Here is a 56485-nt window from a genome sequence, read left to right as displayed (position 1 = left end):
CCGGCGCAGCAACCCCGCCACGTACACCGGCCTCCTCGACCCGATCCGTACGGCCTTCGCGAAGGCCAACGGCGTGCGGCCGGGGCTCTTCAGCGCCAACTCCGAGGGCGCCTGCCCCACCTGCAACGGTGCCGGCGTCCTCCACACCGACCTCGCGATGATGGCCCAGGCCGCCACCACCTGCGAGGACTGCGAGGGGAGGCGCTTCGACAACTCCGTCCTGGAGTACCTCTTCGGCGGCCTCGACATCAGCGAGGTGCTCGCGATGCCGGTCCACGAGGCCCTGGAGTTCTTCGGCGCGGGCGACACCCGCGTCCCCGCCGCCCACCGCGTCCTGCGGCGCCTCTCCGACGTCGGCCTCGACCACCTCTCCCTCGGCCGGCCGCTCACCACCCTCTCCGGCGGTGAGCGCCAGCGGCTGAAACTCGCCACGCACCTGGGCGAGAAGGGCGGGGTGATCGTCCTGGACGAGCCGACCTCCGGACTCCACCTCGCCGACGTGGAACGGCTGCTCCGGCTCTTCGACCGGCTCGTGGACGCGGGAAGGTCCGTCATCGTCGTCGAGCACCACCAGGCCGTGATGGCACACGCCGACTGGATCGTCGACGTCGGCCCCGGCGCCGGCCAGGACGGCGGCCGGATCGTCTTCGAAGGCACCCCGGCCGAGCTGATCGCCGGCCGCGCCACACGCACCGGTGAACACCTGGCGGCCTACGTCGGCCGTTCACTCCTCGAACCAGCCATCTGAAAGACGCCCCATCGCACGGCACCCCATCTCCTCACCGCAAAGGGCACAGGAACATGTCTCGAACGTGGAACTCCGACTGCGACGTGATCTCATGAGAATCCTCGTCACCGGCGGCGCCGGATTCATCGGCTCCCACTATGTACGGACCATGCTCGACGGGGGATACCCGGGATACGAGGACGCGCACATCACCGTCCTCGACGCACTCACCTACGCCGGCAACCGGGAGAACCTCCCCGCCGCGCACCCGCGGCTCACCTTCGTCCGGGGCGACATCCTCGACCGCGCCCTGCTCCACAGCGTGCTCGAAGGCCAGGACGCGGTGGTTCACTTCGCGGCCGAGAGTCACGTCGACCGGTCCATCGAGAGCGGTGCCGCGTTCGTCCGCACCAACGTGGAGGGCACCCAGGCCGTCATGGAGGCAGCCCTCGCGGTCGGCGTCGGGCGGGTCGTGCACATCTCCACGGACGAGGTGTACGGTTCCATCGACGAGGGTTTCTGGACCGAGGAGTCCCCGCTCCTCGCCAACTCCCCGTACGCGGCCTCCAAGGCCTCCTCCGACCTCATCGCGCTCGCCTACTTCCGCACTCACCGGCTGAACGTCTCGGTCACCCGCTGCTCCAACAACTACGGGCCGTACCAGCACCCCGAGAAGTTCATCCCGCTCGCGGTCACCAACCTTCTCGAAGGCCGTCGCATCCCCGTGTACGGGGACGGACAGCAGATCCGCGAGTGGCTCCACGTCGACGACCACTGCCGTGCCGTGCAGCGCGTCCTGACCGGCGGCCGGGCCGGCGAGGCGTACAACATAGGCTCCGGCTCAGCCGTGCCGAACCTGACGCTCGCCCACCGGATCGTCGAACTCTGCGGGGTGGACGTCGACATGATCGACCATGTCACCGACCGCAAGGGACACGACCGCCGCTACGCCCTCGACCAGTCCAAGATCGAGAAGGAGCTCGGCCACCGGCCCCTCACCTCCTTCGACCGCGGCCTCGCCGAGACCGTCGCCTGGTACCGGGACAACCCGCGATGGTGGAAGCCGGTCAAGGAGAGCGGGGGCCGGGCATGAGTCCCCGGACCCGCCTCGTCCCGCGCTCGCGTGCCGGGACCACCGAGCGTCTCGCCCGCTCGGCCGCGACGACGCGGGGCGCCCACCGCACGACCGCCGAGATCCTGGAGTGGCTCGACTTCCACCGGGTCACCTGCGGCACCGAGATCCGGAGGATCCCCTTCGCCGGGCTCGACAACTGGTCCTTCGCGCCGGACACCGGCAACCTGCGCCACAGCAGCGGAGCGTTCTTCACCATCGAGGGCCTGCGCGTCGACCGGCCCGACGGCTCATGGCAGCAGCCGATCATCGTCCAGCCGGAGATCGGCATCCTCGGCATCCTGGCCCAGGAGTTCGACGGGGTCCTCCACTTCCTCATGCAGGCCAAGATGGAGCCCGGCAACCCCCATCTGGTGCAGCTCTCGCCCACCGTGCAGGCCACGCGCAGCAACTACACCAAGGCCCACGGCGGCGCGGCCGTGAAGTACCTGGAGCACTTCCTGGAGCCCGACCGGGACCGGGTCCTCACCGACGTCCTCCAGTCCGAGCACGGCGCCTGGTTCTACCGGAAGCGCAACCGGAACATGATCGTCGAGGTCGACGCCGGTACCTCCGTACCCGTCCACGACGACTTCGCCTGGCTGACGCTCGGCCAGATCGTGGAGCTGCTCGCCCTGGACAACGTGGTGAACATGGACGCGCGGACCGTCCTCGCGAGTGCCCCCATGGCACCGCAGGAGGACGGCGCGCTGTCCTCCGACGGCGGGCTGCTCACCTGGTTCACCGGCGAGCGGGCCCGCCAGGACGTCCGCGCCCGCCGTACGGCGCTGCGCGAGATATCCGGCTGGCGGCGGACGACCCACTCCATCCACCGCGAGGACGACCGGTTCTTCCGGGTCGTGGCGGTCTCCGTGGAGGGCGCGGGCCGCGAGGTCCGCGGCTGGACCCAGCCGATCATCGAGCCGGTCGGTCCCGGCCTGGTCGCCTTCGCGTGCCGCGTGTTCGACGGCGTCCCGCACGTCCTCGCGCACGCGCGCGTGGAGGGCGGATTCCTCGACGCCGTGGAGCTCGCGCCGACCGTGCAGTGCGTGCCGTCGAACTACGCGCACCTGCCGGCCGGGCAGCGCCCGCCGTTCCTCGACGTGATCCTGGACGCCGCGCCCGAACGGATCCGCTACGCCACGGTCCACTCGGAGGAGGGCGGCCGGTTCCTCAACGCCGAGAGCCGCTATCTGCTCGTCGAGACCGACGAGGCGACGACGCCGGCCGAGGCGCCGCCCGGCTTCCACTGGGTGACCCCGGGCCAGCTCAACTGGCTCGCCGGACACAGCCGTTACGTCAACGTACAGGCGCGCACGCTGCTCGCGGTCCTCACCACCGCGAGCACGAAGGCGTTCTGATCCGACCCGAGAAGGGCCCCGGAGCTCCGGCTCCGGGGCCCCGGCGCTCGCGCCACGGCCCCGGTCGCGCGCCGGCCCGCGCAGCACGAAGGCCCTGTCCCGAGGGGATTCCCCACCGGGCAGGGCCTTCGTGCTGCGCGGGCCGATCGGGCCACTACTTGCTCGCAGCGAGCCGCGTGGTCATCGGGGTCCACGTCTTGGGGTTCACCCGCCAGTCGACCGGCTCCTGCTTCGTGGCGACGTTGACGCGGTTCCAGAGGTTCACCAGGCCGATGTGGAGCACCACGGCACCGAGCTGCTTCTCGTCCCAGTGCCGGGCGGCCTCGTCCCAGACCTCGTCCGAGACCGGGTTCTTCACATCGTTGATCCGCGTGGCGGCCTCGGCCAGCGCGAGCACCGAACGCTCGGCGTCGGTGAAGCAGGTCTGCTCCCTCCAGGTCTCCACCAGCGGCAGACGGAAGTCCTCCTCGCCGGCATCCTCGAACTCGCGCTTCTTCACGGGAAGCTGGACCGTACGGCCGTTGATCTGACTCACCCGCAGGTGGACGAGAACGAGCGTCTGCAACGGCACACCGACACTGTTGATGGCCTTGACCAGTGCCCGCATGGGGGGCAGGACATCGGGGACCACCAGCGACGGGTTAGGCATGCGCGGCGACATCTGTGTTTCTCCTTCTGATGGGGATGGAAAAAGCTTGCCCGCAGGGGCTTCCACTTCTCAAGTACGTGAAATTCCCGACGGCACGCCGAATTTCTGCGCGGCACCGGCGGCTTCGGCGAATGCGTGGTGCAGCCGCCGGTCGGCCGTGTATCCGGCTTCCCATTGCACCCCGACGGCGAAGGGGTGATGCGTCAGCTCGACCGCCTCGACGGTCCCGTCCGCCGCCCACGCGGTGACGGTGAGACCGTCACCGAGCCGCCCCACCGCCTGGTGGTGGTGGCAGGCCGACTCCGGCGCGTCCTCGTCGAGGACGCCGGCGATACGGCTGCCGGCCATGAGCCTGAGCGGGTGGCGCCCGAGCGTGAAGGACGACGTGCCCGGCCGGTGACCGTCGTGACCGGTGACGTCCGGAAGATGCTGATGGAGCGAGCCTCCGTGCAGCACGTTGAGGAGTTGCATGCCGCGGCAGATGCCCAGGACGGGCAGCCCGGCGTCGAGTGCCGCCCTGAGCAGGGCCAGTTCGACCCGGTCGGCATCCGGGGTCATGGCCCGGGTGACCGGGTGCGCGGCCTCACCGTACAGCGCCGGGTCGATGTCCGGCCCGCCCGGGACGAGCAGGCCGTCGACCCGGTCGACGAGCCGCTCGACGCCGGGCAGCTGCGGCAGGAGCACCGGGGCGCAGCCCGCTTCGGCGAGGTAGGCGACATGAGCCTGGAGTGCGAGGCTGACGACCAGGTCGGAGCCGTGGAGTGTGACCGGCGAGGTCCGCGCGACGATCCCGATGACGGGACGCCGGGGCGTCTCCGCCGGGCCGTTCCGAGTTGAATTCATGACCACCCTTCGGGGTTTTCGGGTTCAACTGAGGAAAAGAAGCAGACGAAACAGACGTCCGCAGGGGCGGGCCTGTCGTCAGAAAATATCCACGAGCGTGAATCCGAGCGCCGTGTTCAACCCCGGACCGGGGCTCACCACTACTGAACGGAATGCCGTTCCTGGTAACACAGGGTCGGGATCTTGTTGTCTCCCGATTCCTCTCGCAGCCCCTTCACCTGAGGTGACCATGATCGAGGCCAAGAACATCACGAAACGCTACGGCGACAAGATCGCCGTGAACGACTTGTCGTTCAGGGTCGAGCCCGGGCGCGTCACCGGCTTCCTGGGCCCCAACGGCGCGGGCAAGTCCACCACGATGCGGCTACTCCTCGGCCTGGACCGGCCCGACTCGGGTGAGGCCACCATCAACGGCGTGGCCTACCGCGACCTCGCGCAGCCGATGCGGGTGGTCGGCGCACTCCTGGAGGCGCGCGCCGTGCACACCGGCCGCAGCGCCTACGACCACCTGCTCTGCCTCGCGCAGACCCAGGGCCTCAGCAGGCGCCGGGTGGAGGAGGTCATCGAGCAGGTCGGCCTGGGGTCGGTGGCGCGCAAGCGCGCGGGCGGCTTCTCCCTCGGTATGGGCCAGCGGCTCGGCATCGCCGCCGCGCTGCTCGGCAACCCGTCCGCACTGCTCCTGGACGAGCCGGTCAACGGTCTGGACCCGGAGGGCATCCTCTGGATCCGCGGCCTGATGAAGTCGCTGGCGGCCGAGGGCTGTGCCGTCTTCGTCTCCAGCCACCTCATGAACGAGATGGCCGTCACCGCCGACCACCTCATCGTCATCGGCCGCGGTCAGCTGGTCGCCGACTGCTCCACGGAGGAGTTCATCGAGCGCAGCACCGAGCAGTCCGTCCTGGTGAAGACCCCCGACCGGGAGAAGCTCTCCGCACTGCTCAAGGCGGAGGGCGCCACCGTCGTCGAGGTCGGGGGCGACCTGAACGTCGTCGGTCTCGAAGCCCCCCGCATCGCCGAACTCGCCGTTGCCGACGGCCTGGTCCTCCACGAACTCTCGACCAGCCGTGGCTCGCTGGAGGACGCCTTCATGGAACTGACCAAGGACGCCGTCGAGTACGACGCCGTCGTGCCCGCCACCGGAGGCGCGAAGTGACCACCCTGACCACCCCCGCCTCGACCGCCGCCGCCGGCACAGGGCACAGGCCGGGCTTCGGACAGCTGATGCTCTCGGAGTGGACGAAGATCCGCTCGGTGCGCTCGACGGTCTGGTCGCTGGCCATCCTGGTCGTGGTGTCCCTGATCTTCACCGCGCTCTTCATGCAGATGGGGGTCGCGAACTGGGACAAGACCGAGCCGGCCCAGCAGGCCGAGATGCGACTCGACCCCACCGGCACGATCCTGGGCAGCGGCATCCTGCTCAGCCAGCTCGCGGTCTGCGTGCTCGGGGTGATGGTCATCGCCTCGGAGTACTCCACGGGCATGATCCGCGCCAGCCTGCTCGCCGTCCCGAAGCGCGTCCCGGTCCTCGCGGCCAAGACCGCCGTCTTCGGCCTCCTGGTCCTCGTCGTCGGCGAGGTGACCGCGTTCGGCTCGTTCCTCATCGGCGCGCCGCTCCTGGAGGAGAAGGCGCCGGTCGCGCTCGGCGACCCGGGCGTCCTGCGGGCCGTCGCGGGCACCGGCCTCTACCTGGCCCTGCTCGGTCTGTTCGCCCTCGCCGTCGGCGCGATCATCCGGCACACGGCCGCGAGCATCACCGGTGTCATCGGATTCGTCCTGGTGCTCACGCCGATGGCGGCGCTGCTGCCCGGCAAGATCGGCACGTACGTCTTCGCCTACCTGCCCACCCAGGCCGGCTTCATGATGACTCAGCAGCAGGCACGCGCCGGCGACGTGCTGGGGCCCTGGCAGGGAATCGGGGTCTTCGCCCTGTGGACCGCCGCGCTGCTGGCCGTCGCCGCGGTGCTGCTGCGCCGCAGGGACGCCTGATCCCCCCGCTCACCGCGGGTGTCCGCCGATCCGGCGGGCACCCGCGGTGTGGTGTTTCCAGGAAGCGTCCACCTCTCCTCGACTGCGGCTGAAGACCGCTCTGCGAATCTCTGAACAGCGGCAGCGGAGAGGGAGGGACAGAATGGCTCACAGCAGTGCCCAAGCCGTCCTGATGACAAGCGCGTTCAATTCCGCCAGAGCGGAGTTCGCCGACTCGTCGGGGCGCGGTGAACTCGATCTGAGGAACCTCGAGAATCTGCCCGCGCACGACGTTCCCGTCAGTGCTCTGTCGGCGGGCGTGTCCTTGCGGCGGGGCGGTACGGACGCCGCCCACATCCAGTCGCTCGTCGACGTGGCGGGTACGGCGGAACTCCCGCCCATTCTGGTCAGGACGGACGGCTACCTCGTCATCGACGGCCTGCACCGGCTCGAGGTCGCGCGGCTCCGGGGCGACACCACCATCAAGGCGCGCCTCGTCGACTGCTCGAACTCCGAAGCGCTCGTCATCGCCATGAAGGTGAACGGCTCGCACGGTCTGCCGCTGTCGAAAGCGGACCGTGTGGCCGGCGCCCAGCGCGTCCTGGGCTCACATCCCGACTGGTCCGACCGCGCCATCGCGGGCATCACCGGTCTGAGCGCGAAGACGATCGCCTCGCTGCGCGGCCGCGCGGGGGAGGCGACGCCGCTCGACGGCAAGCGCATCGGCCGGGACGGCCGCAGGCGTCCGGTGGACGCGGGCGAGGGCCGGCGGCGGGCCGCCGAGTACATCGCCGCGCACCCGAACGCGCCGCTGCGCCAGGTCGCCCGTGACACCGACGTGTCGCTCGGCACCGTCCACGACGTGAGCGCGCGGCTGCGGCGCGGCGAGGCCCCGGAGCGGGACGGCCGCCAGTCGGCCGCCGCACGGGAGCCGGTCGCCACGACCGTACCGCGGGACCTCGCCGATGAGCCAGGCCCGTTCGGCCTCCCCGGCCACCCGGCGGAGCCCGGTCGCCCCACGCACCCGGTGCCGTCCGTCCGGCCGCTCCGCCCGCCCCGGGCCGCGCCGTCCGTGTGGTCCGTGCCGCCGGTGGGCAACGCCGAGGGAGCGGCGCGTACGGCTCCGGCGCCGGGCGGCGCGTCCAGGGCCCCGCTGCGGATGGCGACCGGCGCGGACGCCGTACCGCAGCGCAGGAACCACACCGAGGTGCCGCCCGCGTGGGCGACGGTCGCGGCGAAGATGTCCAGCGACCCGGCCATCCGCTACACGGCCGGCGGCCGGGAGTTCCTCCGCTGGATGCAGGCGCACGCCACCGACCCGAGCGAGGAGTGGCGCGACCTGGTCGACGCGGTCCCCGCGCACTGGGTCGGTGTCATCGCCCCGATCGCCGAGCGCATCGGCCGTGAGTGGCACCTGCTCGCCGAACAGCTCAAGACCAGGCAGGACATGGCGTAAACCGGCCGGCCCCGCCCGTCCGGCGGGCAGGGCCGACCGGCGGGCAGGGCCGACCGGCGGCAGGGCCGGCCGGCGGTCAGGATCCGGCCCGCTCCGGCCGCGGCGCCGCGGACACCACGCTGAGACGGCCGGCGGCCGGGCGCCCCCCGACCGCCGGCTCGCCTTCCGGCTGTACGGAGGCGCAGCCGGGACGGGACACGACCTCGGCCTGCGGGACGAGTTCGGGCAGCGCCAGCAGGATCGGCGGATCGGTGGCCCGTACGGGCCGCAGCCGGACGGCGGCGCTCACGATGCCGTCGGCGGTGACGGGCACGGTCGACGGACCGCGCCCCGCGACGAGGGTGGTCCGCCGGGTACGGGCCTCGGGCCCGAGGCCCTCGGCGACCGCCACCGCGAGCAGGTGCCACTCCCCGTCGGGAACGTTCCGGAGCGAGTAGCAGGACGGCCGACCGGCCGGTACGTCGACGACGGTCGAGGCGACGGCCGGGTGCTGGACCACGGGTGTGGCGAAGGCCCCGAGGAAGACGCGCGCGTTGCCGTGGCCGGCCGGGAGGCCGAGGGTGCCCGCGACCGTGCCGTGCCCGTCCCGTGGGTCGGGCCTCGGGCCCGGCGGTCCGTCTCCGCCGTCCCGCGTCATCCGCCGGTACCCGCTCGGGGAGATCCCGACGCCGGACGTGAACGAGTTGGTGAAGGACCCCAGGCTGTTGTAGCCGACCGCGTAGGAGACGTCGGTGATGCTCATCGAGGTGTGCTCGATGAGCCGCTTCGCCTCGTGAATGCGAACCGCTGCCAGGAATCTTCCGGGTGTGATTCCGGTCGTCTCCTTGAACAGTCGCGTGAAATAGAAGCGACTGAGACGGGCACTTTCGGCGATGTCGGCGAGAGTAAGCGGCTCGCGATAACGTTTCCGAATGTACTCGGTCGCCCTTTCCGTCGCATTTTCCATACGCACCTCACTACGTCTCGATCCAGGCAGCAGGGTCGCGTGACGGCATCGCGCAAAACTCGAAGAACACTCGTGAGATGTTCACTTGCGATTTCACCCTGGGCATGCTCGGGCGAATAGGGGGAGAGACGGCGTGAGGTGCGGCCCCGTGCCGGATCCGCTTTCCTGTCCCGGATTCCCTCCCGCACGCGGGGTGGGTTTCCTGTCCCGGACTCTCTCCCGCACGCGGAGTGGGACAGGACGGTGCGGATGGGCAGGGGCGGGGTCAGGCCGGCGTGGGGGCTTCCCAGACGAAGCCGTCCGGGTCGGTGAAGGCGGCGGTGGTGCCACCGAGGACGATGAGGTGGGAGCCGGTGCCTTCGGCGTTGACGCCGAGGTCCTTGGCCAGCCCGCGGCGCTTGTACAGCGCCAGCTTGACGCGGCCGGACTGAGCGGGGGCGAATTCGGCGTACTTGCCGCCGAAGCTCTTGGCCACGGTCATGCCCCGACCGACGTAGAACTGCTTGGTGGCCTTCACGTCCTCCACACCGAGGAGCAGGACGAACTCGTCGATGTCACGGGTGGCGGGGCCGGTGTCCTTCTTCGCCGAGGTCGCGATCTTCCAGATCGTCCCGTCCGGGGCCTGGATGACGCCGCCGTAACCCCACAGGGACTTCACGGCGGGCTTCACCTCCTCGCCGCCGGCGTCCACGGCCGCGGCGATGAAGGCGTCGACAGTGGCGGGCCCCGACACCGTGAGCGCCAGGGTGAAGCCGCGGAAGCCGGTCGAGTGCGTCTCGGACGCCCGCAGGCTCAGGTACGCGTCCACGCCGAAGGCGCGGTAGAAGCGGCGGGCGCCCTCAAGGTCGGCCACCTCAAGGGTGACGGAAGTGAGGGTCGTGTGGGCTGCGGTGGATGTGGTGGTTGCCATGTCCCTCACACTAGGGGCCGGTCGGGGGCCGGGGCTTCTCGATTCCTGACCGGTCCCTTCCCGACCGGTCCCTTTCTGACGGGTCCTTTCCTCACCGGTCTTTTCCTCACCGGTCCCGCTTCTCCTCCGGTCCCGCCGCCTGCCCGGCCACGCGCGTGGGCATCTTCTTTGTCGTGATCGCCGTATCCGCGTCACGGGCGGCGTCTCCCGGCCGCGTCTCACGAACCCTCGTGGCTGTCCCGGGCGACTCTCCAGCGCGACCGGACCATTCCTTTAGGCAGGTGACGGACGGTGGAGAAGGCGTGAAGGAGGCCAGATGGGCGATTTCGACACCGCGCCCGTGTTCCGGGTGGAACACGGGCGGGCCAGCGACGAGGAACTGGCCGCGGTCGCCGTCGTGCTGTGCTCACTGCTGGCGGGGCGGGACGAGGGGAAGAGCGGTAACGGCGACGCGCGGTCACCCGAGACCCCTCTGTGGGCGCCGGCGCGGGCCGGCGCGGTCTACCGCTCTCCGTACAGCTGGCGCCAGGAGCCGGCTGCTTCACGCGGCTGATTCGTGTGCGCGCCATGCCCCGTCCCGACAGACCGCACCAGCGGTTCGTGTGGTGGGGCGCCGATCGGGCCGCACGTTGAGAGAGGGAGGGACGCGTCGTGACAGTGGTGGACAACATTCCCCGAGCCTCCGCGGAGGCGACGGGCGCTCACGGGCCCGTCGCCGAGCTGCACGCGGTCCGTGCACGGGCCGCGGCCGGTCCGAGCGAGCGTGCGACCGAGGCGCAGCACGCCAAGGGCAAGCTGACCGCGCGCGAGCGCATCGAGCTGCTTCTCGATCCGGGTTCCTTCAACGAGGTCGAGCAGTTGCGCCGGCACCGGGCCACCGGGTTCGGCCTGGAGGCCAAGAAGCCCTACACCGACGGTGTGATCACGGGCTGGGGCACGGTCGAGGGCCGGACGGTCTTCGTCTACGCGCACGACTTCCGGATCTTCGGCGGGGCGCTGGGCGAGGCCCACGCGACGAAGATCCACAAGATCATGGACATGGCCATCGCCGCGGGTGCCCCCCTGGTGTCGCTGAACGACGGCGCCGGCGCCCGCATCCAGGAGGGCGTCTCCGCCCTGGCCGGGTACGGGGGCATCTTCCAGCGCAACACCAGGGCGTCCGGGGTCATCCCGCAGATCAGCGTGATGCTCGGCCCGTGCGCCGGCGGCGCCGCGTACAGTCCGGCGCTGACGGACTTCGTGTTCATGGTCCGTGAGACCTCGCAGATGTTCATCACCGGCCCGGACGTCGTCAAGGCGGTCACCGGTGAGGAGATCACCCAGAACGGCCTGGGCGGCGCGGACGTGCACGCGGAGACCTCGGGCGTGGCGCACTTCGCGTACGACGACGAGGAGACCTGCATCGCCGAGGTCCGCTACCTCCTGTCGATGCTCCCGCAGAACAATCGCTCCTGCCCGCCGCCCGTCGCCTCCGACGACCGGGCCGACCGCCGGTCGGAGGTTCTGCTGGATCTGGTGCCGACGGACGGCAACCGTCCGTACGACATGCACCAGGTGATCGAGGAACTCGTCGACGACGGCGACTACCTGGAGATCCACGAACGCTGGGCCCGCAACATCATCTGCGCCCTGGCCCGGATGGACGGGCAGGTCGTGGGGATCGTGGCGAACCAGCCGCAGTCGCTGGCCGGGGTCCTGGACATCGAGGCGTCGGAGAAGGCCGCCCGCTTCGTGCAGATGTGCGACGCGTTCAACATCCCGATCGTCACCCTGCTGGACGTCCCCGGCTTCCTGCCGGGCGTCGACCAGGAGCACGGTGGGATCATCCGCCACGGCGCCAAGCTCCTGTACGCCTACTGCAACGCCACCGTGCCGCGGATCAGCCTGATCCTGCGCAAGGCCTACGGAGGCGCCTACATCGTCATGGACTCCCAGTCCATCGGCGCCGACCTCACCTACGCCTGGCCCACCAACGAGATCGCCGTGATGGGCGCCGAGGGCGCCGCCAACGTCATCTTCCGCAGGCAGATCGCGGAGGCCGAGGACCCCGAGGCCATGCGGACCCGCATGGTCAAGGAGTACAAGGCCGAACTCATGCACCCCTACTACGCGGCCGAGCGCGGCCTCGTCGACGACGTCATCGACCCCGCCGACACCCGCCAGGTACTCATCGCCTCGCTCGCCATGCTCCGCACCAAGCACGCCGATCTGCCGTTCCGCAAGCACGGCAACCCGCCGCAGTAGGAAGGGCACCCCCGACGGCCGGTCGGCGACGCGCGGTTCGCCCCCGGCTTCGGGGGCGTCGGCGTGGGCGCACCTGAACGGACGGCGTGGACCTTGCGGGCGCGGTGGACACGGGGGAGAACTCCCGTACGGGCGGTGCACTGGACACGCCCCGCGGAATCCCGCTCGCCGGAGCCGCCGGCCGGCCGGGCCTTCACGGTGCCCCCGGGCGGCGGCGGGACGGTGTCGCGGGTCCCTGCCGAGGACGCCGCCCAGCCGCCGGCCGCCGCGATCGAGCGAGCGGGGCCGGGCGGGCGAGTCGTCCTCGTACAGCGTCGTCGACGACCTTCCTCCGCTCCTCCGGGACCACCGCGCGGGGACGCGGGCCCGACCGGCGGGGCGTCCGTCGTCAGGCGGTGGCCTTCTTGATGAGCGTCTCGATGCGGGCCTCGACCTCGGGGGTGAGGGCGGAGAGGGCGAAGGCGGTGGGCCACATGTCGCCGTCGTCGAGGGTGGCCGGGTCGTTGAAGCCGAGGGTGGCGTAGCGGGCCTTGAACTTGGCGGCGCTCTGGAAGAAGAGGACGACCTTGCCGTCCTTGGCGTAGGCGGGCATGCCGTACCAGGTCTTGGGGGTCAGGCCGGGGGCGACCTTCTTGACCAGGGCGTGGACGCCCTCGGCCAGGACGCGGTCCTCCTCGGCCATCTCGGCGACCTTGGCGAGGAGGTCGGCCTCGCCGTCGGCCTTGGCGGCGCTCTTGGAGCGGGTGCCGCGGGTCTTCGCGCCCTTCAGCTCCTTCGCGCGGTCCTTCATCGCCTCCCGCTCGTCCTCGGTGAAGCCGTCGTAGGACTTGGCGGTGTCGGTGCTCTTGGTAGCCATGGTTGTTCCCCTCGTTCGTGGTTCTTCCTGGTCTTTCCCTGCTGATCTCACCCTAGGATCACAGCGCTCCCGCGTGCTTCTCGGAAACTGCCCGACCGTCGAACGCCGCCGACCGGCTCGCACGCAGGGCGGTGACGAAGGCGTAGGGGGTGGTGCCGTACGCCGTGGTGAACGTGCGGTGCAGGGTCTCCGCGGTGAGGCCCGTCATCCGGGCGAGGGCCGGTATGTCGAGCGGGCGGTTGTACTCGCGGTCGATGCGGTCGCGGATCCTGCGCAGATCCTTCAGTGCACGGAGACGTACCGCCTCGGTGCGGGCCGCGGCCCATGCGGGCTGGCACATGTCGGTCCCCCCTGGGGTTCAGCCGAGTTCCTGGATGCGGATCAGATTGCCCGCCGGGTCGCGGAAGGCGCAGTCGCGGACGCCGTACGGCTGCCGTGTCGGCTCCTGGACGACCTCGGTGTCGCCGGCGGAGACCTCCCGGAAGACGGCGTCGAGGTCGGGGGCGGCGAGGAGGATCCAGCCGTACGTGCCCTTGGCCATCATCTCGGTGATGGTGCGGCGCTCGTCCCCGGTGATGCCCGGGTCGGCGGCCGGCGGGGCGAGGAGGATCGAGGTGCCGGGCTGTCCGGGCGGGCCGACTGTGATCCAGCGCGTCCTTCCCTGGCCGACGTCGGACCGGACCTCGAAGCCGAGGACGTCGCGGAAGAAGGCGAGGGACGCCTCGGGGTCCTCGTGCGGGAGGACGGTGGTATGAATCGTGAGGTCCATACAGATCAAGCTAGTTGGCCAGGAGACGGGGCGCTTCTCCAATCCTGACTTTCTCCGTCCCTTCTTCTTCCTTCTCTCTTTCCTCCTCCCGCCGGAAAGCCCGGGACCTCTTCGTGCCCGCACCCCACCTCGTCTGGTCCGCGAGCAGCCTCGCTGTGGCGAACGGCGAGAGGCACCCCGGGACGAGGACCGCGGCCGAGGGGTTGTACCCGGCGTCGAACGAGCCGTTCCAGCCGTTGCCCACCGGCGCCGCCGTGGTCTTCTCCGCCGCACCGGAGGTGAGGTGGGCCGCTGCCGGGCGGAGGGACAGTCGGCGGGGTCCGCTTCCTCGTTCCAGGCCCCGGTTCACGCGCCCCGATCGTAGATCGATCAGGCTGGGCGGTTCCGTCCGGGGTCCGAAGGGGTACATGCTGAGTAGGTCCCCTTGGGGAGGCTGATTCGATGCCGTGGTTCGCATGGTTGCTCGCCGCCGCGGCGCTCGGCGCTGCGGAGTTCTTCACCCTGACGCTGGTCTTCGGGCTGCTGGCCGGCGCGGCCGTGGTCGCTGCCGTCGTGGCCGGCGTGGGCGTCGGCCTGCTCGGCCAGCTCGTGGCGCTCGGGCTGGCGGCGGCAGCGGGCCTCGCCCTCGTCCGCCCCATCGCGATGCGGCAGCTCTCCCAGGGGCCTCTGACCCGTGACGGCAGCGACGCGCTGATCGGCAAGCGCGCGGAGGTCGTCCAGGAGGTCACCGCGACCCACGGCCTGATCAAGCTCTCCGGCGAGGAGTGGACCGCCCGCGCCCTCGACGAGAGCCATGTGATCCCGGTGGGAGCCCTGGTGGACGTCATGGAGATCGAGGGCGCCACGGCCGTCGTCTATCCCCGTGAGCTCCTTCCGTGACCGGCTGAACACGCAGCGCTGAGCCCCCGGCGCCGCGCCCGCAGTGAGCAGCGATGGAGGAGGAAGCATGGATCCGGTGGTCATCCCGATTCTCGTGGCGGCGCTCGTCGTGGTGTTCCTCGTGGCGGCCACCGTGCGGATCGTTCCGCAGGCGCGCCGCTACAACATCGAGCGGTTCGGCCGGTACCGCAGAACCCTCCAGCCCGGTCTGAACTTCGTCCTGCCGGTGGCAGACCGGGTCAACACCAAGCTCGACGTGCGTGAGCAGGTGTATTCGTCCGACCCCAAACCGGTGATCACCGAGGACAACCTCGTGGTCAACATCGACACCGTCCTCTACTACCAGATCACCGACCCCCGGGCCGCCGCCTACGAGGTCGCCGACTATCTGCAGGCCATCGACCAGCTCACCGTCACCACCCTGCGCAACGTCATCGGCTCCATGGACCTGGAGGGGACGCTCACCTCGCGCGAGGAGATCAACGCCCGGCTCCGTGCCGTCCTCGACGACGCGACCGGCAAGTGGGGCATCCGGGTCAACCGGGTCGAGATCAAGGCCATCGATCCGCCGAACACCATCAAAGAGGCGATGGAGAAGCAGATGCGGGCCGAGCGCGACAAGCGTGCGGCCATCCTGCACGCCGAGGGCGAGCGGCAGGCCAAGATCCTCACCGCGGAGGGGACGAAGCAGAAGGACATCCTGGAGGCCCAGGGCACGCAGCAGGCCATGATCCTGCGTGCGGACGGCGAGTCGAAGGCCGTGGAGCTCGTCTTCCAGGCCGTCCACCGCAACAACGCCGACGCGAAGGTCCTGGCGTACAAGTACCTGGAGACGCTCCCGCATCTGGCGCAGAGCGACAACAACACCTTCTGGGTGATCCCGGGCGAGCTGACCGAGGCGATCCGCACCGTCACCACCGCGTTCGGCGACCAGTCGGCCGGGGCCGGGCCGTCCGTGTCCACGGAGCGGGCGGACACGGCGGCCTCCGCCGATGTCGCGGACGGCGACAAGGACAACGTCGGAGCGCCGGAGATCGAGCCGAACTCGACCCTCGCCCTGGACGCCGTCGCCGCCGCCGACGAGGCCGCGAAGCAGGCCGCCGCCGCGGTGAGCGACGCGAAGGCCGAGGCGGAGGCCGCGGGCGAGACCCGGGTGCCGGGGCGGAGGCCGGACACCGCCGGTAACTGACGGAAATCGGGAGCTGACGGAGATCCCGCAGGCGGGGCCGCCCTCAGGGGCGGCCCCGCCTGCGGGATCCTCGCGCCGCGGTCACACCGTCAGCGGTACCTCGTGGATCTCGTCCGCCGGATGGCCCGCGCGTTCGTGGATGTGCTGGACGGCGTCGGCCGAGGGCGCGGTGGACAGGCAGTAGACCGTGCCCGATTCCGGGTCCGCCCAGGCGCGTTCGAAATGGACGCCCTCCTCCTTCTCGATGGCCGTATCGGCCGCGTGTGCCTCCTTCAGGCCCGCGGACGTGATGCCCTTCATGCCGCGGTGGACATCCATGTACATGCCCATGGCTGGAACACCTCCGGATAGTCGGTCGTGCCTCTCTTCCATGCTGCACCCGATGCCGGGCGGAGTCGCGCCCTGACGTCCGTGCCGCGCCTCCACGCGCGGTTCCGCCGTCCCGGCCGGCTTCTGCGAGCCCCTTGAGCGGACCGTCACCGGGGCCTACCGGATGTCACGACCGCAGCGGACGTAAAGGCCTTGGTGCGGCTGCGCCCGTACGGCAGACTTGCCGAGCAACTCACTCAACGCGCAGGCGACTCGGGGGAATACGACGGTGGATCGCCGCCTGTCCGTGCTGGTGGCCGGCTACGGGGTGTGGAGCCAGGCGACCGTCCTGTTCTTCCTCGACCCGACGAAGCGCCAGGTCTCCGGCATCGTGCGGCCCGAGGCGACCGTGGGAGAGGTCCGGCTGCTGGGCCTCTCCCTCGAAGGCTTCGCGGTGCGCGACCTGGACCACGTACAGGGATGGCTGCCGCAGGTCGTCTTCCTGCTGCTGAGCGGTCTCCTCACCTACGGTGTGCTCCGCGCGGGCGCCGGAATCAGGCCGCGGTTCCGGAACGTCGTCGCCCTGGCCGGAGCCGGGTTGCTCGCCGCGGGGGTGGCGACGCTGGCCGGCCCCGCCCTGGATCCGGACGCCTACACCGCCCTGCCCTCCTACGATGACTGGCTGCTACGGGCCCGGAGGGGCGAAGTTCCCGGCGCTGCGGCCCAGTTCGCGCTGCTCACACTGTGGCTGCCGGTCCTGCTCTGGTTCCTGGTGTGGCGGTACCGGGAGTGGCAGCCCCTGCGGGTGTTCCTCAGGACCCGCGAGGACGCCGCGAGCGCCGGGAACGACAGGAAGCGCAGCAACGACAGGGGCGACGAGGACCGTGAGGGGCATGACCGGACCGGTCCGTCGCCGCCGGGTTCCTCCCGGGCCCGGCGCCATCTCCTCAGCGCCGGGCTGATTCCGGCCGTGCTGCTGACCGTGGCCGGGGCGCCGGTCCTGCGCCACATCCGGGTGAGCCATCTGTCGCAGGGAGCTCCGGGGTCTCCGGCCGCCTCGGTCACCTTCGATCCGGACGTGTGGGAGCCCTACCGGCCGTCGGCCGCGGTCGAGGAGTGGAGCGGTGTCCTCTATCCGGCGCTGCGTCTGCGTCCCCTCAGGACCGAGCTGCCCGGTGGCTGGATCGCGACTCTGGCGGTCTGCGGCATCTTCCTCCTGGCGCTGGCCGTGGCGCTTCGCGCACTGGCGCGGCGCGCGGCGGATGCAGGCCGGTGGCGCCCTGCGGCCCTCGTCGACCTGGCGATGAAGGGCTGGTACGCCACGGTCCTCGCGGCAGCCGTCGCCGCGGTCGTGGACGGCCGGGTGATGCGATGGTTCGCCCCGCGCGGCGAGAGCGGTCCGGCGGCCGAGCACCTGGGGGTGGCCCTCGGCGACGCCGTCCGGTTCGGGGCGGCCTGGGGGTGGACCACGGGGCTGGCACTCCTGGGCGTGGTTGTGATGATGAAGCGGCGTGCGGCGGCCCCCGCGGGCCCGCGGGCCGACGAGGACGAGGACCAGCCGGTCCCGGAGCGTGAGGAGCGGCCGCCCCATGGCGACTGACCGACGGGGGACCCGCAGGACGGGCGCACTCACCCGGGCGAGCGTACGCCGGGGGAGCGGGCGGCGAACCGCGCGCCCCGAGCGGGAGGAGAGCGCACGGACGACGGGCCGGCTGCGGTTCGTGACGAGCCCGACCACCTGGCTGCTGGGCATCCTGCTGGCCGTGGTGACCGTGACGTTCCAGGACGTCCTGACGGCGTCGGTGAAGACGATCCTGCCGCTGGACCGGGTGCCGGACCGGCTCTCACCGCAGAACGCCATCGACGTCGTCGAGGTCAGGGACGTCAAGGACTTCGGGTACTACGTGGTGCCTGACGCGGGGCGGGCCGAGGCCCGCGGGGACGGGAAGATCCTCGAAGAGATGGCGACGGGCGACGCCTGGCGGGAGGGCCGGAAGGTCGTCGACGCCGGGGCGGCGGACTGGATGATCACCGTGCAGGGCAGGGCCTCCCAGCAGGTCCGGATCACCGACATCGTGCCCGTACTGGAGGGAGGAAGGTGCGAGGAGCCGCTCGGTGGCAGCCTGGCGCACTTCCCCTCCCAGGGAGTCATGGACGTCATCCCGCTGGAGCTGGAGGTGGACGCTCCGCGCCCGCGCCTCAAGACCGTCGGCGAGGACGCCGCACCGTTCTTCACCGGCCCCGAGGCCAAGCACATCACGTTGAACCAGAACGAGACCGAGGCGTTCGTCGTCCACGCGACAGCCTCGACGGGGTACTGCCGCTGGCGGTACCGGGTGCACTACGAAATCGGCGGCAGCACGGCCGAGACGTTGATCAGCGGCCCCGGGGGCAGGCCCTTCGAGGTGACCGCGCGCATGACCGACGCGTCGGGATACCGGAAGGTCTACTTCCCATCGCTGGACTGCGTCCTCCCGGACTCGCGTCTGCGGCACACCTGGTACGAGCAGACCGGCGCCGAGTACGCCCGCGACCGCCGCAGCGGCAAGGTACCGCCCTGTCCCGAGAGCTGAGGCGGCCCCCCGGCCGGTAACCGCTGAGGCGTCCCCTACCGGCCCTCCGCCTCCACCCGCAGCTCCGCCACCCCCGCCGGCTTCTCCAGGTCCTGCGAGCGGACCGTCACGCGGACCTTCCTGGCCGTGTCACCCGCCAGGAAGGGGCGCCAGAAGCGGCCGTCCCGGGAGGTTTCCACCGTGTGGGACGCGGGCGGTACGTCGCTCCAGCGCGGAGTCACCGCCGCCAGCGCCAGCGGGCGCGGGCCCAGGTCCACCGTCAGGGTGCCCGCCGCGCCGTCGGGGGACCAGGATGTCGCCGGACTCCCGTCCACCGCCGCCTCCGCGTACCGGCCCGGGGCCTCGGAGGAGGCCGTCACCGGGCGGCAGCGCGCCACGTCGGCCGTCGGGGCCAGGTCCGGGCGGCGGGTGGGCAGGGTCAGCGTGGAGGCCAGGCTGCGCGGCCCTCCCTCCGTGTGGACCGTGAACGCAGTGCCCGAGGTCAGCCGGACCGTGGTCCTCCGGGGCCCGATGTGGACCTCGTACGTCGCGTCCCGGAACCGCAGGCCCTTCAGCGTGACGCCCTCGCGCAGCTGGGGCGGCAGCGTCGGATCCAGCCGTACGCCGTCCTCGCGGAGCCGGAGCCCCGTCAGGCCGTGCGTGAAGACCTGGAGGAAGCCGCCCTTGCCGGTCAGGAAGTCGTCGGCGGGGAAGCCGGACAGCGGGTCCTGCGAGCCCGACTTGTCGCCGCGCGCCTCGGAGAACAGGTGGTACGGGCCCCGCAGATACGGCCGTACAGCACGCTGGAGATACGTGTACGCCGAGCAGCCCGGCTCCCCGATGGCCGCCGCGTCGATCGCGTGCACCGAGTCCGTCATCGCCGGGCCGTCCGGGTCGGTGCGGGCCGCGTAGTAGTCCAGGGTGGCCGCCGCCGCGCCCGGCTCCATCGGCCACTCCAGGGGGTACGTCAGCAGGACCGCGTCCGCCTGCTTGATCCCGGAGCCGTTGTACCCCGCGTACTGGAGGAAGACCTTCTTCTCCGCGTCGTACGGGATACGGAGCCGGTCCGCGACCCGGTTCCACTCGGCCGGTGGCTCCTGGCCCAGGATGCGGGCCGCGCGGGTCGCGTGGCGCAGGGCGGTGGCGGCGACCGCGTTGGTGAACACCCCGTCGTCGACGCCGTTGCTGTACTCGTCGGGCCCCGCCACGTCGTTGACGGAGTAGCTGCCGTCCGCGTTCGCCGTGGCGCGCGACCGCCAGAAGTCGGCGATGCCCTTCAGGAGCGGCCAGCCGCGTGCCGCCAGCCAGTCGCGGTCGCCGGTGGCGAGGTAGTACTGCCAGACCGCCAGCGACACATCGCCCTGGAGGTGATTCTGGGTCAGGCAGTGCGGTGGGTCGACGCTGTGGCACTCGTCGTCCAGCCGGCCCCGGCTCGCGCTCGTCCAGGGGTAGAACAGGCCGTCGTACCCCAGCTTCCCGGCGTTGGCGCGGGCCGCGCCACGGGTGCGGTAGCGGTACTCGACGACCGAACGCGCCAGCTCCGGGCGGGTGGCGAGCAGCCCCGGGAACATCCACGTCTCGGCGTCCCAGAACACCAGGCCCGCGTAGTTGTCGCTGGTCAGACCGGCCGGGGCGATGCTGTCCGAGGAGCCGCGCCGGGTGCTCGCCAGCAGGCCGTACTGGGCCGAGCGCAGCCGCCCCTGCAACGCGCGGTCGCCCGGGACCAGGACGTCGGCGGACCAGGCCTCGCGCCAGGCCGTCTCGTTCGCCGCGAACACCCGGTCCCAGCCGCGCCGCGCCGCCCGGTGCGCCGCATCGCGGGCGTCCTCGGCCGGGGTGCGGGAGGTGAGGGCGGTGTCGACGCCGACGTACTTCTCGAAGGTGTACGTCCGGCCCGCGCGGACCGGGGTGGCTCGGGGGGACGTGCCGGCGCGCAGGGTCTCGACCACGCCCGAGCCGCGCCGCATCGCCTGCGCGATCGCCCCCTCGACGCCCGTGCCGAGCGTGCGGAACGTGCCGTTCTCGCGGAGCGTGATCCGGCGCGCGCCCCGCTCGTCGAGCCGGCCGGTGACGGTCGCGGCGCCGCTCCAGTGCGGGGTCATCCGCAGGCGTACGGCACCGGTGTGGACGTCGGAGCGGTCGGCCAGGACGTCGTAGGTGAGGTCGGTCGCGCGGCCGTCCGCCGTCGTCCACCGCAACGAGGTGCGCACGAGGCCGCAGGAGAGGAAGAGGGTCTGGCGGTAGTGCGAGATCCGGCCCGCCGGGGTGGCGTCGTCGAACGTCTCCCCGCCGACGCGGAGGCCGATGCCGGTCCAGCTCGGCAACGCGGCGGCCGCTTCCCGCCCCTCGGCGACGGACTTGTCCGCCGCGTACAGCCCGGAGACGAACGCGCCGTCGTAGCGGGGGGTGTAGAGCGGCCAGCCGGTCTTCTCTCCGGTGGCGGCGTACCCGGTGCCGGTGGCCGGCACCCGGTGGCCGAGATAGCCGTTGCCGACGTACGGGTCGTAGCCGCGGGCCTCACCGAAGCGGGTGGAGGACGGCGCCCAGGCGGGGTCGGAGGTGTTCCCGCAGGCGGGAGGCCGGCCGCCGGAGCCGGGCCCGGCGGAGTCGGACGGGCGGGCCTGACCGGGCGGCGGTACGGGGTCGGGCCCGGCGGCCAGGGCGATGGGCGACAGCGGGGCGATCAGGGCGGCGACGACCAGGGGCGCGAGGGCGGGGAAGCGCGGGAGGCTCACGGTACGACGGTAGGGAGGCGGCGGCGCGGTCCGCGGTCGCGGCACGCTCACCCCTCGCACGGGGCGTCCGCCTGCCCGCCGGATGGAGCAGATCCGGCCACCGGGGAGGGGCCGGATCCGCTGGGGCGAGGTCACGGGGGAGGGGCCGGCCGCCGGGCCGGGGCCACCGGGGAGGCGGCGTTCGCGACCGGGCCCCGGGCCTGTCGCGCCGCGCGCCGCGCACGGGGAGGTTCCCGGACCTGCCCCGCTCTGCCCTGCCCCGCCGCCCACGGGGAGGTTCCCGGATCCGCGCTGCCCACGGGGAGGCGTCGGCAGCCCACCGGCCGTGAGGAGGCTCCCGGACCCGGGGACCGCCGCCAGGGAGGCTCCCGGACGCCCACCGCGTCCACGGGGAGGCTCCCGGACGCCCACCGCCACCGGGTGGGCCCCCTACCCCGCCATCCCCGTCTTCAGCCCCGCCCCGCACAGCGGCACCACCACGCTGCCCCGCACCGCGTCGCCCCCGTCCCGTACCGCCGCCCAGCAGGCCACGCCCGTCGTCTCGACGTAGAAGCCGCGTGCCGCCAGGTCGCGTTGGGCCTCGCGGATGTCGTCCTCGGGGACCGTCAGGAACGTGCCGCCCGAGGCCCGTACCGCCGCCAGGATCTGGCGTGCGCGGGGCGGGCGGGGGATCGCGATGCCCTCCGCGAGGGTGGGGGCGGGCGTCCAGGCCGGGTCGGCCGGAAGCAGGTCGTCCGCGCCCGCGTGGAAGGCGGCGGCCAGCGGAGAGACCGCCTCCGCCTGGACCGCGACCAGGCGGGGGCGGACCTCGATCAGTCCCAGCGCGTGCAGTTCGGCGACCGCCAGCGCCGCACCCAGCAGCAGGGTGCCGTTGCCGACCGGGACCGCCAGCACGTCCGGGAGCCGGCCGCCGAGGTCCTCCCAGAGCTCGTACACGTACGTCTTCGTCCCGTGCAGGAAGTACGGGTTGAAGACGTGCGAGGCGTAGAAGACCCCCGGCTCGTCCGCCGCCGCGCGGGCCGCCAGCGCGGTCGCCTCCCGGCCGCCGGGGACGGCCACCAGGCTCGCGCCGTGCGCCCGGATCTGCTCGGTCTTCTTCGCCGACGTGCCCTCGGGGACGTACACCGTGCACGGCAGTCCGGCCCGTGCGCAGTACGCCGCGACCGACGTGCCCGCGTTGCCCGTGCTGTCCGCCACCACCCGGTCAGGGCCCAGCCGCCGGGCCAGCTCCGCGAGCATCACCGCGCCCCGGTCCTTGAAGGAGAGCGTCGGCATCAGATAGTCGAGCTTCGCCGAGACGGTGTCCGTGAGCGGGACGAGAGGAGTGCGGCCCTCGCCCAGGGAGATCACCGAGGAGTCGAGCGGCAGGAAATCCTGGTAACGCCACAAGGAATCGATCCGAACGGAAAGCGCGTTCACCCCGGTGCCCCGCGCGGGGGCGAAGTCGAGGTCCCAGGGGCCCCGGCAGACCGGACAGCACCAGGTCAGAGCGGTGATCGCGGATCGCGTCCCATCCACTGGACAGTAATAGAACGTCATGTCCGCCAGCATGTCAGGCATATGGCGGGTGAATGGCGGGCGTAGGGAATCCCTCCAGGCACCCTTGTGAGTTCGCCATGGATCGGTCAATCTTTCGCTGGCAGCAGGGCACGCCGCTCACCGGACGACGCAGAACACGGGGCGTTCCGACGGTTGAGTTGTCATGCTCCTGTCGGGAGTCGCCCATCGGCTCCGGTACCACCCCCCACCAGAGCACCGCCTATGAGGAGGACCCCTCACATGTCAGTGACGCGTCAGACCCCCCAGGCCGGTCGAAGACTCGCCGCGGCGACCGTCATAGCCACCGCAGCCGCCGTCGCCCTCGCCACCGCCGCTCTGCCGGCGACCGCGGCCGAGCGCGCACCCGAAGGCGTGATCCTGAACGCGGACGCTCCGGGAACCATCAGCGACAGCTACATCGTGACGCTGAAGGACTCGGCCGCGAAGTCCGACTCCGCCAAGGGCAAGGCCCTCGCGAAGAAGTACGGCGCGAGCATCGAACGCACCTACCGCGCGGCCCTCAACGGCTACGCGGTCGAGGCCACCGCCGCGGAGGCGAAGAAGTTCGCCGCCGACCCGGCCGTCGCGTCCGTCTCGCAGAACCGCACCTTCACGGTCTCCGCCACCCAGAACAACCCGCCCTCCTGGGGGCTTGACCGGATCGACCAGCGGAACCTCCCGCTGGACCAGCGCTACACCTACCCCGACAAGGCCGGCGAGGGCGTCACCGCCTACGTCATCGACACCGGGGTGCGGATCAGCCACAACGACTTCGGCGGCCGGGCCTTCAACGGCTACGACGCCGTCGACAACGACAACGTCGCCCAGGACGGCCACGGCCACGGCACGCACGTGGCGGGCACCGTCGCGGGCTCCGCCTACGGCGTCGCCAAGAAGGCGAAGATCGTCGGCGTCCGGGTGCTGAACAACCAGGGCTCCGGCACCACCGCGCAGGTCGTCGCGGGCATCGACTGGGTGACGGCCAACGCCCAGAAGCCCGCCGTCGCCAACATGAGCCTCGGCGGTGGCGCGGACTCCGTCCTCGACGCGGCGGTGCAGCGGTCCATCGACTCGGGCATCACGTACGCCGTCGCGGCGGGCAACGAGTCGACCAACGCGAGCACGAAGTCCCCCGCGCGCGTCGCCGACGCCATCACGGTCGGCTCGACGACCAGCTCCGACGCCCGCTCCAGCTTCTCCAACTACGGCTCGGTCGTGGACATCTTCGCGCCCGGTTCCTCGATCACCTCGGCGTGGAACTCCAGCGACAGCGCCACGAACACGATCTCCGGCACGTCGATGGCCAGCCCGCACGTCGCCGGCGCCGCCGCCCTCTACCTCGCCGACAACCCGGGCTCGTCCCCCGCCCAGGTCTCCGCGGGCCTCGTCGCGGCCGCCACCACCGGCGTCGTCGGCAACCCGGGCAGCGGATCGCCGAACCGCCTGCTGTACGTCGGCACCGGCAGCACCAACCCGCCGGACCCGGGCAAGAAGTTCGAGAACACCACGAGCTACCCGATCAACGACCACTCGACCGTCGAGTCGCCGATCACCGTCACGGGTATCTCCGGCAACGCCCCGTCCGCGCTGCAGGTCCCGGTCAACATCTCCCACACGTACATCGGTGACCTGAAGATCGACCTGGTCGCTCCCAACGGCACGGTCTTCAACCTGAAGGCGTTCGGCAGCGGCGGCAGCTCCGACGACGTGGTCACCACGTACACCGTCAACGCCTCCTCCGTCACGGCCAACGGCACCTGGAAGCTCCGGGTCCAGGACAACTGGACGTACGACACCGGCCGGATCAACAGCTGGGGCCTGCACTTCTGATCCCCGCACCACAGCAGAACTGATCCAGTGACGTACGAGGGTGGGGCGGCCGCGGACAGCGGCCGCCCCACCTCCCGTGCCGTCAGCGACGGTTGAGCGCGCGGGCGACCGTCGTGACCAGCTCGGCGTCCTCGGTGTCGCCGTCCAGCGACCAGAACATCGCCCCGCCGAGCCCCTTGTCCCGGACGTAGGCGGCCTTGGTGCGGAGCACCTGCGGGTCGTCGTACGTCCACAGGGTCGTGCCGTCGAACAGCCAGGCGTGGCCGTTCCTCACGTCGCGGTGGACCGTGTACGTCCCCGAAGCGGCCAGCTTCTTGAGGACCTTGTAGTCCTCGTAGCCCGCCGCCCAGGTGGCCGGGGCCGGAGCCGTCGCCGGCTGCCCCAGGCCCGTACCGCCGCCGGTCACGCCGGTCCAGCCCTGGCCGTACGTCGGCATGCCCACCACGATCTTGTGCTTGGGCGCACCGCGGCGCACCCAGTCCCGCACGGTCCGGTCGACGCTGAAGTCGTTCCGCGCGTACAGGGCCGACTGCTGGGCCGTCTTCTTCTCGCCCGAGACGTGGTAGTCGTAGCCCTGGATGTTGACGAAGTCGAAGTCCCTCATCAGGCGCTTCACGTCGAAGCCCGCGTCGATGGCCTTCGGGTTGGCCGGGACGTACGCCGACAGTTCGTAGTGCTTCGGCTTCGGCCTGTGGTGCCCGTGGCCGTGCCCCTTCCCCTTGCTCCCCCTCTCCGCCGCCTCGGTCCCGGCCTTCGCCTCGCTCTTCGCGTAGGCGTCGAGCTGGGTACGGAACTCGTGGATCAGGGCGGTGAAGTTCTTCTTGTCCTCCGGGCGGAAGACCGTGCCCTCGTTGGCCGGAGAGCCGGGCCACTCCCAGTCGACGTCGATGCCGTCGAAGAGGCCGGCCGCCGCGCCGTCGCCGCCGCGTGCACCGTCCTGCGGGAGGTTGCCCTTGATGTACAGGTCGATGCAGGAGGAGACGAGCGCCTTGCGGGAGGCGGCGGTGCGGACCGCGTCGGAGAAGTGGGTGGACCAGCTCCAGCCGCCCAGCGAGATCATCACCTTGAGGCCGGGGTGCTTGGCCTTCAGCTCGCGCAGCTGGTTGAAGTTGCCCGCGAGCGGCTGGGTGTCGGTGTCGGCGACGCCGTCCACCGAGTCGGCCGCGCCGAGCGGACGGGCGTAGTCCGCCCAGGCGTCGGCCTGACCGGGGATGTTGCCGGTGAAGCAGGTGCCCTCGGCGCTCACGTTGCCGAAGGCGTAGTTGATGTGGGTGAGCCTGGCCGCGGCCCCGCTGGTGTCCAGGTCCTTGACCTGGAAATCGCGCCCGTAGACGCCCCACTGGGTGAAGTAGCCGATGTTCTTGTACGCGGGGCGGTGGTGTCCCTTCCCGCGGTCGCCGCCGTCGCTCCGGTCGGGGCCGGTGCCGGCCGTGGCCGCGGGCGCGGCACCTGCCAGCAGGGCCAGGGCGACGCCGGCGATGGTCATTCGGGACAGGTTTCTTCGACGCATGGGGGCTCGTTCCTGTGCGGAAGGGGCGGGGGAGAGCCGTGCTGTGCACAGGGAAGGTATTGGTCTGGACCAAAAATGGTCAAGAGTACGGGAGTTGCGGGACGCGGCGTTGCCCGACGTCGGGTCGCCGGACTTCGCGGCCGCGCGAGCGGGAAGGGTAGGAGGGGGGGGTGAGGGGGCGGGATATGCGTGGACCGGCACAAGATCATCACATTGGGTGAAACCCTGGCCCATGCTTGCGGTAGACAACCCACGGTTGTCAGGCTGTCGCAGACTGTCAACCTGTTGGGAGTGGCCTGTGACTTTCGGTGAGCAGCCCGCCTATCTGCGCGTGGCGAGCGATCTCAGGGAGAAGATCGTCAACGGCGCGCTGCCGCCCCATACCCGCCTGCCGTCGCAGGCCCGCATCCGCGAGGAGTACGGGGTCTCGGACACCGTCGCCCTGGAGGCGCGGAAGGTCCTGATGGCCGAGGGGCTGGTCGAGGGGCGCTCCGGCTCCGGCACCTATGTGCGCGAGCGCCCCGTCCCGCGCATGATCGCCCGCTCCGGCTACCGGCCGGACAAGGGGGCCAGCCCGTTCCGGCAGGAGCAGACGGCCGAGGGCGCGCACGGGACCTGGGAGTCCAGCAGTGAGCAGGAGGGGGCGAGTTCCGAGATCGCCGAGCGGCTCGGCATCGAGCCGGGCGACCGCGTGATGCGCACCCACTACGTCTTCCGGGAGGCAGGTGAACCGATCATGCTCTCCACCTCGTGGGAGCCGCTCGCCGTCACGGGCCGCACCCCCGTGATGCTGCCGGAGGAGGGCCCGTTGGGCGGCTGCGGGGTGGTCGACCGGATGGCCGCGATCGACGTCGTCGTGGACAACGTCGCCGAGGAGGTCGGTGCGCGCCCGGGGCTGGCGGAGGAGCTCCTGGCGCTCGGCGGTGTGCCCGGCCATGTGGTCATCGTCATCGGGCGCACCTACTACGCCTCCGGCCGAGCGGTGGAGACGGCCGACGTGGTCGTTCCGGCGGACCGCTACCGGGTCGCCTATCACCTGCCTGTGAGATGACGCGAGGTGACACCGCGTCGGGGGCGGGCGCCGGTCCGGGGGTCGGGCCGGGTGGGGGCCGCCGGTCGGGGCTGACGGGGCGTGGGTGAGGCGTGAGCCGGGTGTGATCCCGGTGCGGGGAGGGTCGTGAGGGGGCGCATCCTGTGGATGCGCCCCCTTCGCGATGGCCGGATGTGTATCTCTTTGTGTAAAGGCGCCTGCACTGAGTGAAGGTCAGGCGTACGCTCGGGCATATGCGTACTGCGGTTTCCTGGGGATCCTTAGAGACGTGCACGCCGGTGGGAAGAGGGGCGATATGCGGGGGAGCGACACGATGAGCGAGAGCGGCGCCGTGCTCCCTTGGCAGGTGATACGGCAGGACGACGGCGGCAATCGCTACCGCGTGGGCCGGTATGCCACGCAGGCCGAGGCCCAGAAGGTCGCCGACGGTCTCGACGACCGCCATCACCATCAGGTCTACCGGGTCGAGCGCGTCGGTCAGGGAACCGGCCCCTGACCCGCGAGTGAACGGGCAGGTGAACGCACGGCGCCCGGGTGGACGGATGGTCGGACACGCGGGCGGACGGATGGGCGGACCTGCGGGTGGACGGACAGATGGACGCGCGTACGGACGGGTGCGCGGACGGACAGGCGGACGCGCGGGTGGACGGACGGGCTGCCCCGAAGGGCCCCGAGGGCGGTCGCTGTGGCTGCCCCCCGGGGCCCTTTCGGCCTTTCCCGGGGGCTTCGCCTGCCGCGTGCGCCCCCCTGGGGCTCGCCCCGCTCCTGGTTCGCTCGCCCCACCCCGCCGGCCCGCCCCTGTTTCGCCCTGCCCCTGGCTCGGTCTGCTCCGGGCGCTCCTGTCGCGCGCCTCACGGGTTCACGGGTGCACGTGCCTCATGCGCCCCCGCCTCGCCCGCATTCCCTGTGCCGGCGCCCCGGGCGGTAGGGTCCGGCCGGGCCGGGGTGCGGAAGCCTCGGGAGGAACGGCGCCGCGAGCGGGGCGGAGTGATGGAGGAGTGGCGACCAGGTGACGCCGGTGCTGATCGACACGGTGGCGTGGGTGCGGATCGAGGGCGGCAGAATTCTCTGCGCGCGCCCCCGGGGCAAGGACGTCTTCTACATCCCGGGCGGCAAGCGCGAGGGCGCGGAGAGCGATCTGGAGACCCTCCTGCGGGAGGTCGAGGAGGAGTTGACGGTCGGCCTGATCCGGGAGACCGTCGTCCACGCCGGGACGTACGAGGCCCCCGTCGACGACCGGCCCGGCGCCGCCGTCGTACGGATGAGCTGCTACTACGGCGACTATCGCGGCACGCTCGCGGCGAGCAGCGAGATCGAGGAGACGGCGTGGTTCTCCTTCGCCGACCGGGCCCTCGTGCCGCCCGTGGACCAACTGCTCTTCGACGACCTCAGGGCGTCCGGCGCGTTGAGCTGACCCTGCCGCCTGCCGCCCCCGGTCGTGCGTACCGCCGTCTGCACCAAACACCCGGTTGCGCGGTAGCGGGCGATCAATGGTGGGTATGGGCTGTTTAGTCCCCATTTGCACAGGGGGTGCGCCCGCGGTCGTCCCTGGGAAGTGATCGGCGTGATCGATACCGAAGGCGACTGCGCCGAATGGACCTTCACGGCCGAGCCCGGTTCCGTGCGCAGCGCCCGGCACGCCGTCCGGGGCGCGCTGGGCTCCTGGGGGCTCGACGCGGCGGTGGGAGACCTGGCGGTCCTGCTGGTCAGCGAGCTCGTGACCAACTCCCTCCGGTACGCCTCCGGCCCCATCGGCGTACGCCTGGCGCGGACGTACCCGGACGGGGAGCCGCTTCCCGCCGACCGGCCGCCCGCCGCCCCGGGGCTGCTGGTCGAAGTCTCCGATCCGCTTCCGGATCCACCCACCGAACGCAGTGCGGGACCCGACGACGAAGGCGGCCGCGGACTCCAGCTCGTGGCCTGTTCCGCACGTCGCTGGGGGACCCGCCGCGGAAAGAGCGGCAAGACCGTGTGGTTCGAGCTGGCTCTGCCTGGTTAGGAGAGTGGAGGGAAGCACAGCGATCACCAGAGGTCGGGCAGAACCTGGCTGAAAGGGACTGAGACCGTGCTGTGATCGTGAACGCCGTGTCGGTCGGGGCCGTAGTGCTGAATACTGCGGGCAGGACCGGTCCGGTGCGTGAGCTGGAGGGGACGGTCGCGTGAGCGAGATACCTGGGACAACGGGCGACGCCGTCGGCACGGCCGGTGACGTCGTGTGGCAGAACAGCCCGCCCGGCTCGATCTATGACTACATCAGGGTGGCCTCCTTCTCGATCGGCCCCGACGGTCTGATCGAGCAGTGGAGCAGCCGGGCCGCGGGTCTGTTCGGCATGACCGCGGCCGAGGCGATCGGCCGCGACCCGGTGGAGGCGTTCATGCCCGCCGAACTGCGCTCGGACGGCCACCGGCGGGTCGGCGAGATCCTCGACGGCAAGGAGTGGACGGGCCTCGTCCCGTTCCGGATGCCGGGTGAGGGTGGGGCGCACGGCGTCGCCGAGGTCTACGTGATGCCGAGTCTGACGGCGCGGGAGGAGCGGGCCGCGCTCTGCATCGTCGTCGACGTCCGGGCCCTGCGGCGGATCGAGACCGACCTCGCCGCATCCCAAGCCATATTCGGCCAATCTCCCTTCGGGTTCGTGCTGTTCGGTACGGACTTCGCGGTCGTCCGGGCCAACCAGCGCTTCGCCACGGTCTTCGGCGGGGCGGCCGACGACCACCGGGGCCGCACGGTGGAGGACTACCTCCCCCAGGCCGAGGCCGACCGGCTGTCCGCCACCCTGAAACGGGTCCTGGAGACCGGGGAGTCGGTCACCGACCTCCAGCTCGTCGGCACCGCTCCCGGCACCACCGAGCGCCGTCACTGGTCCATGAACCTCTACCGGGTGCACAGCGGGGCCGGCCGCCCCGTCGGCATCGCCGGCCTCGCCACCGACGTCACCCGGCGGCACATCGCCGCCCGCGAGGCCGCCAGTGCCCGCCGCAACCTCGCCCTGCTCAACGAGGCCAGCGCCCGCATCGGCAATTCCCTCGACCTGGAGACCACCGCCCGCGAACTCCTCGACGTCGCCGTGCCCGGCTTCTGCGACGTCGCCGCCGTCGACCTCTACCAGAGCCTGCTCACCGGCGAGGAGGCCGCGCCCGGCAGTTGCGCGCCCGCCCACCGCGAGTCCGCCGGAGGTTCGGCCGAGCTGCGCCGGGTGGCCCACGCCAGCGCCGTCGCCGACGCCCTGCCCACCGCCGTGGCGGGCAGCGGGCCCCCGGGCCCGGACGATCTGCCGCCCGCACTCGGCTCCGTCCACCGCTTCCCGTTCGGCTCGCCCTGCGCCGTCGCGCTGCGCTCCGGCCGGGTCGAGGACGTCCCCGGCGACGAGATGGGCTTCGTGCAGTCGACGCTCGCCGTGCCGATGGTCGCCCACGACACCGTCGTCGGCCTCGTCCAGTTCTCCCGGACGAAGGGCAGCGAGCCGTTCGGCGAGCGCGACCGGGCGCTGGCCACCGAACTGGCCGCCCGCGCCGCCGTCTGCATCGACAACGGCCGCCTCTACCGCCGCGAGCACGAACGCGCCCTGATCCTCCAGCGCAGCCTGCTGCCGCCCGGCGACCCCGAGGCCGCCGGGCTCGACATCGCCTGCCGCTATCTGCCCGGCAACACCGCCACCGAGGTCGGCGGCGACTGGTTCGACGTGATCGAGCTGCCCGGCCACCGCACCGCGCTCGTCGTCGGCGACGTCATGGGGCGCGGCCTGCGCGCCGCCGTCGCCATGGGCGAACTGCGCACCGCCGTGCGGACCCTGGCCCTCCTCGACCTGGAACCCGCCGAAGTGCTCTCCGCCCTCGACGAGGTCGCCCGCGGCCTCGGCTCGCCCGGCGGCGAGCGCAGCGAGGGGCTCGGCGTCAGCGGGGGAGCGCAGTGGCCCTCCCGCGCCGCGCAGAAGTCCCGCGAGGCGGACCTCTCCGAGGTGTACCTCGCGACGTGTGTGTACGCGGTCTACGACCCGGTCACCCGGCGATGCACGTTCGCCAACGCCGGGCACCTGCCCCCGGCCGTCGTCGAGCCCGGCCGGCCCGCCCGGCTCATCGACGTACCCCCGGGCATGCCGCTGGGCGTCGGCGGCGAGCCGTTCGAGGAGGTCGAGGTCGAGCTCGCCGAGAACGCCCTGCTCACCCTCTACACCGACGGCCTGGTCGAGTCCCGGGACCAACCGCTGGACGAGGGGCTGGCGGCGCTGCGCTCCGTGCTCACCGGTCCGCAGATGGAGCTGGAGGACGCCTGCGACTTCGTCCTCTCCACGCTGGACACCCGGCACGGCGAGGACGACATCGCCCTGCTGATGGCCCGCATCCAGGGCCTGCCCGCGGAGGCGGTCGGGGACTGGACGCTGCCCCGCGAACCGCGCTCGGTCGGCCGCGCCCGCGAGCTGGCCCGCGGCCACCTGCTCGCCTGGGACCTGGACGACCTGGTCGACACCACCGAACTCCTCGTCAGCGAGCTGGTCACCAACGCCCTGCGCTACGGCGAGGGCGAGATCCGGCTCCGGCTGTTGCGCGACCGCACCCTGGTCTGCGAGGTCTGGGACGCCGGTCTCGTCCAGCCGCGCCGCCGCCGGGCCCGCGACACCGACGAGGGCGGCCGCGGGCTCCAGCTGGTCGGGCTGCTCAGCGCCGCCTGGGGCTCGCGCCGGACCCCGCGCGGCAAGACCGTCTGGTTCGAACTGGCCCTGCCGGACGGGGAACCGGTTGTCGAACTCTCCGCGGAGCAACTGCTGAGCATGTACTGACGCAGGACGCAGGTGGCGGAGCGGAGGACACAGAGGCGCGGGGCGCAGGGCGCAAGAGGCAGAGGCGGGAAGAGGGAGTCCGGAGAACAGGAGGCCCGTCACGCGGTCGCTGGACCGGACTTCAGAGCCGCCAGCCGCGCCTCCACCTCCGCGCTGTCGCCCAGACGGTCCAGCTGCTCGAACTGGGCGTCCAGCGAGGAGGCGGCCAGCTCCTGCTTGCCCAGGGCCTTCGCCTCCTCGCGCCGCACCTTGTCCTCGAAGCGGCTCAGCTCGCTCGTCGGGTCGAGGACGTCGATGCTCTTCACGGCGTCCATCATCCGGTTCTGCGCCTGGGCGGACTGCGAACGTGCCACCAGTTCGTCGCGCTTGGCCTGGAGTTCGGAGAGCTTGGCCTTCATCCGGCCGAGCCCGGCCTTCAGCTGGTCGACGACCTCCGTCTGCGAGGCGATGACGGGCTCCGCCGTCCTGGCCTCCTGCTCGGACCGGAGCTGACGGCCCAGCGCCACCTTCGCCAGGTTGTCGAACGTGTCCGCCTCCTCCACCGAACCGGCCCCGCGCAGCTCGTCGGCCTTACGGCTGGCCGCCAGCGCCTTGCCGCCCCACTCGGCCGCAGCCGCCACGTCCTCCTGGTGGTCCTGCTCCATCAGCCGGAGGTTGCCGATGGTGGCCGCGACGGCCTGCTCGGCCTCCGCGATGTTGTCGGTGTAGTCCCGGATCAGCTGGTCGAGCATCTTCTGCGGGTCCTCGGCCTGATCGAGGAGGGCGTTGATGTTGGCCTTCGCGAGCTGGGTGACGCGGCCGAGGACGGTCTGCTTGGTCATGGAAGGGCTCCTGGGAAATCGTGCGTCGCCGGTACGGGTGAGCAGTGAGCAGTGAGCAGTGAGCAGTGAAGAGAGACGAGTGAGGAGGGACGAGTGAGAAGAGACGAGTGAGGAGGGACGGTTGAGCAGGGGGAGGGACGTGTCAGGACCGGTCGGTCAGAAGCGGCCGCCACCGCCCCGGCGGCCCCGGGTGCCGCCCCCGCCGAAACTGCCCGGACCGCCGCCGTAGCCACGGTCCGGGCCCCCGCCGAAACCGCCCCCGTGGCCCCCGCCCCCGAACAGCCCGCCGAGGATGATGCCGCCGAGCACCGCCCCGCCCATGCCGCCGCCCCGCGTCCCGCCGGGGCCCTGCACCGAGCCGAAGCCGCGGACGTCCTGCTCGGCCAGCGTCATCGCCTGACCGGCCAGGGCGTCCGCCTGCCGCGCCTCGGCCAGCGCCCCCCGGGCGTCCGTGGCCGACAGCTCCCGGGCCCGCTCCCACCGCCGCTGCGCCTCGGCCAGCCGGGTACGGGCCCGGCTGCCGACCGCGCCCCGGTTGGTCGTGACGAAGTCGGCCGCGGCCCCGATCGCGGACCGGGCGGTGAGCATCGCCTGATCGAGGAGGGACCGGGCCCTCGCCTCGCCCCGCTCCCGGTCCCGGGCCTCCGCCAGTGCCTCGTCCAGCGCCGCGTCCGCCTCCTCCACCCGGCGCAGCGCATCGACCGGGTCGTACGGTCCCGCCGCCATGGCGCCCCGCACATCGGCGAGTACGGCCTGGGCACGGGCGACCCGGCCGCGCAGACCTGCGGTCGACGCCCCCTCGGCGGTCCCTTCCAGCAGCCCGCCCGCTTCCGCGAGGTCGGTCTCCGTCCCGGTCAGCGCGGCGGGCAGCTTCCGTGCGGCCTCGCCGAGCTCCGCCGCCCGCCGGTCCACCGAGTCCAGCAGCGTGCCGGCCTGGCCCACCGCGCCCTCGGCGGCCCGGATGTACACGGCGGCGCGGGAGTTCTCACCGGCCCCGACCGCCGTGCGGGCCTCCGCCACGGCCGATCCGGCGAAGACGAGCCGGTCCTCCGCCTGCCCGACGTCGGCCGCCACGGGTGCGGCGGCGTCCTCCCCGTACCGCTCGCGCAGCACGGCGGCGCCCGACTCGGCCGCTGCGACCCGGCCGGCGAGGTCGCGGTGGGTCGTGTCCACGGTGGCCAGGGCCTGGGGAGCGGTACGTTCCAGGGCGCGCAGCCGGTCGAAGTCCTCGGAGACGGTGTCCAGCCCCTCGTTCGCGGCGGCGCACCGCCGCAGGATCTCGTCCAGCATCCGGCGGCGGGTCGCGTCGTCCTCCGGGAACGCGTCGTCGAGCTGCTGCCGCAACCGGAACGACCGCGTCAGCTCGTCCTTCGCCCGTGCGACCGCCTCCGTGAACGGCTTCGCGGCCTCATCGCCGAACTGGGCGACGGCGAAGCCGAGTTCCTCCTCGCTCGTGCGCACCGCGTCGTCGGTGTCCACGAGCAGCTGCTTCGCCTGCGCGTCGAGCTCCGGCAGCGGTGTCGGCGGCTCCGGCGCACGGCCCGCTCCCGCGCCCCGGCCCCAGCCGGTGGCCGCCGGGGTGGTGCGCCTCCTCGTACGCCGGGTGCGCCGGGCGTACGCGTAGGCCCCGACCGCGCCCACGCCCGCGACCACGGCCAGCGGGAGGACGAAGTCGCGGGCTTCGGCCGAGCCGGAGCCGCCCGCTCCGGGGTCGACGGGGCCCGGGGTGATCGCGGGGGCCGTCACGGGGCGTCCGGCCAGGACGGAGGTGTAGCCGTCGGCCGCGCCGATCGCCGCCCCCGCCCAGTCGTTCTCCCGCAGTGCCGGCTCGATCGCTCTGCTCGCCACGTCGCGCAGCTGGGCATCGGTGAGCCGGGAGTCCACGTCGACGGAGTAGCCGTACTGCCGGTCGCGGGTGGCGACGGAGAGCAGCACGTCGTCCTGGCCCAGGCCGTTGCGGTCGGCGGTCTCGTCGCTCCAGGTCTGTCCGGACCGGCCGGAGAAGTCGCGTACGTACACGACGAAGAGCTGGAGGCGCTGCTCGTCGTACAGCCGGTCGAGGGCGTCCTCCACCTGGCCCGCCCGGTCGCCCAGGGCTCCGACCCGGTCGGTGATCTGCCCGTCCCGGGACAGCTCGACGGGGTCGTCGGCGCGTGCGGGCACGGCGGCGGGGAGCACCAGCCAGCCCAGGGCGAGCAGCGCGGCGAGCGGCACGGCGGACAGCGCGGCGGCTCGGGCGGCCATCCGTGGCGGGCGGGTAGGTGTCACGTTTGTGAGGCTATGTGCGGCTTTTCGCCCCCGCGACCCGGCGTTCCGCCGGTCCTGTCCGTGGCCGGAGGTACGTCCGGAGGCACCCGCCCCCCGGACCACGCCCGTGTCCAGAGGCACCCGCCCCCGGACCACACCCGTGTCCGGAGGTACCCGCCCGCCCCCGCACCGCGCCCGCGTCCGGAGGCACCCGACCCCCGACCACGCTCGCGTTCAGAGAAACCTGTCCGCCCCCGACCACGCCCGTGTCCAGAGGCACCCGCCCCCGGACCACACCCGCGTCCAGAGGTACCCGCCGACCCCGCCCCGGACCACGCCCGCGTCCGGAGGGGCGTTCCACCGGGCCGTGTCCGCCGCGCGTGTGAGCGGTCGTGCCGGTCCGCCTCCGCTGTTCGCATGAAAGGGCGGCGGGAATGCGGTCCCCCCGCGCGTGTACGGAGGGGCGTCGGCCGCCGCCCGTCGTCAGATGGGGCGGACGCGGCGCGCCCCGGGCCCCGGCTCCGGAGGCCGGCGGCGCGCACGCCCGTCGGGGGACCGGCCCCACGAGAGGCCCGAAGTCCGGAGGTGTCGAGTGACTGGCCTTCAGCTGTCGGTCGTCGTGCCGTGCTTCGACGAGGCCGAGGTCATCGAGTCCTTCCACGCGGCTCTGCTCGGCGTCCTGGACCCCCTCGGGGGCAGCTTCGAGATCTGTTACGTCGACGACGGCAGCCGGGACCGCACCCGCCTGCTGCTGAACGCCATCGCCGCCCGCGACCCCCGGGCCCGCTACACCGCCTTCAGCCGCAACTTCGGCAAGGAGGCCGCCATGCTCGCGGGCCTCCGCATGTCGCGCGGGGCGGCCGTGGTGATCATGGACGCAGACCTCCAGCACCCGCCCGAGCTGATCCCCCGCATGCTGGAACTGCACCGGCACGGCTACGACCAGGTCATCCCGCGCCGCGACCGCACGGGCGAGGGCATGATCCGCAGCACCCTCAGCCACGCCTATTACGCCCTCGTGCGCCGCTGCATGGACGTGGAGCTGATCGACGGCTCGGGAGACTTCCGGCTGCTGTCGCGGCGGGCGGTGGAGAGCGTCCTGTCCCTCCCCGAGAGCAACCGCTTCTCCAAGGGGATCTTCTCCTGGATCGGCTTCGACACGGTCACCTTCCGCTACCGCAACAGCGAGCGGGTGGCGGGCCGGTCGAAGTGGGGCAGCAGGCGACTGCTGAACTACGGCATCGACGGCCTGCTGTCCTTCAACAACCGGCCGTTGCGTCTCGCGATCTACACCGGCTTCTGGGTCTTCGTCTCGGCGCTGGCCTACGCCTTGTGGACCGTCGTGCGCGTCGTCCTGCACGGCGTGGACACCCCCGGTTTCGCCACGTTGCTCACCGCTGTCGTCGCCCTCAGCGGCATCCAGCTCGTGACGCTCGGGGTCATCGGGGAGTACGTGGGCCGGATCTACCACGAGGCGAAGCACCGCCCGCCGTATGTGGTCCGGGAAACGGACGCGAGCTGCCGGGCGGCGCTGCCGGACGGTGGGCCGTCGCGCCCGCAGCTGACCGGAGGAGGCCCGGTCGAAGCCGCCACGGCCCCGGCCGCCCCGAGCTCCGCCACCGCCTCAGCCGCCCCGAGCTCCGCCCCGGCCGCCCCGAGCTCCGCCACCGCCTCAGCCGCCCCGAGCTCCGTCCCGGCCGCGGCGACCGGGGCCCCGGGCCGGTCCCGTACCGTCCGCCAGTTCGGCAGCTTCGTCCTCATCGGCTGCGTGAACACCGCCGTCTACCTCGGCGTCTACGCCTCCCTGAACCGCTGGATCCCCTACCTGACCGCCCACGTCATCGGCTACGCGGTCAGCATCGTGTGCTCGTTCCTGCTCAACTCCTACGTCACCTGCCGGACGCGGCCGACCTGGCACGCGTTCGTCCGCTATCCCCTCTCCAGTCTCGTCAACCTGGTGGCGTCCGGGGCGCTGCTCTACGGAGCGGTCAGCGGTCTCGGCATGGACAAGAACCTCGCCGCGCTGGCGGCCGGTGTGCTCGTCACGCCCGTCTCGTTCCTGCTCGCGCGGTGGGCGATCACCTCGGGCCAGGCCAGATCGGCCTCCGTACCGGAGGCCGTGGAGGTTCCCGCCGAACCGCAGCCCGTCCGCCCGTCGCCCGCACCGCTGCCGACCCACTCGCGCCAGGACCGGTGAGGCCCGCGATGTCCGACGACGCTCCCGTGACCGCCGACGTCGCCGCCCCGGAGAACCCGCGGGGCGAGGACGCGACGGCGGCGGTACGTGCCGGGCGGCAGCGCTCCCACCACCCCTGGACTGCCCTCTGGGTGAGCGCCCTCGCGCTGCCGCCGCTCGCCCTGCTCGCCGCCGCGTCCTGGTTCGGGCGGTGGGTGAGGCCCGGCGCCGACGACTGGTGCTTCCTGCCGCGCGTACGGGACGACGGCATCAGCGGTCTCGTCGGGCAGTTCTACCTCGACGACAACGGGCGGGTCGCCAACGCACTCCTGGTCGGCGCGTACGCGAAGTTCCAGGTCGCCGGACACCAGTGGTACCCCCTGGTCAGCGGGGTCCTGGTGCTCGCGGTCCTGTGGGCCGTGGCCGTCCTGGCGCTGCGCCGGGCCGGGCTGCGCACCCCGCGCGGGATGCCGCTGCTCCTCGCGGCCATGACCACAGCGCTCTTCCTGTTCGTCACCCCGAACACGTACAAGACGTTCTACTGGCCCGCCGCCTCCGTATCGCACACGCTGCCGCCCGTCCTGGCCTGCGCCGGGCTGATCCCGCTCCTGCTCGCCCGCACCCGGCGGGGGCGGGGCCTCGCGATCGGCGTCGCGGTGCTGCTGGCCGCCTTCCTCGCCACGCTCTCCGAGGAGACGGCGATCGTCGTGGTGATGGTGCTGCTGGCCGTCCTCCTCGTCTCCGGCCGGGTCGTCCCCGCCGCCGACCGGGGGTTCGTCCGCCTGTGGTGCGCCGGAGGCATCGCCGGGACGGCGGCGGGGGCCCTGGTCCTCATCACCTCGCCCGGCTCCACGAACCGCAGGGACCGCTTCGGGGCGGAGTCCACGTCCCTGCTCGCTCCCGACTCCCTCGCCGCGTCGCTGCGCGCGTTCGCCGAGATCACCGTCACCGTGGCCACGACCTGGCAGTACGCGGGCGCGGTCGCGGTGGGCGCCCTGCTGGGGCTGCTGGGCCGGCGGGCGGACGGGACGCCGCCCCGCCCGCCGACGCACTGGCCGCTGCTCACCGCCGCCGGGTTGGTCACGCTCCTGGTGTCCGGCTACCTCTGCACGGTCATCGCCTACCCGGTGTTCCAGGACCGGGTGAGTGACGTGAGCGCCAACCGGCTCTGGAACGACTACCTCCTGCTGTACGTGATTCTCCTCCTCGGGTTGGGCGCGCTGCTGGGCCTGGCTGTCCGCCGGTACGCCCACCGCACCGCCCCGGCGAAGGCGGTGTACGCCGTGCTCTGCGTCCTGGTCTGCGCCGGCCCGGCCGTCGCCCTGACCGACCTGGACACCGCGCTGCGGGCCCGCGCCGAGAAGTGGGACGCCCAGGACCGTCGCCTGCGCGAGGGGGCGGCGGCCGGGGAACGGGTCATGCCGTACGAGCGCCTGGTGATCAGCCAGATGCTGGAACCCTTCAGCAAGGGCGGGGAGCAGTACTGGCCCGGCGGCTGTGTCGCCGACCTCTACCACCTCGACCGGGTCACGGACGGGGCCAGGGGGCGCTGAGAGGCGTCAGCCGAAGTCGTCGCGGATCCGCTCGGGCTCCGGGGCGGCGGCGATCAGGGTGCCGTATCCGGCCGAAGGTCCCGTCCGGGCGGCGAACCTGCGCCAGACCCGGCCCGCGACCTCTTTCGGTTCCTGAAGTTCCCAGCCCAGCGGGGAGGTTGCCCGCTCGACGTCGGACAGGCTCCGGGAGCCGAAGTGCATCGATGCGACCTCTCTCACGAACGTGCGGAACATCTCGTCGCCGAGCCGGTTGCCGCGAGGGATCATGTTCTCCATGCGCCGGACAGCAACGGTCCGGTACGACAGGGCCGACGCCGGTGTCACCGCTCCCGGGCGGCGAGGCTCGTCCCTCCCGAGGAGACAGAGGTGGAGCATGACGGCGGACGCTCAGCAACTCGCTTTCGGGCGCAAGGTGTTGGAGGCCCAGCCTTTCAGCGTCCTGCTGGGCGCGCGGCTCACCGCCTTCGGCGACGGGGCGGCGGTCCTGGAGCTGGACGTACGCGACGAACTGCGCCAGCACAACGGCTTCGTCCACGGAGGCGTCCTGAGCTACGCGGCCGACAACGCCCTCACCTTCGCGGCGGGCGCGGTCGTCGGCTCGGCCGTCCTGACGGCCGGATACACCATCGACTACCTGCGCCCCGCGGTGGGCGAGGTGCTCCGTGCGCGGGCGCAGGTGGTCCGGCCGGGCCGGAGCCGGATCGTCTGCCGCTGCGACCTGCTGACGGTGGACGCGGAGGGGGCGGAGACGCTGTGCGCGGTGGCCCAGGGCACGATCGCCGTCTCCGCCGAGAGGCCGCCGGAGCCGACCGGGGCGGGATGACCTGGTCGGGATGACCGGGGCGGGATGGCCTGGTCGGGATGACCGGGGAGGGCCCGTGGCCGAGCGCCGTCGCGAGCGCGGCGGCAGAGTCGACGTGTGCGCATCTGCCGGATGGGTACCCGAATGTCCGCCCGGTCGTCCAGCGGCCCTCTCAGGCTCGCACGGACCGTGTCCGGGCGCTCCCCACGGAAGGAAGTCATGAGCACGTACCGAGTCGTCAACCCTGCCACCGGTGAGACGGAACAGGAGTACCCCACCGCCACCGACGGCGAGCTGCGCGACGCGCTCGCCCTGGCCGACGACGCGCAGCGCACCTGGGCCGCCCGTCCTGCGGCGGAGCGGGCCGATGTGCTGCGGCGGGTCGCGGACCTCTACGAGGAGCGCAGGGACCAGCTCGCCGCCATCATCACCCGCGAGATGGGCAAGCCGGTCAAGCAGGCCCTCGGGGAGATCCGCACCGTCGTGTCCATCTACCGCTACTACGCCGAGCGGGGCGAGGGCTTCCTGGAGGCGGAGGAGCTGGACGTGGCCTCCGGTGGCCGGGCCGTCATCCGGAAGGAGGCGGTCGGCACCCTGCTGGGGATCATGCCGTGGAACTTCCCGTACTACCAGGTGGCCCGGTTCGCCGCCCCGAACCTGATGCTGGGCAACGCGGTCCTGCTCAAGCACGCCCCGCAGTGTCCGGAGTCGGCGCTGGCGATGGAGCGGCTGTTCCAGGACGCCGGCCTGCCCAAGGGGGCGTACGTCAACATCTTCGCCACCAACGAGCAGATCGAGACGCTGATCGGTGACGACCGGATCCAGGGCGTCTCGCTGACGGGCTCGGAGCGGGCGGGCGCGGCCGTCGCGGAGATCGCGGGCCGCAACCTGAAGAAGGTCGTGCTGGAGCTGGGCGGCTCCGACCCGTATCTGATCCTCGGCGCGTCGGACATGGAGCGGGTGGTGAAGAACGCGCTGATCGGCCGGATGGGCAACGCGGGCCAGGCCTGCAACGCCGCCAAGCGCATCATCGCCCTGGACGAGCACTACGACGGCTTCTCGACCGCCTTCACCGAGGCGGTCCGGGGCATCACCGTCGGCGACCCCACCGACCCGGGCACCTTCATGGGCCCCCTCTCGTCGGAGAAGGCGGTCGAGACCCTGGACGAGCAGGTCCAGGACGCGATCTCCAAGGGGGCTACGGTGCTGGCCGGAGGCAAGCGCATCGACCGCCCCGGCGCCTGGTACGAGCCCACCGTGCTCGCGGGCGTCACCCCCGACATGCGGGCCTACAAGGAAGAGCTGTTCGGGCCGGTGGCTCTGCTGTTCAAGGTCGGCTCCGAGGAGGAGGCCGTCGACTTCGCCAACAACTCGCCCTACGGTCTCAGCGCCTCGGTCCAGACCGACGACGACGCCCAGGCCGAGCGGGTCGCCCAGCGTCTCCAGACCGGCATGGTGTTCGTCGGCGCCCCGTCCGGCACAGCGGCGGAGCTGCCGTTCGGCGGGGTCAAGCGGTCCGGGTTCGGCCGGGAGCTGGGCCGGTTCGGCATGGAGGAGTTCGCCAACCACAAGCTGGTCCGGCTGGTGCGCTGACCGTCCGGTACGGCGTGTCGCCGCCCCGGCGCTGATCGGACCGCCGCTTCGCCCCGGCCGGACCGTTCCGGGAGCCCGTGATCGCCATCGGTTCCCCGTACGGTCCGCGAACGGCTCCGGAACGCTGTGAGCACCTGTGAGATGTGAGGCAGGTGCTCACATTCCGCCGGCGATCCTCATGACCGTTCCCGTGGCGTAGGAGGCATCGTCCGAGAGCAGCCAGGCCACCGCCCCGGCGATCTCCTCGGGCCGGCCGGCGCGGCCCATGGGGACGAGTGCCGCCACCTTGGCGGGCCGCTGGGGGTCGGCGTGGAAGTCGGTCCAGACGGTGCCGGGCGCGACGCAGTTGACCCGGATGCCGTCGGCCGCCACCTCTTTGGACAGCCCGACCGTCATGGCGTCCACGGCAGCCTTGGCCGCCGCGTAGTGGACGTAGGTGCCGGGGCTGCCGAGCGTCGCGGCGGCGGAGGAGATGTTGACGATCGCCCCGCCCGCCGTCATGGCGCCGATGGCCCGGCGGGCGCAGAGCAGGTAACCGAGGACGTTGACCTCCAGGGCCTGCCGCATGCCGTCGGGGTCGGCGTCGGCCAGCGGTCCGACCGGCCCGCTCACCCCGGCGTTGTTCACCAGTCCGGTGACCGGGCCCAGTTGTGCGACGACGGTGTCGAACAGGCGGTCCACGTCCGCCGCGTCCGCGGTGTCGACCGCCACCGCGATGGCCGACCGGCCCAGCGCGCGCACCTTCTCGACCACCTCCCGAGCCGCTTCCGCGTCCGACCGGTACCCGACGGCGACCTCATGTCCCTCGGCCGCCAGCCGGAGGCAGACCGACGCCCCGATGCCCCTGCTGCCGCCGGTGACCACGGTCACCCGCCGCTGTCGGTGTTCCCTCATGTTCAGCCCTCCGAGCGGGGAAAACGCACGACCGATCACTCTACCCAGACAGGCACTGCGCCGGAATTAAGAACTCCGCTTCTCCTGGCCCCGGGGCTGGGGCAGATGGTCGAGGTCTCCGTCCCGCCATCTCGCCCCGCCCGCGAAGGCCGGTGAGGGCGTGGGCGTGGGTCCGGCGTCTCCGTCGGCGTCATCACGTCCCCGGCCCGATGCCCGCCGTCGTCCGGCTCGTCGAGTCGTAGGACCGGGCTTTGGCCCACCACCCCGGCAGAGCGCCCGGCCCGCCGGCTTCGCAGGGGAGCCACCGCCCGTCGGGGCCCGGCCACACCGCGCCCCGGCCCCGGCCGAGCGTGATGTGCGGGACCCATCGGCCGGGGGAGAGCAGCGGGTTGGGGCGGTCGTCGTCCCCGGCGGTCTCCCGGAGGATCCGCCACACCCTCGCGTGCAGTTCCAGGAGGGCGCTGTCGGGCCGCACCGCCCAGGCCAGCACGTTCATCCGGCCGGAGAAGCGCAGCAGCCCGGCCAGGTGCAGGGGGAGGGGAAGCGCGGCGAGGGCCTCCGCCAGCGCGGTACGGGCTTCGGCGGTGAGCGCCCCGGCCGTGGCGAGCGTGAGGTGCGGCCGGTTGGTCGGATGGCGGTGTGCGGTCTGGCTGGGCAGGCCCTCGTCCGCGAGGGACTGCCACACGCGGCGCACGGCCCGGTCGGTCGACTCGTCCGGAAGCAGTTCGATGCTGTGCACGAGGGCAGCGTAGGTCCGCGGGGCGATGCGGAGGCCCAGGATCTGCCCTAGGGGCCTGTGCGACCAGAGGTGTACGTCTAAATGCCCCATAGTCTGATGTTTCCGGCGCAGGAGTGGCCGAGAGTGGAGGTGAGCGGAAGACAGCTGCTCGAAGTCGAGACAGGAGAGAGAGCATGCGTGGCGTTCTGATAGGCGTCGTCGGCGCCGTGGCGGTCCTCGGAGTCGGGGCCGCCGTGGCCGTACCCGAGGCCAGGGAGTGGTACGACGGACGCCACGAACAGACCTCGTCCTATGCCACGGGCAAGGAGGCCAAAGGGGAGCGCGAGTCCGTTCCCCGCTGGCTGCCGGACGACGCTGCGTCCGTCGAGTACGCCATGCGGACGACCGGCGGCGAACGCATCCTCAAGGCCACCCTCCGCGACGGCCGTCTCCCCGAGCCGTGCGAACCGCTGGACGGCAGGAGCGCCCCGGACCCCGAGATCAGCGCGTCCTGGTTCCCCTCGGGTTCCGCGAGCGCAGCGAAGGGCCGCTGCGGCTCCTACTACGTGGCGCTGGAGGGCCGCACCCTGTACGCCTGGCAGACGAACGGCGACTGGATCGCGGAGAACCGGGGCTCCGCGCGGTAGCCGCCGGACCCACGCCGGCATCCGTCCGGCGGCCCGCCGCCGCAGCCGCCCCGCCCCCGACGTACCCACGAACCCGAGGTCCCCGTGATCGCTTTCGCCCCGACGGCCGTGTTCCTGCTCTGGTTCTGCTGGGGCGTACGGCAGGACCGCCGCCAGTTCCGCAACGCGGTGCTGCTCGGGCTGACCGTGCTGAGCCTGTCGTTCGCCCTGCTGACGCAGGTGGACCGGCTGCCGGACAGCCTGGCCGTGCCGGTGTACGCGCTGGTGTTCCTGGTGCCCGTGATCGCGACCGTGGTCCTCGGCGGCTTCCTCGTGGTCAACGGCCTCACCATGGTCCGCAAGGAGGGCCGCCGCCCGGCCAACCTCCTCTCGGGCCTGGCCGGGGTGGGAATCTTCGCGGTCCTGGCCCTCGTGGTCACCGCCGACTACCTGGGCGGCTCGCACGCGTACCGCGCCTTCATCCTGGCCGTCGTCCTGATCACCGGCTACGTCGCCTTCCTCTTCCTCTGCTTCCTCGCCTACGCCTTTCTCTACGGCCGCATCCGGGTGCGCGGCGACGTGGACTTCGTGGTGATGCTGGGGTCGGGCCTCATCGGCGGCGAACGCGTTCCTCCACTGCTCGCCTCGCGTCTGCGCTCCGGCCTCCGGGTCCGGGACCAGCAGATCGCCCGGGGCGGACCGGCCCCCGCCCTGCTGGTCTCGGGGGGCCAGGGCCCGGACGAGAAGCTGCCGGAGGCCGAGGCGATGGGCCGCTGGCTGGTGGCCGAGGGCGCCGACCCGGATCTCGTCCTGGAGGAGAACCGCTCGCGTACGACGACGGAGAACCTGCGCTTCAGCCGGAGCCTGATGGAAGCGGCCGACGAGCGTTACGTCTGCGTCGTGGTGACCAACAACTTCCACGCGTTCCGGGCCGCGATGACCGCCCGCAAGGAGGGGGTGCGCGGCCAGGTGATCGGCTCGCCCACCGCCGCGTACTTCTGGCCGAGCGCGACGATCCGGGAGTTCGTCGCGGTGTTCTGGGAGCACCGGATCGTCAACGGAGCGCTGTGCGTGCTGCTGGCGGCGCTGGCCGTGGTGGTGGGGATGGGCTGGTAGCCCTTTCGACTCACGGTGTACGGAAACGGGTTCGGGGGCTTTGGTCCGCCGGGCGAGGCCGCGTATGTGTTCCCCGTGGGGACTTGGTGCTTCGTCCTCCGAATGCGGGCGGGGTGGAGGCCGTTCATCGCGGAAAGGTTGCTCTTCCCCACCGTGCACATGCTCACAGCCGAGCCGTGGTCTGGCGATGATCATGTCCGGCTAGGCTCGTTCCGTGCCGCATCCGATGCTGACCACATCGGTGTCATCCGGCTCACCGACAGGGGAAATGCACGGGGGAGCAGAGGGCATGTGCTGCGTGCCGTTTCCGGGCGATGCCCGGTCATGCGGAGACGAATCAGGCTGGTTCTTCCGTCATCCGTCACAGGAAGGACGTGCTTTCGGCATGACATCATTTTCGCGGTCGGATTCTTCGGATTCTTCGGATTCCTCGAACTCATCGACCTCGCCGACCTCCGCGAACGGCGAAGTGAAGAATCTCCCGTTCGTGGTGACACTCGTCGTCTCGCTCGTCACGGTCTTCGTGTGCGGGGAGTTCCTCGGGTTCCCGTGGTGGCTGCGCCTGCTCACGGTCGCCGCCGTCGGCCTCGCCCTGGAAGCCGCCAACCAGGCGGTGGGCCGCGCCCGCGCCGGACGAAGGGCACGCTGAAGGCGCGTCGCTCTCCACGGCGGCGAGGAAGGCGGCGGACGGTCGTCCTCACGATCGGTCCGACCCGCCGGCTCCGTGGCCGTCACACCGGGAGCGCAGGCACGGCCGGGCCCGTCCGGACAGCGGTACGCCCCACCGTGCGCGCGGGCGCGGTGGGGCGTGGCCGGAGCGACGGCGGTGATGCCGGTCAGGCGGTGGCGCCGGTCAGGTGGTGGTGTCGAAGCCCCCGGCCTTGACGCCCGCCACGAAGGAGGAGAACGCGGCGGCGGCGACGGCCAGGGCCGGGCCGTCCGGGTTCTTCGAGTCGCGTACGGGGACGATGCCGGTGGTGGAGGCGGTGGCCGGGGCCCACTCGACGCAGGTGCCGCCATTGCCGCTGTAGGAGGACTTGACCCACTGCCGGGTCGTGGATTCGCTGGTCACGGGGTGCCCTTTCGATGCTCGTGGATCATGTCCACGGTCTCTGTCTGGGACAGAGACACGGCCTGCAACTGATGGTAGGCCCTCACCACCGGGATGACAGAGCTGAGTTCGCGGTCCAGATGCCCCTGCGTCTCGGACTCGACATAGGAGACCACGGACCGGTCCTGGAGGGTCAGCAGGTTCACCGCCCGGTTGAATGGTCGATGCTCACCGATGCTGAAAGGGGCGATCTGCAACATGGTGTGGGGCTGGGCGGCGAAGTCGACCAGATGCTGCAACTGAGCCTCCATCACGGCGGGTCCGCCGACCGGACGGCGGATGCAGCTCTCGTCCAGCACCGCGATCAGTGTCGGTGGAGCGGTGCGTACCAGCGCGCCCTGTCGCTCCATGAGCAACGTCATGCGTTGTTCGGCCTGTTCGGGCGTGATGACGCCCCGCGCGACGGCCGCGTCGTCCAGTGCCTGCGCGTACTCCCGGGTCTGGAGCAGGCCCGGGATGACGCCGACCTCGAACATGCGGATCTCCGCCGCCCGGCCCTCCAGCGCCACATACTCCGGGAAGCCCTGCAACAGCACCCCGTGCTTGATCTTCCGCCACTCGCGCTCGAACGAGTCAGCGGTTCCCGTGAAATTCATCGCCACGTCAACGGCGATCGAGAACTTGCGAGTTGGGGACTTGTGGCACAATTCCACGCCGGAAACGTGCCGTCCCGTGTAGCCGATGCGGCCCCCGAGGTCGTCCTGTTTCCAGCCCCGAGCCTCTCGCTCCCGCCGCAGGCGCGCTCCGTAAGCCGCCTCGGGGCCCCCGTCAGGGTTCACTTCCTTGCGGTTGACCAACGTATCCCCCAGTTCCGAAACGTTGAAGACGTATCCACGCTAGGCCACGCTGAGTCGCCCCGGTAGTCGTTCGGCTACAGAGAGGAGCGATCGGTGTACGGCGAGAACGCCAGCACGAATACGGAGCGGCCCCCAGGCGCCCCCGCCCCCGGGACCCTGCTCGCGGACACCAGTCGCGGTGACCGCGTGGGGGAGTTCCAGGGAGTCGCCGGCCCCTACTGGTCCCTCCGGCCGGTCGGCGGCGGGCGCGAGTGGGAAGTCGAACCCCGTTACGTACGGCCCGCGTTGCTCATGGAGGGGCTCCGGGCCCGTACCGCGCGGCTCAACGCGCGCAGCCGGGGAGAGGTGCTGTGAGCGCGGGTCTCCCCGGCAGCGGCGGACGGCCGGGCGCGGGCCGTGCGAGGGTGCTGGACTACGTCGCGGCCGTCACCGCCACGGTCGGCGGCCGGGCACTCCCGCTCGGCGGGGTCGCCCTGCCGAACCGCCGGCTCGTCCTCCGCTGGCTGCGGCGGCAGGCGCTGCGGCTGGCGGACGCGCACGGGTGCAGCCTGCCCCCGCCCGCCGTGTGGCTCGGGGCCAGGGACGTCCGCCCGGTCACCTTCCACGGCTCCGACGCCCCCGAGGCGCTCCGGGCGTGGGCGGGAGACCACGGCAGCCAGGACCACGCCCTCGGCGCACTGGAATCCGGGCTGCCCGCCCTGCTGACCGTCGTCGACCCCTTCGTGGGGCTGCGCGTCACCCTCGGCGCGTGGCCCGTCGATCTGGTGGGGTGGGCGGCACAAGCCCCGGCGGGCCACCCGCCCCCGTTCCGTTCGGAAGGGGTCTGACCGCGTGCTGCAATGCACTGCCGTAGCCCAGGTGCCGTACCTCGACGTGCTGCTGGCGCTCGCCACCATGGAGGGCGGTCCCGGGCATCCGCCCGATGTGGTGGGGCCGGAGGACTTCGCCCTGTGCGAGCTGGGCGACCACGACGCATCATCCGAGCACGCCGCACACCTGTGGACGGCGGACACCTCGGACGACCAGGACCTGTGGCTGCTCTGGTCCGGGACCGGCGCCCACCGCGTGCACCGGCTCGACGTACTCCGCCTGTGTCCTGCCGTGCTCCGCGAGCTGGCGACCCGCACGGTGACCGTGTGCGGGTACTTCGACCATCACCCCGGGCCGCACTCGTTCTCCGTGACCGACCCGCTCGGTGACCTCATCGCGGACCACGTCCACAGCGAGGTCCGGCGACTCGTCCGTGGAGACGACGCGCCCGGCCCGCCCGGCACCCCCTGCCCGCCCGGCCTTTCCGACGCCCCCGGCCCACCGGAAGCGCCCGAAACCCCCGACGTACCCGACACCGACGCGCCCTGACGGCGACGACCGGAGGACTTCCGCTCCATGAACCAGTGCACCGCCGTGACCCTGCTGCCGCCCCCGGACTTCGTGCTCCGACTCGCCGCTGCCGACGGCGGCGGCCGCCCGGAAGCCGGACACCTCCTCTGCGAGCTGGCCGCCGGCCACGACGGTGACCACGCGATGGCGTTGTGGGACGACGACGCGAACGGCACCGCCGTCTGGGCCCGCTGGAGGGGCGAGCGGGCGACCCTGGCGGAGCTGGACTGGTGCGGAGTGACCGATCCGGAGGGCGAGGACGCGTGCGGGCTGTTCGACGGTCACCCTTCCGCCCACGACCGGGACGTCACCGATCCGACGCTCACGGCGGTGGACGCCGTACTCGCACAGGAGCACCCGCACCTCACGCCACGCGACGGCGTGTGATTCCCCGTCGTGGCGGCCCCGCCTCGGGATGATGGCGCGCATGCCAGAACACTCCGAAAGCGACATGGGCGACCAGAGCGACATGAGCTGCAGGACCGGCGCCCCCGGCCGGTCGCGGCGGCGGCTCGTCCCGATGACCGGACGCGACCCCGAGGAGGACGGCCGGGCCGCCTCACCGTTGGAGCTGCTGTTCGATCTGACCTTCGTCGTCGCGGTCGGCACGGCGTCGTCGCAGTTCGCCGAGCTCCTGGCCGAAGGGCACCTGGCGCACGCGGTCACCGCGTTCGTCATGGCGATGTTCGCGATCAGCGTCGCCTGGATCAGCTTCACCTGGTTCGCCTCGGCCTTCGCCACGGACGACTGGCTCTACCGGGTCCTGACGATGCTCCAGATGATCGGGGTCGTCGTCTTCTCGCTCGGGCTCACCGCGATGTTCCACTCCGTCGACGAGGGCGGCCATCTCGAACTGCGCGCCATGGTCGCCGGGTACGTCGTGATGCGGATCGCGATGGTCCTCCAGTGGTCCCGTGCCGCCCGGGAGGCCCCCGCGTTCCGGAGCGTGTGCCTGGCCAACATCCGCTGGACGGTGATCGCCCAGGCCGGTTGGGTCGTCCTGGCCTTCGTCGGCCTGCCGGTCTACGTCGTGTTCGCGGCGTTCGTCGTCCTCGGCGCACTGGAACTCGCGCTGCCCGTCTTCGCCCAGGGGGCGGCGGGCGGCACGCCCTGGCACCCGCACCACATGGCCGAGCGGTACGGCCTGTTCGCGATCATCGTGCTCGGCGAGAGCCTGGTCGGCACGGTCGCCTCTTCGGGGGAACTGCTCGGCGGAGCCGACGGTACCGCCTGGACCGGGAACGCGATCGCCGTCGTGGTCGCGGGGGTCGGCCTGACCTTCGGCATGTGGTGGGTCTACTTCACCACGCCCTTCGGAGAGGTCCTGGAGCGGCGCCGCAACCGCGGCTATCTCTTCGGCTACGGACACATCCCCCTGTTCATCGGCGTCGCCGGAGCCGGGGCGGGTCTGCACGTGGCGGGCCTCTCCCTCGAACACCACGCGGAGATCTCCGAGACGGTCGTGGTTCTCACCCTGGCCTTCCCCGTGGCTCTCTACCTCCTGGTCGTCTACCTGCTGCATTCCCTGCTGCTCTCGGCAGCCGACCGCTTCCACGTGCTCCTGATCGCCCTGACCCTGGCCGTTCTGCTGGCGGCCTGGCTGCTGGCCGTGACGGAAGGGCCGCTGGCCGTGTGCCTGATCGTGGTGATGCTCGCGCCCTTCGTGACCGTGATCGGTTACGAGACCCTCGGGCGCGAGCACCAGCGGCGCATGCTGGAGGGGATCGAGGTGAGGTAGAGCCCCGCTCAGGCATCCGCCGCTCTGCCGGCCGGGTCGCTCAGCAGCAGGGTGATGCCGCACAGGCCGCCCAGCAGCCAGGCGATCACCATCCACGTCCCCGAGCCGAGGGCGAGCAGCGCGGCGAAGGTGACGAACGACGCCGTGACACCGGCGACCGCCGTGCGCCGCAGGCCGCTGCCGGCGTCCCACTGGCGGCGCAGGAAGCCCGATCGCCGCCAGGCGCTCCAGAGGGCGACACCGGCGATCACGGCTTGCACCGCGACGAACCCGGCGGGAACCGGCGGCAGGCTGACCGCTTCCGCCTCGCCGCGCCACAGGTCCAGGAGGCCGGAGACCAGGACGATCGGGCCGATCAGGGCGAACACCCCCGCCACCAGACGGAGGAAGCCGACGCCGATGACGGCTGCTCCGGACCCGGCGAACGGAGTGGCCGCGTGGGAGAACGCGTGGAAACGGTGCGCGGCACCCCGGAAGTCCGCCGCGACGACCCAGCCCAGCGTTGTCGCGAACGTTCCCCAGACCAGCGCGAACATCGTGCCACCCACCCCCGGAATCCGTCCGGCTGGTGTCTGTGCCGGATACGCCGTCAGGGTAGAGCGGCGTACCCCGCCCCCGGCATGCCGACTTCCGGCAGGGTACGGGCCCCGCCGGTTGCCGGACCGGCCACCAGGCCGCATGCTCCCAGCGCCGGCGACCGGGCCGCCGCATGCCGAACCGGGAGAGGCCGACTCCCCCTCCTGGCGGCCGCCGCCCTCAGATCGAGAACCGCTCCCGCTCCAGCAGCGGCCGCACCCGGGTTCGGAAACCCCCCGTGCGGAAGGGCCGTTGCAGCAGACCCGGGCGGAGTTCCTGGGCGAGAGCGGCGGCGATCATTCCCTGGTCCAGGGCCAGCATGAAGTCGCTGACCCGGCCCGTGGACACGTTCACCGAGTCCCGGAAGCCGAACCCCTCTTCGTACGCCCCGAAGTCCCGCTCCAGAGAACGGAGGTTGGCCACCGCCTCCCGGCGGGCGTACGGCAGGGCGAGGAACGAGGCGTGCGGCGTGACCACTCCGTTGGTGAACGCCGATGGCGGGGGCAGGGGTTCGCCGTCCGTGGTGTGGGTGCGGTCGGTGTTGGAGGCGTAGCCGTCGACCGCCATGCCGAGCGCGTCGACCCCGTACTCCTGGTAGCCGCCCTCGGGGACGTTGGCGGGGGAGAAGCCCCAGTAGCCGTACCGCGCCTCCCGCAGGCCGTGGTCGATCTGGCCGCGCACGTAGCGCTGGTGCGTCACCCCCCAGGCTCGCGGCGACCACTCCGGCTCCGGCACGAACAGCGGCACCATCAGCGCCTCGAACATCGAACCGCCCCAGGTGGGGACCACCTTCCGGCCCCGGTGCGTGTAGTGGCCGTTCCACACGCGTACGCCGTCGACCGTGACGTAACCGCCGCCCGGCTGCTGCTCCTGCTCGTGCTCCGGCAGCATCGTGCGCAACAGGTGCCAGTAGTGGTCGCCGGGGAGTGAGCCGTCCGCGATGCCCAGGTAACTCGCCATGCGAGGCTCGGTGTTGAGCGCACCGTAGTGGTGCGGGGTCGGCTCGTCCGTGTCCGTCCAGACCCCGCCCCGGAGCTGACCCGGGCCTGCCACCGGGTCGGCCGGGTCGTACGGCGTGTAGAAGTACGACCAGTCCGCCGTGGCCAGGATGCGGCCGATGCGCGGGCGCAGTGCCGGGGCCGCGTCGGCGGCGATCCGCAGGCCCGTCACCAGCCACGCGTTGTCCACCGAGGAGAGGAACGGGCGGACCGGGTCGCCGGTGCCCGGCCACTCGGTCAGCACCGAACCGTCGTGCGCGTCGTACCAGTTGAGCCAGAAGCCGTGGTGGCGTTCCAGCTGCTCCACCGCCGTGACCGTACGGGTCAGGGACCGGAGCATCGCCCCCTCGCCGATCACGCGCAGGCCCGCGGCGGCCACCGTCGACCACAGGCCGCAGCCGATGTTGGTGGGTGATGTCTGGCGGGACTGGGCGGGGGCTCCCGCGCCCCTGAGGTCGATCTTGTCGGTGACCAGGCCGAAGTCGGTCGTCATCGCCTCGATCGAGCGGTACGTGTCGCGGAACCAGGTCCGCAGGAGACGCGGGTCGGCAGGGGCGGCTGCTGCTGTTGCGGGGGCTGTTGCGGCTCCGAGCGACAGGGCCGCGGCCCCGGTCCCTGCGGCGGTGAGAAACGTGCGACGGTCCATCGGTCCGGCTCCTGGTGGCAGAAGGGGAGGGGAACAGTGCTCGTGCGGGTGGCCCGGGAGCCGGCGGTCGTCAGGTCCGCCGGCTCCCCGGCCGGAGGAAGCCGTCAGGGGCTCCCCGTGTGAGGGGCGGCTCCCCGGGGGTCGGGAGACGCCGGGCTGCCAGGCCGCAGGTCCAGGTCGGCCCGATTGGCCCGGTCGGCCCTGTGGTGCCCCCGGGTTCGGGAGGCGCCGGGATTACGCTGCCGTGCGCGGGAGTTCGCGGGTGCGGCCCAGCGAGCCCAGCCACTTCGCCGAGTCGCGCGGGGTGCGCTCGAAGGTCTCCCAGTCGATCGCGATCAGGCCGAACGTGGCCCTGTAGGTGCCCCACTCGTAGTTGTCGAGCGCGCTCCACGCCAGGTACCCCCGGATGTCGAGGCCGTCCTCCAGCGCCGAGGCGACCTCGTTCAGAGCGCCCGTGTAGTAGTCGACGCGGCGGCTGTCGTCGGCGGTCGCGATGCCGTTCTCCGTGACGATCAGCGGCACGTCCCCGACCACCTCGGCCGTGTGGCGCAGCGCCTCGCCGACCGCGCCCGGGTAGTACTCCCACGTCGTCAGCGTCCGCTCGACGTCGTCGGCCGCCGGGATCGGTCCGTCGGGGCCGATCCGCGTACGGGTGTAGGACTGCACCCCGATCCAGTCGTCGCCGCGCGCCGCCTCGATGAAGACGTCCTCGCGCGGATGGCGGTAGGCGGCGGTGACGTCCTCCGCGCCGGGAAGGGCCTGGTAGACCTGGTTGGCGATGGTCCAGCCGACCTGGATGCCCGCGTCCAGGGCCCGGACCTCCTTCACCGCCGCGTGGTGGGCGGCGATGACGGCCGCGGTCGTCTCGTCGTCGGGGGTGGGCAGGCCGGCGGGCGGGAAGCTGTTGTCGCCGCGCCTGGCCTGGCCCGCCATCACGGCGATCATGTTCGGCTCGTTGATCGTGCAGACGTGGGAGACGCCCTCGGAGATCACCGGGGCGCACGCCGCCACGTACCGGGCGAACAGCTCCACCGCCCCCTCCGCCGTCCAGCCGCCGCGCGCCTCGAACCACTGCGGGACCGTGAAGTGGTGCAGGGTCACCATCGGGCGCAGGCCGCGCTCGATCGCGCCCTCCACCATCCGCCGGTAGTGGGCGAGCTGGGCACGCGAGAAGCGGCCCTCGACCGGCTCGATGCGGGCCCACTCGATGGAGAACCGGTAGTCGGTGAAGCCGAGCGAGGCCAGCAGGTCCATGTCCTCGGGCCAGCGGTGGTAGCTGTCGCAGGCGTCCAGGCTCGGCTCCGCGATGTGGGTGCCGGCGGCGTGCTCCTTGACCCACCAGTCGCAGTCGGTGTTGTTGCCCTCGATCTGATGGGCGGCCGTGGACGCGCCCCAGAGGAAGCCCTCGGGGAACGGTACGGAAGCGGTCGTCGGCTGGTTCGGGGCAGGGGTGTTCGTCATCGCGACATGTCTTTCTGGTGGTGGTGTGGGGTGTGGCCGCGCCGGGGTGCCGAGAGGGGTGTGGCGCGGTCTCTGTACGTGAAGTGCCTCGGCGGGGGCGCTACTTCATGCCCGCCGTGGCGATGCCCTGCGTGAAGTGCCGTTGCAGCGCGATGAACACGACCAGCACCGGCAGCACGATCAGGAAGGCCCCGGCCATCAGCATCCCGTTGGAGCCGCCCGCCTTGTTGGGGTCGGTGGCGAAGGTCGCCAGGGCGACCGGAAGGGTGTACTTGTCGGGGTCGTTGGTCGCGATCAGCGGCCAGACGAAGTTGTTCCAGGAACCCAGGAACGTGAAGATCGACAGCGTCGCGAGCGCGGGTTTGACCAGCGGCATCACGATCCGCCAGAAGATGTACCACTCGCTCGCGCCGTCCATCCGGGCCGCCTCCAGCAGCTCGTCCGGGATCGACTGCATGAACTGGCGCATCAGGAAGACCCCGAAGGCCCCGGCGGCGAACGGCAGCACCAGACCCGCGTAGCTGTCGATCAGCTGCAACTTGCTCATCAGCACGAACAGCGGCAGCAGCATCAGGTTGCCGGGCACCATCAGCGCACCGAGCACCAGGCCGAAGATCTTGTTGCGGCCGACGAAGTTCAGCTTCGCCAGGGCGTAGCCGAGCATCGAGCAGAAGACCAGGTTCGAGACGGTCACCAGGACCGCCACGATCACCGAGTTCATGAAGTACAGCGGCAGGTCCAGCTTGTCGAGCAGCTGCCGGAAGTTCGTCAGCGTCCACTCGGTGGGGATCCACACCGGCGGGCTCGCCGACAGCTCGCTCTGGGTCTTGAAGGCGGAGATCCCCATCCAGAGGAAGGGTGCCGACATGACCAGCAGGCCGAGCGAGAGCAGGACGTAGGTCAAGGGGCGGGCGATGCTCCGCTTTCCGCGCGGCCCCTTGCCCAGGTGCTTGGCAGGGGCGCTGCTGGTGGCGCTCATTTCGTGTTGTCCTTCAGCAGTCGGAGCTGGAGCACCGTGATGCCCATGATCACCACGAACAGGACGTACGCCATGGCGCTCGCGTAGCCCATGTGGAAGAAGTTGAACCCTTCGCGGTACATGTTCAGCGAGACCGTCAGGGTCGAGTCGGACGGGCCGCCCTGGGTCATCACGAACGGCTCCTCGAACACGTTGAGGTAGCCGATCGTCGTGATCACCGTGGCGTAGAGGACCGTCGGGCGCAGCAGCGGGACCGTGATGGACCGGAACTCGTGCCAGACACTCGCACCGTCGAGCTTCGCCGCCTCCCGCACCTCGGTGGGGATCGCCTGGAGGCCCGCGATGAACAGCACCATCACCGTGCCGACGTTCCGCCAGACCGCCATGACGATCAGCGACGGCATCGCCAGCGTCTCCGAGCCGAGGAAGTCCGGTGCCGTCCAGCCCACTTCGGAGAAGAGGCCGGCGATCAGCCCGTCGCTCGGATCGAGCACGAACCGCCAGACGACCGCGACCGCGACGATGGTCGTGACCACCGGGGCGTAGAAGCCGACCCGGAAGAAGGTCCGCGCCCGGTCGATGCCGTTGTTCAGCAGGACGGCGACGACCAGCCCGATCCCGATCGTCAGCGGTACGCCGACGACCACGAAGTACCCCGTGTTGAAGAGGGACGTGAGGAACTTCTCGTCGCCGAACAGCTCGACGTAGTTCTCGAATCCGATGAACTCCGCCTCCCACGGGCGCGTCACGTTGCGCAGCCCGAAGTCGGTGAAGCTCATCGCCAGCGTGGCGAGGATCGGGAACGCCATGAAGACGGCGAACAGGACGAGGAACGGGGTGGAGAACAGCCAGCCCGCCGCGTTCTGCACGCCCAGCGTCCGCTTGCGGCGGCCGCGGCCCGGGGCGGAGGGCGGTGCGCCCCCCGCCTTCGCGGGCCGTGCGGCCTTCCCGGTCGTGGTGGTCGAGGTGCTCATGGCTACTGCTTCACGAGGCCTTCGATCTCGGACTGCGCGGTCTTCAGCGCGTCCTCGGCGGAAGCCTTGCCCTGCGTCACCTTGGCGATGGCCTGGTCCACCTTGTCGGTGATCTCGGTCCAGTTGGCCAGGGACGGCGAGGACTTGGCGGTGTCCATCTGCTGCTTGAAGATCTGGAGGGCGGCGTCGTCGGCGAGCGCGCCGGACTCCCACGCGGAGGTGTTGGCGGGCAGGTCCTTCGTCCGCTCGTACCAGTCGGCCTGACCCTTCGTGTCGGTCAGGTACTGGATGAACTCGGTCGCCGCCGCCTTGTGTTCGCTGTCCTTGGAGACGACGAGCGAGGAACCCCCGGCCATGGAGGTGGAGGAGGCGTCCGCCGGAACGGGAGCGATGGCCCACTTGCCCTTGATCTGCGGCTGGCCCTCGTCGAGCAGCGTCACGTGCCAGGGGCCGCCGAAGAACATCGGGACCCGGCCGTTGCCGAAGTCCTTCACCACGTCGTAGCCGGGCTGGACGGACTTGTTGGCGAGGCCCTTGTCGAAGTAACTGCCGTACTCCTTCAGCGCCTTGACCGCCTCCGGGCTGTCGATGACCGCCTCGCCCTTGTCGTCGACGATCTCTCCGCCCGCCGAGTACAGGAAGGAGGAGAAGTTCTGCACGGTGTCCAGCCCGCTGGGCTGGATGGACAGCCCCCACTTCGTACCGGCCTTCTTCTGGTAGGCGGAGGCCAGGTCCTGGAGCTCCTGCCAGTTCGCCGGGGCCCGGCGCACGCCCGCCTTCTCGGCGAGGTCCGTGCGGTAGTAGAGGACGCGGGTGTCGACGTACCACGGCACGCCGTACGCGGTGCCGTCCACCTCGCCCTGCTCCCAGCCCGCCGGGAAGAAGTCCTTTTTGTCGAAGACCTCGGTGTCCACCGGCTCCAGCACGCCCAGCTCGGCGAACTCGCCCAGGTAACTGCCGCCCATCTGCGCCATGTCGGGCAGGGTGCCCGCCGCCGCTGCGGAGACGAGCTTCTGGTGGGCGACGTCCCAGCCGATCGGGGTCACCTTCACGGTGATGTTCGGGTTGGC

The 56485-nt window shown here is 71.8% G+C and carries 54 protein-coding genes (2 of these 54 only partly in view); 30 read left to right on the top strand and 24 right to left on the bottom strand.

The window, feature by feature from the left end; translation table 11 throughout:
- The 3 genes from KME66_RS10345 to KME66_RS10335 all read left to right on the top strand — a co-directional run.
- A protein-coding gene (locus KME66_RS10345; RefSeq protein ID WP_216321232.1) for an excinuclease ABC subunit UvrA crosses the window boundary here: on the top strand, positions 1-748 show its final stretch. The gene continues 1640 nt to the left of window position 1, outside the view; only the last 748 of its 2388 coding nucleotides appear in the window; its start codon lies off the left edge, out of view; its stop codon occupies positions 746-748.
- A 91-nt stretch (positions 749-839) separates the two neighbouring features.
- Complete coding sequence (gene rfbB, locus KME66_RS10340; protein WP_216321229.1) at positions 840-1820, top strand: dTDP-glucose 4,6-dehydratase; 981 nt, start codon at positions 840-842, stop codon at positions 1818-1820.
- Entirely contained in the window at positions 1817-3199 is a 1383-nt protein-coding gene (locus tag KME66_RS10335; RefSeq protein WP_216321227.1) for an NDP-hexose 2,3-dehydratase family protein, read from the top strand. The genes rfbB and KME66_RS10335 overlap by 4 nt, the downstream gene beginning before the upstream one ends.
- A gap of 154 nt (positions 3200-3353) precedes the next feature.
- Here the strand turns inward: KME66_RS10335 and KME66_RS10330 are convergent, their stop codons facing one another.
- Positions 3354-3848 carry a carboxymuconolactone decarboxylase family protein gene (locus KME66_RS10330; protein WP_253208285.1) on the bottom strand — a complete coding sequence of 165 codons (495 nt, stop codon included), beginning with the start codon at positions 3846-3848 and terminating at the stop codon, positions 3354-3356.
- Positions 3849-3917: 69 nt separating this feature from the next.
- On the bottom strand, positions 3918-4691 hold the full coding sequence (locus KME66_RS10325; RefSeq protein ID WP_216321221.1) for a gamma-glutamyl-gamma-aminobutyrate hydrolase family protein: 774 nt from the start codon (positions 4689-4691) through the stop codon (positions 3918-3920).
- Positions 4692-4920: 229 nt separating this feature from the next.
- Here KME66_RS10325 and KME66_RS10320 point away from each other — a divergent pair, with 229 nt between their 5' ends.
- From KME66_RS10320 to KME66_RS10310, 3 genes are all read left to right on the top strand, one after another.
- Complete coding sequence (locus tag KME66_RS10320) at positions 4921-5844, top strand: ABC transporter ATP-binding protein (protein WP_216321218.1); 924 nt, start codon at positions 4921-4923, stop codon at positions 5842-5844.
- Positions 5841-6677: an ABC transporter permease gene (locus KME66_RS10315; protein WP_253208284.1), complete on the top strand. Its 837-nt coding sequence runs from the start codon at positions 5841-5843 to the stop codon at positions 6675-6677. Before KME66_RS10320 ends, KME66_RS10315 begins: the two co-directional genes overlap by 4 nt.
- A 142-nt stretch (positions 6678-6819) precedes the next feature.
- A complete protein-coding gene (locus tag KME66_RS10310) occupies positions 6820-8112 on the top strand; it encodes a nuclease (RefSeq protein ID WP_253208283.1) in 1293 nt (430 codons plus the stop codon).
- Positions 8113-8188: 76 nt separating this feature from the next.
- Here the strand turns inward: KME66_RS10310 and KME66_RS10305 are convergent, their stop codons facing one another.
- Positions 8189-9058: a helix-turn-helix transcriptional regulator gene (locus tag KME66_RS10305; protein WP_216321216.1), complete on the bottom strand. Its 870-nt coding sequence runs from the start codon at positions 9056-9058 to the stop codon at positions 8189-8191.
- 265 nt (positions 9059-9323) lie between these two features.
- Positions 9324-9968 carry a glyoxalase gene (locus KME66_RS10300; RefSeq protein ID WP_216321213.1) on the bottom strand — a complete coding sequence of 215 codons (645 nt, stop codon included), beginning with the start codon at positions 9966-9968 and terminating at the stop codon, positions 9324-9326.
- Between the two features lie 316 nt (positions 9969-10284).
- On the opposite strand from KME66_RS10300, the gene KME66_RS10295 reads away from it, so the two are divergent.
- Positions 10285-10521: an acyl-CoA carboxylase subunit epsilon gene (locus tag KME66_RS10295; RefSeq protein ID WP_216321210.1), complete on the top strand. Its 237-nt coding sequence runs from the start codon at positions 10285-10287 to the stop codon at positions 10519-10521.
- Positions 10522-10637: 116 nt separating this feature from the next.
- Positions 10638-12212, top strand: coding sequence for an acyl-CoA carboxylase subunit beta (locus KME66_RS10290; RefSeq protein WP_216329205.1), 1575 nt, complete (start codon positions 10638-10640; stop codon positions 12210-12212).
- Positions 12213-12600: 388 nt separating this feature from the next.
- On the opposite strand, the gene KME66_RS10285 is transcribed toward KME66_RS10290, so the two are convergent.
- The 3 genes from KME66_RS10285 to KME66_RS10275 are packed head-to-tail and all read right to left on the bottom strand — an operon-like array spanning position 12601 to position 13837.
- Positions 12601-13068 carry an iron chaperone gene (locus KME66_RS10285; RefSeq protein WP_216321207.1) on the bottom strand — a complete coding sequence of 156 codons (468 nt, stop codon included), beginning with the start codon at positions 13066-13068 and terminating at the stop codon, positions 12601-12603.
- 58 nt (positions 13069-13126) lie between these two features.
- Positions 13127-13408, bottom strand: a complete 282-nt coding sequence (locus KME66_RS10280; protein WP_216321204.1) for a hypothetical protein — start codon at positions 13406-13408, stop codon at positions 13127-13129.
- A gap of 18 nt (positions 13409-13426) precedes the next feature.
- Entirely contained in the window at positions 13427-13837 is a 411-nt protein-coding gene (locus KME66_RS10275) for a VOC family protein (protein ID WP_216321199.1), read from the bottom strand.
- 441 nt (positions 13838-14278) lie between these two features.
- On the opposite strand from KME66_RS10275, the gene KME66_RS10270 reads away from it, so the two are divergent.
- A complete protein-coding gene (locus tag KME66_RS10270) occupies positions 14279-14716 on the top strand; it encodes an NfeD family protein (RefSeq protein WP_073215174.1) in 438 nt (145 codons plus the stop codon).
- A 67-nt stretch (positions 14717-14783) separates the two neighbouring features.
- Positions 14784-15905, top strand: coding sequence for an SPFH domain-containing protein (locus KME66_RS10265; RefSeq protein ID WP_216321196.1), 1122 nt, complete (start codon positions 14784-14786; stop codon positions 15903-15905).
- Positions 15906-15986: 81 nt separating this feature from the next.
- On the opposite strand, the gene KME66_RS10260 is transcribed toward KME66_RS10265, so the two are convergent.
- The gene (locus KME66_RS10260; RefSeq protein ID WP_073215169.1) at positions 15987-16235 is read right to left on the bottom strand and encodes an SCO4226 family nickel-binding protein; all 249 of its coding nucleotides are present in this window, start codon (positions 16233-16235) and stop codon (positions 15987-15989) included.
- Between the two features lie 268 nt (positions 16236-16503).
- On the opposite strand from KME66_RS10260, the gene KME66_RS10255 reads away from it, so the two are divergent.
- Both KME66_RS10255 and KME66_RS10250 read left to right on the top strand, forming a co-directional pair.
- Positions 16504-17814, top strand: coding sequence for a hypothetical protein (locus KME66_RS10255; protein WP_216321193.1), 1311 nt, complete (start codon positions 16504-16506; stop codon positions 17812-17814).
- A complete protein-coding gene (locus KME66_RS10250; RefSeq protein ID WP_216321191.1) occupies positions 17804-18787 on the top strand; it encodes a hypothetical protein in 984 nt (327 codons plus the stop codon). The genes KME66_RS10255 and KME66_RS10250 overlap by 11 nt, the downstream gene beginning before the upstream one ends.
- A gap of 35 nt (positions 18788-18822) precedes the next feature.
- On the opposite strand, the gene KME66_RS10245 is transcribed toward KME66_RS10250, so the two are convergent.
- Both KME66_RS10245 and KME66_RS10240 read right to left on the bottom strand, forming a co-directional pair.
- Positions 18823-21501 (bottom strand): glycosyl hydrolase family 65 protein, encoded by a 2679-nt coding sequence (locus KME66_RS10245; protein WP_216321189.1) that lies wholly within the window; start codon positions 21499-21501, stop codon positions 18823-18825.
- Positions 21502-21930: 429 nt separating this feature from the next.
- The gene (locus KME66_RS10240; protein WP_216329201.1) at positions 21931-23052 is read right to left on the bottom strand and encodes a threonine synthase; all 1122 of its coding nucleotides are present in this window, start codon (positions 23050-23052) and stop codon (positions 21931-21933) included.
- 228 nt (positions 23053-23280) lie between these two features.
- On the opposite strand from KME66_RS10240, the gene KME66_RS10235 reads away from it, so the two are divergent.
- Positions 23281-24870, top strand: coding sequence for a S8 family peptidase (locus tag KME66_RS10235; protein ID WP_073215163.1), 1590 nt, complete (start codon positions 23281-23283; stop codon positions 24868-24870).
- Positions 24871-24952: 82 nt separating this feature from the next.
- Here KME66_RS10235 and KME66_RS10230 read toward each other — a convergent pair whose 3' ends face one another.
- Entirely contained in the window at positions 24953-26380 is a 1428-nt protein-coding gene (locus KME66_RS10230) for a glycoside hydrolase family 18 protein (RefSeq protein ID WP_216321186.1), read from the bottom strand.
- A 298-nt stretch (positions 26381-26678) separates the two neighbouring features.
- On the opposite strand from KME66_RS10230, the gene KME66_RS10225 reads away from it, so the two are divergent.
- From KME66_RS10225 to KME66_RS10205, 5 genes are all read left to right on the top strand, one after another.
- Complete coding sequence (locus KME66_RS10225) at positions 26679-27431, top strand: GntR family transcriptional regulator (protein ID WP_216321183.1); 753 nt, start codon at positions 26679-26681, stop codon at positions 27429-27431.
- Positions 27432-27726: 295 nt separating this feature from the next.
- Positions 27727-27927, top strand: a complete 201-nt coding sequence (locus KME66_RS10220) for a hypothetical protein (protein ID WP_030576480.1) — start codon at positions 27727-27729, stop codon at positions 27925-27927.
- Positions 27928-28440: 513 nt separating this feature from the next.
- On the top strand, positions 28441-28845 hold the full coding sequence (locus tag KME66_RS10215) for an NUDIX domain-containing protein (RefSeq protein WP_073215158.1): 405 nt from the start codon (positions 28441-28443) through the stop codon (positions 28843-28845).
- 141 nt (positions 28846-28986) lie between these two features.
- Positions 28987-29430 carry an ATP-binding protein gene (locus KME66_RS10210; protein WP_216321180.1) on the top strand — a complete coding sequence of 148 codons (444 nt, stop codon included), beginning with the start codon at positions 28987-28989 and terminating at the stop codon, positions 29428-29430.
- Between the two features lie 214 nt (positions 29431-29644).
- The gene (locus KME66_RS10205; protein ID WP_216329199.1) at positions 29645-32209 is read left to right on the top strand and encodes a SpoIIE family protein phosphatase; all 2565 of its coding nucleotides are present in this window, start codon (positions 29645-29647) and stop codon (positions 32207-32209) included.
- A gap of 98 nt (positions 32210-32307) precedes the next feature.
- On the opposite strand, the gene KME66_RS10200 is transcribed toward KME66_RS10205, so the two are convergent.
- Together KME66_RS10200 and KME66_RS10195 are read right to left on the bottom strand one after the other, a co-directional pair.
- On the bottom strand, positions 32308-33030 hold the full coding sequence (locus KME66_RS10200; protein WP_216321177.1) for a PspA/IM30 family protein: 723 nt from the start codon (positions 33028-33030) through the stop codon (positions 32308-32310).
- A gap of 156 nt (positions 33031-33186) precedes the next feature.
- Positions 33187-35274 (bottom strand): TPM domain-containing protein, encoded by a 2088-nt coding sequence (locus KME66_RS10195; protein WP_216329198.1) that lies wholly within the window; start codon positions 35272-35274, stop codon positions 33187-33189.
- 595 nt (positions 35275-35869) lie between these two features.
- Here KME66_RS10195 and KME66_RS10190 point away from each other — a divergent pair.
- Together KME66_RS10190 and KME66_RS10185 are read left to right on the top strand one after the other, a co-directional pair.
- The gene (locus KME66_RS10190; protein WP_216321174.1) at positions 35870-37474 is read left to right on the top strand and encodes a glycosyltransferase; all 1605 of its coding nucleotides are present in this window, start codon (positions 35870-35872) and stop codon (positions 37472-37474) included.
- 8 nt (positions 37475-37482) lie between these two features.
- On the top strand, positions 37483-39006 hold the full coding sequence (locus KME66_RS10185) for a DUF6056 family protein (RefSeq protein WP_216321170.1): 1524 nt from the start codon (positions 37483-37485) through the stop codon (positions 39004-39006).
- Positions 39007-39012: 6 nt separating this feature from the next.
- On the opposite strand, the gene KME66_RS10180 is transcribed toward KME66_RS10185, so the two are convergent.
- Positions 39013-39282, bottom strand: a complete 270-nt coding sequence (locus KME66_RS10180) for a hypothetical protein (RefSeq protein ID WP_253208282.1) — start codon at positions 39280-39282, stop codon at positions 39013-39015.
- A gap of 97 nt (positions 39283-39379) precedes the next feature.
- Between KME66_RS10180 and KME66_RS10175 the strand changes: the two genes are divergently transcribed.
- Positions 39380-39829 (top strand): PaaI family thioesterase, encoded by a 450-nt coding sequence (locus tag KME66_RS10175; protein ID WP_216321167.1) that lies wholly within the window; start codon positions 39380-39382, stop codon positions 39827-39829.
- A gap of 198 nt (positions 39830-40027) precedes the next feature.
- Positions 40028-41401 (top strand): NAD-dependent succinate-semialdehyde dehydrogenase, encoded by a 1374-nt coding sequence (locus KME66_RS10170; protein ID WP_216321164.1) that lies wholly within the window; start codon positions 40028-40030, stop codon positions 41399-41401.
- Between the two features lie 156 nt (positions 41402-41557).
- Here the strand turns inward: KME66_RS10170 and KME66_RS10165 are convergent, their stop codons facing one another.
- Together KME66_RS10165 and KME66_RS10160 are read right to left on the bottom strand one after the other, a co-directional pair.
- Positions 41558-42295: an SDR family NAD(P)-dependent oxidoreductase gene (locus tag KME66_RS10165; protein WP_216321161.1), complete on the bottom strand. Its 738-nt coding sequence runs from the start codon at positions 42293-42295 to the stop codon at positions 41558-41560.
- A gap of 193 nt (positions 42296-42488) precedes the next feature.
- Positions 42489-43034 (bottom strand): 2'-5' RNA ligase family protein, encoded by a 546-nt coding sequence (locus KME66_RS10160; RefSeq protein WP_216321157.1) that lies wholly within the window; start codon positions 43032-43034, stop codon positions 42489-42491.
- Positions 43035-43207: 173 nt separating this feature from the next.
- On the opposite strand from KME66_RS10160, the gene KME66_RS10155 reads away from it, so the two are divergent.
- From KME66_RS10155 to KME66_RS10145, 3 genes are all read left to right on the top strand, one after another.
- Positions 43208-43660 (top strand): hypothetical protein, encoded by a 453-nt coding sequence (locus KME66_RS10155; RefSeq protein ID WP_216321154.1) that lies wholly within the window; start codon positions 43208-43210, stop codon positions 43658-43660.
- 84 nt (positions 43661-43744) lie between these two features.
- Positions 43745-44755: a YdcF family protein gene (locus KME66_RS10150; RefSeq protein ID WP_216321152.1), complete on the top strand. Its 1011-nt coding sequence runs from the start codon at positions 43745-43747 to the stop codon at positions 44753-44755.
- A gap of 487 nt (positions 44756-45242) precedes the next feature.
- Positions 45243-45404: a hypothetical protein gene (locus KME66_RS10145; protein ID WP_253208281.1), complete on the top strand. Its 162-nt coding sequence runs from the start codon at positions 45243-45245 to the stop codon at positions 45402-45404.
- Positions 45405-45608: 204 nt separating this feature from the next.
- On the opposite strand, the gene KME66_RS10140 is transcribed toward KME66_RS10145, so the two are convergent.
- Together KME66_RS10140 and KME66_RS10135 are read right to left on the bottom strand one after the other, a co-directional pair.
- Complete coding sequence (locus KME66_RS10140; protein WP_216321138.1) at positions 45609-45827, bottom strand: DUF397 domain-containing protein; 219 nt, start codon at positions 45825-45827, stop codon at positions 45609-45611.
- Entirely contained in the window at positions 45824-46663 is an 840-nt protein-coding gene (locus KME66_RS10135; RefSeq protein WP_073215111.1) for a DUF5753 domain-containing protein, read from the bottom strand. The genes KME66_RS10140 and KME66_RS10135 overlap by 4 nt, the downstream gene beginning before the upstream one ends.
- Positions 46664-46756: 93 nt before the next feature.
- On the opposite strand from KME66_RS10135, the gene KME66_RS10130 reads away from it, so the two are divergent.
- The 5 genes from KME66_RS10130 (at position 46757) to KME66_RS10110 (ending at position 49781) form a co-directional block, all read left to right on the top strand.
- The gene (locus KME66_RS10130) at positions 46757-47017 is read left to right on the top strand and encodes a hypothetical protein (RefSeq protein ID WP_073215109.1); all 261 of its coding nucleotides are present in this window, start codon (positions 46757-46759) and stop codon (positions 47015-47017) included.
- Between the two features lie 50 nt (positions 47018-47067).
- Positions 47068-47490: a hypothetical protein gene (locus KME66_RS10125; protein ID WP_216329196.1), complete on the top strand. Its 423-nt coding sequence runs from the start codon at positions 47068-47070 to the stop codon at positions 47488-47490.
- Between the two features lie 4 nt (positions 47491-47494).
- Complete coding sequence (locus KME66_RS10120) at positions 47495-48022, top strand: hypothetical protein (RefSeq protein WP_216321135.1); 528 nt, start codon at positions 47495-47497, stop codon at positions 48020-48022.
- A gap of 27 nt (positions 48023-48049) precedes the next feature.
- Positions 48050-48430, top strand: a complete 381-nt coding sequence (locus tag KME66_RS10115; protein WP_216321132.1) for a hypothetical protein — start codon at positions 48050-48052, stop codon at positions 48428-48430.
- Positions 48431-48563: 133 nt separating this feature from the next.
- Positions 48564-49781, top strand: coding sequence for a low temperature requirement protein A (locus tag KME66_RS10110; protein ID WP_216329194.1), 1218 nt, complete (start codon positions 48564-48566; stop codon positions 49779-49781).
- Between the two features lie 8 nt (positions 49782-49789).
- Here KME66_RS10110 and KME66_RS10105 read toward each other — a convergent pair whose 3' ends face one another.
- The 6 genes from KME66_RS10105 to KME66_RS10080 form a co-directional block, all read right to left on the bottom strand.
- The gene (locus KME66_RS10105; protein WP_236726216.1) at positions 49790-50329 is read right to left on the bottom strand and encodes a hypothetical protein; all 540 of its coding nucleotides are present in this window, start codon (positions 50327-50329) and stop codon (positions 49790-49792) included.
- A 208-nt stretch (positions 50330-50537) separates the two neighbouring features.
- Positions 50538-52001, bottom strand: coding sequence for a glucoamylase family protein (locus tag KME66_RS10100; protein WP_216321129.1), 1464 nt, complete (start codon positions 51999-52001; stop codon positions 50538-50540).
- Positions 52002-52235: 234 nt separating this feature from the next.
- Positions 52236-53462, bottom strand: coding sequence for a glycoside hydrolase family 1 protein (locus KME66_RS10095; protein WP_216321125.1), 1227 nt, complete (start codon positions 53460-53462; stop codon positions 52236-52238).
- Positions 53463-53562: 100 nt separating this feature from the next.
- Complete coding sequence (locus KME66_RS10090; protein WP_073215081.1) at positions 53563-54441, bottom strand: carbohydrate ABC transporter permease; 879 nt, start codon at positions 54439-54441, stop codon at positions 53563-53565.
- Positions 54438-55415, bottom strand: coding sequence for a carbohydrate ABC transporter permease (locus KME66_RS10085; RefSeq protein WP_216321122.1), 978 nt, complete (start codon positions 55413-55415; stop codon positions 54438-54440). Before KME66_RS10085 ends, KME66_RS10090 begins: the two co-directional genes overlap by 4 nt.
- A 2-nt stretch (positions 55416-55417) precedes the next feature.
- Positions 55418-56485, bottom strand: the 3' portion of a protein-coding gene (locus KME66_RS10080; RefSeq protein ID WP_216321119.1) for a sugar ABC transporter substrate-binding protein. Its footprint extends 177 nt past the window's final position; the window shows 1068 of its 1245 coding nt (coding positions 178-1245); its start codon lies off the right edge, out of view — the gene reads right to left on this strand; the stop codon is at positions 55418-55420.

The organism is Streptomyces sp. YPW6 (assembly GCF_018866325.1).
Classification (GTDB): Bacteria; Actinomycetota; Actinomycetes; order Streptomycetales; family Streptomycetaceae; genus Streptomyces.
Note: the sequence above shows the minus strand (reverse complement) of the source record. Positions and strands in the feature narration are given on the sequence as shown.

Excerpts from the sequence above, each read along its gene's own strand:
- KME66_RS10320 (WP_216321218.1), top strand. The coding sequence starts at position 4,921 with ATGATCGAGGCCAAGAACATCACGAAACGCTACGGCGACAAGATCGCC.
- KME66_RS10280 (WP_216321204.1), bottom strand. The coding sequence starts at position 13,408 with ATGTGCCAGCCCGCATGGGCCGCGGCCCGCACCGAGGCGGTACGTCTC.
- KME66_RS10175 (WP_216321167.1), top strand. The coding sequence starts at position 39,380 with ATGACGGCGGACGCTCAGCAACTCGCTTTCGGGCGCAAGGTGTTGGAG.
- KME66_RS10330 (WP_253208285.1), bottom strand. The coding sequence starts at position 3,848 with ATGCCTAACCCGTCGCTGGTGGTCCCCGATGTCCTGCCCCCCATGCGG.
- KME66_RS10180 (WP_253208282.1), bottom strand. The coding sequence starts at position 39,282 with ATGGAGAACATGATCCCTCGCGGCAACCGGCTCGGCGACGAGATGTTC.
- KME66_RS10230 (WP_216321186.1), bottom strand. The coding sequence starts at position 26,380 with ATGCGTCGAAGAAACCTGTCCCGAATGACCATCGCCGGCGTCGCCCTG.
- KME66_RS10115 (WP_216321132.1), top strand. The coding sequence starts at position 48,050 with ATGAACCAGTGCACCGCCGTGACCCTGCTGCCGCCCCCGGACTTCGTG.
- KME66_RS10220 (WP_030576480.1), top strand. The coding sequence starts at position 27,727 with ATGCGGGGGAGCGACACGATGAGCGAGAGCGGCGCCGTGCTCCCTTGG.
- KME66_RS10265 (WP_216321196.1), top strand. The coding sequence starts at position 14,784 with ATGGATCCGGTGGTCATCCCGATTCTCGTGGCGGCGCTCGTCGTGGTG.
- KME66_RS10310 (WP_253208283.1), top strand. The coding sequence starts at position 6,820 with ATGGCTCACAGCAGTGCCCAAGCCGTCCTGATGACAAGCGCGTTCAAT.
- KME66_RS10155 (WP_216321154.1), top strand. The coding sequence starts at position 43,208 with ATGCGTGGCGTTCTGATAGGCGTCGTCGGCGCCGTGGCGGTCCTCGGA.
- KME66_RS10235 (WP_073215163.1), top strand. The coding sequence starts at position 23,281 with ATGTCAGTGACGCGTCAGACCCCCCAGGCCGGTCGAAGACTCGCCGCG.
- KME66_RS10285 (WP_216321207.1), bottom strand. The coding sequence starts at position 13,068 with ATGGCTACCAAGAGCACCGACACCGCCAAGTCCTACGACGGCTTCACC.
- KME66_RS10275 (WP_216321199.1), bottom strand. The coding sequence starts at position 13,837 with ATGGACCTCACGATTCATACCACCGTCCTCCCGCACGAGGACCCCGAG.
- KME66_RS10185 (WP_216321170.1), top strand. The coding sequence starts at position 37,483 with ATGTCCGACGACGCTCCCGTGACCGCCGACGTCGCCGCCCCGGAGAAC.
- KME66_RS10110 (WP_216329194.1), top strand. The coding sequence starts at position 48,564 with ATGACCGGACGCGACCCCGAGGAGGACGGCCGGGCCGCCTCACCGTTG.
- KME66_RS10295 (WP_216321210.1), top strand. The coding sequence starts at position 10,285 with ATGGGCGATTTCGACACCGCGCCCGTGTTCCGGGTGGAACACGGGCGG.
- KME66_RS10085 (WP_216321122.1), bottom strand. The coding sequence starts at position 55,415 with ATGAGCACCTCGACCACCACGACCGGGAAGGCCGCACGGCCCGCGAAG.
- KME66_RS10170 (WP_216321164.1), top strand. The coding sequence starts at position 40,028 with ATGAGCACGTACCGAGTCGTCAACCCTGCCACCGGTGAGACGGAACAG.
- KME66_RS10335 (WP_216321227.1), top strand. The coding sequence starts at position 1,817 with ATGAGTCCCCGGACCCGCCTCGTCCCGCGCTCGCGTGCCGGGACCACC.
- KME66_RS10090 (WP_073215081.1), bottom strand. The coding sequence starts at position 54,441 with ATGAGCGCCACCAGCAGCGCCCCTGCCAAGCACCTGGGCAAGGGGCCG.
- KME66_RS10305 (WP_216321216.1), bottom strand. The coding sequence starts at position 9,058 with ATGGAAAATGCGACGGAAAGGGCGACCGAGTACATTCGGAAACGTTAT.
- KME66_RS10095 (WP_216321125.1), bottom strand. The coding sequence starts at position 53,462 with ATGACGAACACCCCTGCCCCGAACCAGCCGACGACCGCTTCCGTACCG.
- KME66_RS10250 (WP_216321191.1), top strand. The coding sequence starts at position 17,804 with ATGGCGACTGACCGACGGGGGACCCGCAGGACGGGCGCACTCACCCGG.
- KME66_RS10165 (WP_216321161.1), bottom strand. The coding sequence starts at position 42,295 with ATGAGGGAACACCGACAGCGGCGGGTGACCGTGGTCACCGGCGGCAGC.
- rfbB (WP_216321229.1), top strand. The coding sequence starts at position 840 with ATGAGAATCCTCGTCACCGGCGGCGCCGGATTCATCGGCTCCCACTAT.
- KME66_RS10260 (WP_073215169.1), bottom strand. The coding sequence starts at position 16,235 with ATGGGCATGTACATGGATGTCCACCGCGGCATGAAGGGCATCACGTCC.
- KME66_RS10200 (WP_216321177.1), bottom strand. The coding sequence starts at position 33,030 with ATGACCAAGCAGACCGTCCTCGGCCGCGTCACCCAGCTCGCGAAGGCC.
- KME66_RS10325 (WP_216321221.1), bottom strand. The coding sequence starts at position 4,691 with ATGAATTCAACTCGGAACGGCCCGGCGGAGACGCCCCGGCGTCCCGTC.
- KME66_RS10195 (WP_216329198.1), bottom strand. The coding sequence starts at position 35,274 with ATGGCCGCCCGAGCCGCCGCGCTGTCCGCCGTGCCGCTCGCCGCGCTG.
- KME66_RS10300 (WP_216321213.1), bottom strand. The coding sequence starts at position 9,968 with ATGGCAACCACCACATCCACCGCAGCCCACACGACCCTCACTTCCGTC.
- KME66_RS10100 (WP_216321129.1), bottom strand. The coding sequence starts at position 52,001 with ATGGACCGTCGCACGTTTCTCACCGCCGCAGGGACCGGGGCCGCGGCC.
- KME66_RS10240 (WP_216329201.1), bottom strand. The coding sequence starts at position 23,052 with ATGCTGGCGGACATGACGTTCTATTACTGTCCAGTGGATGGGACGCGA.
- KME66_RS10270 (WP_073215174.1), top strand. The coding sequence starts at position 14,279 with ATGCCGTGGTTCGCATGGTTGCTCGCCGCCGCGGCGCTCGGCGCTGCG.